The organism is Kitasatospora sp. NPDC088134 (assembly GCF_044741705.1).
Lineage (GTDB): Bacteria > Actinomycetota > Actinomycetes > Streptomycetales > Streptomycetaceae > Kitasatospora.
This window is the reverse complement of the sequence record NZ_JBIUTD010000014.1, coordinates 1-54,745: the sequence shown is the minus strand read 5'-3', so window position 1 is coordinate 54,745 and position 54,745 is coordinate 1. Positions and strand designations below refer to the sequence as shown.

The 54,745-nt window shown below is 73.1% G+C and carries 56 protein-coding genes and 1 rRNA gene (1 of these 57 cut by a window edge); 16 read left to right on the top strand and 41 right to left on the bottom strand.

What is annotated here, in order from left to right; all coding sequences use genetic code 11:
• Nucleotides 1-162 carry the final stretch of a TerD family protein gene (locus tag ACIOHG_RS22020; protein WP_400953179.1) on the top strand. The gene continues 414 nt to the left of window position 1, outside the view, so 162 of the gene's 576 nt are visible here — the last part of the coding sequence; the start codon falls outside the window, past its left edge; its stop codon occupies nt 160-162.
• A 79-nt stretch (nt 163-241) separates the two neighbouring features.
• Here the strand turns inward: ACIOHG_RS22020 and ACIOHG_RS22015 are convergent, their stop codons facing one another.
• The 7 genes from ACIOHG_RS22015 to ACIOHG_RS21985 form a co-directional block, all read right to left on the bottom strand.
• Nucleotides 242-1,285 (bottom strand): hypothetical protein, encoded by a 1,044-nt coding sequence (locus tag ACIOHG_RS22015; protein ID WP_400953177.1) that lies wholly within the window; start codon nt 1,283-1,285, stop codon nt 242-244.
• A 115-nt stretch (nt 1,286-1,400) separates the two neighbouring features.
• Nucleotides 1,401-1,898 carry a DUF3180 domain-containing protein gene (locus tag ACIOHG_RS22010; RefSeq protein WP_400953176.1) on the bottom strand — a complete coding sequence of 166 codons (498 nt, stop codon included), beginning with the start codon at nt 1,896-1,898 and terminating at the stop codon, nt 1,401-1,403.
• A gap of 165 nt (nt 1,899-2,063) precedes the next feature.
• Nucleotides 2,064-2,663 (bottom strand): 2-amino-4-hydroxy-6-hydroxymethyldihydropteridine diphosphokinase, encoded by a 600-nt coding sequence (gene folK, locus ACIOHG_RS22005; RefSeq protein ID WP_400953174.1) that lies wholly within the window; start codon nt 2,661-2,663, stop codon nt 2,064-2,066.
• Nucleotides 2,664-2,698: 35 nt separating this feature from the next.
• Nucleotides 2,699-3,058 (bottom strand): dihydroneopterin aldolase, encoded by a 360-nt coding sequence (folB, locus tag ACIOHG_RS22000; RefSeq protein ID WP_400953383.1) that lies wholly within the window; start codon nt 3,056-3,058, stop codon nt 2,699-2,701.
• Nucleotides 3,059-3,241: 183 nt separating this feature from the next.
• Nucleotides 3,242-3,751 carry a nuclear transport factor 2 family protein gene (locus ACIOHG_RS21995; protein ID WP_400953172.1) on the bottom strand — a complete coding sequence of 170 codons (510 nt, stop codon included), beginning with the start codon at nt 3,749-3,751 and terminating at the stop codon, nt 3,242-3,244.
• Between the two features lie 2 nt (nt 3,752-3,753).
• Nucleotides 3,754-4,620: a dihydropteroate synthase gene (folP, locus tag ACIOHG_RS21990; RefSeq protein WP_400953170.1), complete on the bottom strand. Its 867-nt coding sequence runs from the start codon at nt 4,618-4,620 to the stop codon at nt 3,754-3,756.
• A 40-nt stretch (nt 4,621-4,660) separates the two neighbouring features.
• Nucleotides 4,661-6,499 (bottom strand): phosphatidylglycerol lysyltransferase domain-containing protein, encoded by a 1,839-nt coding sequence (locus ACIOHG_RS21985; RefSeq protein ID WP_400953168.1) that lies wholly within the window; start codon nt 6,497-6,499, stop codon nt 4,661-4,663.
• 392 nt (nt 6,500-6,891) lie between these two features.
• Here ACIOHG_RS21985 and ACIOHG_RS21980 point away from each other — a divergent pair, with 392 nt between their 5' ends.
• Nucleotides 6,892-8,073 (top strand): alpha/beta hydrolase, encoded by a 1,182-nt coding sequence (locus ACIOHG_RS21980; RefSeq protein WP_400953166.1) that lies wholly within the window; start codon nt 6,892-6,894, stop codon nt 8,071-8,073.
• Between the two features lie 55 nt (nt 8,074-8,128).
• On the opposite strand, the gene folE is transcribed toward ACIOHG_RS21980, so the two are convergent.
• From folE to dacB, 6 genes are all read right to left on the bottom strand, one after another.
• Nucleotides 8,129-8,734 carry a GTP cyclohydrolase I FolE gene (folE, locus tag ACIOHG_RS21975; RefSeq protein ID WP_400953164.1) on the bottom strand — a complete coding sequence of 202 codons (606 nt, stop codon included), beginning with the start codon at nt 8,732-8,734 and terminating at the stop codon, nt 8,129-8,131.
• Between the two features lie 124 nt (nt 8,735-8,858).
• Nucleotides 8,859-10,901: an ATP-dependent zinc metalloprotease FtsH gene (gene ftsH / locus ACIOHG_RS21970; protein WP_400953162.1), complete on the bottom strand. Its 2,043-nt coding sequence runs from the start codon at nt 10,899-10,901 to the stop codon at nt 8,859-8,861.
• A gap of 224 nt (nt 10,902-11,125) precedes the next feature.
• Nucleotides 11,126-11,680, bottom strand: coding sequence for a hypoxanthine phosphoribosyltransferase (gene hpt / locus ACIOHG_RS21965; protein ID WP_035864922.1), 555 nt, complete (start codon nt 11,678-11,680; stop codon nt 11,126-11,128).
• Between the two features lie 63 nt (nt 11,681-11,743).
• Complete coding sequence (tilS, locus tag ACIOHG_RS21960) at nt 11,744-12,886, bottom strand: tRNA lysidine(34) synthetase TilS (protein WP_400953159.1); 1,143 nt, start codon at nt 12,884-12,886, stop codon at nt 11,744-11,746.
• Nucleotides 12,887-13,116: 230 nt separating this feature from the next.
• Nucleotides 13,117-14,286 carry a zinc-dependent metalloprotease gene (locus tag ACIOHG_RS21955; RefSeq protein ID WP_400953157.1) on the bottom strand — a complete coding sequence of 390 codons (1,170 nt, stop codon included), beginning with the start codon at nt 14,284-14,286 and terminating at the stop codon, nt 13,117-13,119.
• 150 nt (nt 14,287-14,436) lie between these two features.
• Entirely contained in the window at nt 14,437-15,933 is a 1,497-nt protein-coding gene (dacB, locus tag ACIOHG_RS21950) for a D-alanyl-D-alanine carboxypeptidase/D-alanyl-D-alanine-endopeptidase (RefSeq protein ID WP_400953155.1), read from the bottom strand.
• Between the two features lie 77 nt (nt 15,934-16,010).
• Between dacB and ACIOHG_RS21945 the strand changes: the two genes are divergently transcribed.
• Complete coding sequence (locus ACIOHG_RS21945) at nt 16,011-16,502, top strand: inorganic diphosphatase (protein ID WP_400715226.1); 492 nt, start codon at nt 16,011-16,013, stop codon at nt 16,500-16,502.
• Nucleotides 16,503-16,600: 98 nt separating this feature from the next.
• Here ACIOHG_RS21945 and ACIOHG_RS21940 read toward each other — a convergent pair whose 3' ends face one another.
• The 3 genes from ACIOHG_RS21940 to ACIOHG_RS21930 all read right to left on the bottom strand — a co-directional run bounded on the left by ACIOHG_RS21940 (nt 16,601) and on the right by ACIOHG_RS21930 (nt 18,455).
• Entirely contained in the window at nt 16,601-16,822 is a 222-nt protein-coding gene (locus ACIOHG_RS21940) for a dodecin (protein ID WP_400953153.1), read from the bottom strand.
• Between the two features lie 96 nt (nt 16,823-16,918).
• The gene (locus ACIOHG_RS21935; RefSeq protein ID WP_400953151.1) at nt 16,919-17,869 is read right to left on the bottom strand and encodes an asparaginase; all 951 of its coding nucleotides are present in this window, start codon (nt 17,867-17,869) and stop codon (nt 16,919-16,921) included.
• A gap of 67 nt (nt 17,870-17,936) precedes the next feature.
• Nucleotides 17,937-18,455: an ABC transporter substrate-binding protein gene (locus ACIOHG_RS21930; RefSeq protein ID WP_400953149.1), complete on the bottom strand. Its 519-nt coding sequence runs from the start codon at nt 18,453-18,455 to the stop codon at nt 17,937-17,939.
• A gap of 348 nt (nt 18,456-18,803) precedes the next feature.
• On the opposite strand from ACIOHG_RS21930, the gene dtd reads away from it, so the two are divergent.
• Nucleotides 18,804-19,235 (top strand): D-aminoacyl-tRNA deacylase, encoded by a 432-nt coding sequence (dtd, locus tag ACIOHG_RS21925; protein ID WP_400953147.1) that lies wholly within the window; start codon nt 18,804-18,806, stop codon nt 19,233-19,235.
• A gap of 7 nt (nt 19,236-19,242) precedes the next feature.
• Here dtd and ACIOHG_RS21920 read toward each other — a convergent pair whose 3' ends face one another.
• From ACIOHG_RS21920 to ACIOHG_RS21910, 3 genes are all read right to left on the bottom strand, one after another.
• Entirely contained in the window at nt 19,243-20,199 is a 957-nt protein-coding gene (locus ACIOHG_RS21920; protein WP_400953145.1) for a YgfZ/GcvT domain-containing protein, read from the bottom strand.
• A 10-nt stretch (nt 20,200-20,209) separates the two neighbouring features.
• On the bottom strand, nt 20,210-20,656 hold the full coding sequence (locus tag ACIOHG_RS21915) for a Fur family transcriptional regulator (RefSeq protein ID WP_400953143.1): 447 nt from the start codon (nt 20,654-20,656) through the stop codon (nt 20,210-20,212).
• Between the two features lie 85 nt (nt 20,657-20,741).
• Nucleotides 20,742-21,326 carry an FABP family protein gene (locus ACIOHG_RS21910; protein WP_400953141.1) on the bottom strand — a complete coding sequence of 195 codons (585 nt, stop codon included), beginning with the start codon at nt 21,324-21,326 and terminating at the stop codon, nt 20,742-20,744.
• A gap of 242 nt (nt 21,327-21,568) precedes the next feature.
• Between ACIOHG_RS21910 and ACIOHG_RS21905 the strand changes: the two genes are divergently transcribed.
• Nucleotides 21,569-21,931: a DsrE family protein gene (locus ACIOHG_RS21905; protein ID WP_400953139.1), complete on the top strand. Its 363-nt coding sequence runs from the start codon at nt 21,569-21,571 to the stop codon at nt 21,929-21,931.
• Here ACIOHG_RS21905 and ACIOHG_RS21900 read toward each other — a convergent pair.
• The 5 genes from ACIOHG_RS21900 to ACIOHG_RS21880 all read right to left on the bottom strand — a co-directional run bounded on the left by ACIOHG_RS21900 (nt 21,925) and on the right by ACIOHG_RS21880 (nt 25,020).
• Nucleotides 21,925-22,206 (bottom strand): DUF3099 domain-containing protein, encoded by a 282-nt coding sequence (locus tag ACIOHG_RS21900; protein ID WP_400953137.1) that lies wholly within the window; start codon nt 22,204-22,206, stop codon nt 21,925-21,927. The two genes, ACIOHG_RS21905 and ACIOHG_RS21900, sit on opposite strands and share 7 nt — an antisense overlap.
• 74 nt (nt 22,207-22,280) lie before the next feature.
• A complete protein-coding gene (locus tag ACIOHG_RS21895) occupies nt 22,281-22,571 on the bottom strand; it encodes a DUF1416 domain-containing protein (protein WP_030458165.1) in 291 nt (96 codons plus the stop codon).
• A 39-nt stretch (nt 22,572-22,610) separates the two neighbouring features.
• A complete protein-coding gene (locus tag ACIOHG_RS21890; protein WP_400953136.1) occupies nt 22,611-23,444 on the bottom strand; it encodes a sulfurtransferase in 834 nt (277 codons plus the stop codon).
• Nucleotides 23,445-23,996: 552 nt separating this feature from the next.
• On the bottom strand, nt 23,997-24,668 hold the full coding sequence (locus ACIOHG_RS21885) for a DUF2993 domain-containing protein (protein WP_400953134.1): 672 nt from the start codon (nt 24,666-24,668) through the stop codon (nt 23,997-23,999).
• A 106-nt stretch (nt 24,669-24,774) separates the two neighbouring features.
• Nucleotides 24,775-25,020 (bottom strand): MoaD/ThiS family protein, encoded by a 246-nt coding sequence (locus ACIOHG_RS21880; protein WP_400953382.1) that lies wholly within the window; start codon nt 25,018-25,020, stop codon nt 24,775-24,777.
• A 665-nt stretch (nt 25,021-25,685) separates the two neighbouring features.
• Here ACIOHG_RS21880 and ACIOHG_RS21875 point away from each other — a divergent pair.
• From ACIOHG_RS21875 to ACIOHG_RS21855, 5 genes are all read left to right on the top strand, one after another.
• A complete protein-coding gene (locus ACIOHG_RS21875; protein ID WP_400953132.1) occupies nt 25,686-26,417 on the top strand; it encodes a response regulator transcription factor in 732 nt (243 codons plus the stop codon).
• Nucleotides 26,418-26,531: 114 nt separating this feature from the next.
• Nucleotides 26,532-27,572 (top strand): LacI family DNA-binding transcriptional regulator, encoded by a 1,041-nt coding sequence (locus ACIOHG_RS21870; RefSeq protein ID WP_400953130.1) that lies wholly within the window; start codon nt 26,532-26,534, stop codon nt 27,570-27,572.
• Between the two features lie 101 nt (nt 27,573-27,673).
• On the top strand, nt 27,674-28,744 hold the full coding sequence (locus ACIOHG_RS21865; RefSeq protein WP_400953128.1) for a S1C family serine protease: 1,071 nt from the start codon (nt 27,674-27,676) through the stop codon (nt 28,742-28,744).
• Between the two features lie 77 nt (nt 28,745-28,821).
• A complete protein-coding gene (locus ACIOHG_RS21860) occupies nt 28,822-29,595 on the top strand; it encodes a response regulator transcription factor (protein WP_400953127.1) in 774 nt (257 codons plus the stop codon).
• Nucleotides 29,596-29,654: 59 nt separating this feature from the next.
• The gene (locus ACIOHG_RS21855; RefSeq protein WP_400953125.1) at nt 29,655-31,076 is read left to right on the top strand and encodes a sensor histidine kinase; all 1,422 of its coding nucleotides are present in this window, start codon (nt 29,655-29,657) and stop codon (nt 31,074-31,076) included.
• A 46-nt stretch (nt 31,077-31,122) separates the two neighbouring features.
• Here ACIOHG_RS21855 and ACIOHG_RS21850 read toward each other — a convergent pair whose 3' ends face one another.
• The 6 genes from ACIOHG_RS21850 to ACIOHG_RS21825 form a co-directional block, all read right to left on the bottom strand.
• Nucleotides 31,123-32,931, bottom strand: coding sequence for a bifunctional metallophosphatase/5'-nucleotidase (locus ACIOHG_RS21850; protein WP_400953124.1), 1,809 nt, complete (start codon nt 32,929-32,931; stop codon nt 31,123-31,125).
• A gap of 165 nt (nt 32,932-33,096) precedes the next feature.
• The gene (locus ACIOHG_RS21845; protein WP_400953122.1) at nt 33,097-34,443 is read right to left on the bottom strand and encodes an ATP-binding protein; all 1,347 of its coding nucleotides are present in this window, start codon (nt 34,441-34,443) and stop codon (nt 33,097-33,099) included.
• 16 nt (nt 34,444-34,459) lie between these two features.
• On the bottom strand, nt 34,460-36,031 hold the full coding sequence (locus tag ACIOHG_RS21840; RefSeq protein WP_400953120.1) for an SCO6880 family protein: 1,572 nt from the start codon (nt 36,029-36,031) through the stop codon (nt 34,460-34,462).
• Nucleotides 36,032-36,037: 6 nt separating this feature from the next.
• Nucleotides 36,038-37,318 carry a hypothetical protein gene (locus tag ACIOHG_RS21835; protein ID WP_400953118.1) on the bottom strand — a complete coding sequence of 427 codons (1,281 nt, stop codon included), beginning with the start codon at nt 37,316-37,318 and terminating at the stop codon, nt 36,038-36,040.
• Complete coding sequence (locus ACIOHG_RS21830) at nt 37,308-38,117, bottom strand: hypothetical protein (protein WP_400953116.1); 810 nt, start codon at nt 38,115-38,117, stop codon at nt 37,308-37,310. Before ACIOHG_RS21830 ends, ACIOHG_RS21835 begins: the two co-directional genes overlap by 11 nt.
• Before the next feature lie 152 nt (nt 38,118-38,269).
• On the bottom strand, nt 38,270-38,617 hold the full coding sequence (locus tag ACIOHG_RS21825) for a hypothetical protein (protein WP_400715271.1): 348 nt from the start codon (nt 38,615-38,617) through the stop codon (nt 38,270-38,272).
• Nucleotides 38,618-38,865: 248 nt separating this feature from the next.
• Here ACIOHG_RS21825 and ACIOHG_RS21820 point away from each other — a divergent pair, with 248 nt between their 5' ends.
• Together ACIOHG_RS21820 and ACIOHG_RS21815 are read left to right on the top strand one after the other, a co-directional pair.
• Nucleotides 38,866-39,921 carry an NlpC/P60 family protein gene (locus ACIOHG_RS21820; RefSeq protein WP_400953115.1) on the top strand — a complete coding sequence of 352 codons (1,056 nt, stop codon included), beginning with the start codon at nt 38,866-38,868 and terminating at the stop codon, nt 39,919-39,921.
• 179 nt (nt 39,922-40,100) lie between these two features.
• The gene (locus tag ACIOHG_RS21815) at nt 40,101-40,856 is read left to right on the top strand and encodes a phosphatase PAP2 family protein (RefSeq protein ID WP_400953113.1); all 756 of its coding nucleotides are present in this window, start codon (nt 40,101-40,103) and stop codon (nt 40,854-40,856) included.
• 24 nt (nt 40,857-40,880) lie between these two features.
• On the opposite strand, the gene ACIOHG_RS21810 is transcribed toward ACIOHG_RS21815, so the two are convergent.
• Nucleotides 40,881-41,075: a hypothetical protein gene (locus ACIOHG_RS21810; RefSeq protein ID WP_400953111.1), complete on the bottom strand. Its 195-nt coding sequence runs from the start codon at nt 41,073-41,075 to the stop codon at nt 40,881-40,883.
• A 159-nt stretch (nt 41,076-41,234) separates the two neighbouring features.
• Here ACIOHG_RS21810 and ACIOHG_RS21805 point away from each other — a divergent pair, with 159 nt between their 5' ends.
• Nucleotides 41,235-42,065, top strand: coding sequence for a hypothetical protein (locus ACIOHG_RS21805; RefSeq protein ID WP_400953110.1), 831 nt, complete (start codon nt 41,235-41,237; stop codon nt 42,063-42,065).
• A 150-nt stretch (nt 42,066-42,215) separates the two neighbouring features.
• Nucleotides 42,216-42,422 (top strand): hypothetical protein, encoded by a 207-nt coding sequence (locus ACIOHG_RS21800; RefSeq protein WP_400953108.1) that lies wholly within the window; start codon nt 42,216-42,218, stop codon nt 42,420-42,422.
• A gap of 44 nt (nt 42,423-42,466) precedes the next feature.
• Here ACIOHG_RS21800 and ACIOHG_RS21795 read toward each other — a convergent pair whose 3' ends face one another.
• Entirely contained in the window at nt 42,467-42,823 is a 357-nt protein-coding gene (locus tag ACIOHG_RS21795; protein ID WP_400953107.1) for a metal-sensitive transcriptional regulator, read from the bottom strand.
• 223 nt (nt 42,824-43,046) lie between these two features.
• On the opposite strand from ACIOHG_RS21795, the gene ACIOHG_RS21790 reads away from it, so the two are divergent.
• Nucleotides 43,047-43,667 carry a DUF47 domain-containing protein gene (locus ACIOHG_RS21790; RefSeq protein ID WP_014137429.1) on the top strand — a complete coding sequence of 207 codons (621 nt, stop codon included), beginning with the start codon at nt 43,047-43,049 and terminating at the stop codon, nt 43,665-43,667.
• A 5-nt stretch (nt 43,668-43,672) separates the two neighbouring features.
• Nucleotides 43,673-44,668, top strand: coding sequence for an anion permease (locus ACIOHG_RS21785; RefSeq protein ID WP_400953105.1), 996 nt, complete (start codon nt 43,673-43,675; stop codon nt 44,666-44,668).
• A gap of 128 nt (nt 44,669-44,796) precedes the next feature.
• Here ACIOHG_RS21785 and pstB read toward each other — a convergent pair whose 3' ends face one another.
• From pstB to rrf, 9 genes are all read right to left on the bottom strand, one after another.
• Nucleotides 44,797-45,573 (bottom strand): phosphate ABC transporter ATP-binding protein PstB, encoded by a 777-nt coding sequence (gene pstB, locus ACIOHG_RS21780; protein WP_400715287.1) that lies wholly within the window; start codon nt 45,571-45,573, stop codon nt 44,797-44,799.
• A 41-nt stretch (nt 45,574-45,614) separates the two neighbouring features.
• Nucleotides 45,615-46,694, bottom strand: coding sequence for a phosphate ABC transporter permease PstA (gene pstA, locus ACIOHG_RS21775; RefSeq protein ID WP_400953103.1), 1,080 nt, complete (start codon nt 46,692-46,694; stop codon nt 45,615-45,617).
• On the bottom strand, nt 46,691-47,674 hold the full coding sequence (pstC, locus tag ACIOHG_RS21770) for a phosphate ABC transporter permease subunit PstC (RefSeq protein WP_400953101.1): 984 nt from the start codon (nt 47,672-47,674) through the stop codon (nt 46,691-46,693). The genes pstA and pstC overlap by 4 nt, the downstream gene beginning before the upstream one ends.
• Before the next feature lie 177 nt (nt 47,675-47,851).
• On the bottom strand, nt 47,852-48,988 hold the full coding sequence (gene pstS / locus ACIOHG_RS21765; protein ID WP_400953099.1) for a phosphate ABC transporter substrate-binding protein PstS: 1,137 nt from the start codon (nt 48,986-48,988) through the stop codon (nt 47,852-47,854).
• A 250-nt stretch (nt 48,989-49,238) separates the two neighbouring features.
• A complete protein-coding gene (locus tag ACIOHG_RS21760) occupies nt 49,239-49,736 on the bottom strand; it encodes an NUDIX hydrolase (protein ID WP_400953097.1) in 498 nt (165 codons plus the stop codon).
• A gap of 47 nt (nt 49,737-49,783) precedes the next feature.
• Nucleotides 49,784-50,860 carry a CHAD domain-containing protein gene (locus ACIOHG_RS21755; protein ID WP_400953095.1) on the bottom strand — a complete coding sequence of 359 codons (1,077 nt, stop codon included), beginning with the start codon at nt 50,858-50,860 and terminating at the stop codon, nt 49,784-49,786.
• Nucleotides 50,861-50,951: 91 nt separating this feature from the next.
• Nucleotides 50,952-53,351 (bottom strand): RNA degradosome polyphosphate kinase, encoded by a 2,400-nt coding sequence (locus ACIOHG_RS21750; RefSeq protein WP_400953093.1) that lies wholly within the window; start codon nt 53,349-53,351, stop codon nt 50,952-50,954.
• 292 nt (nt 53,352-53,643) lie between these two features.
• Nucleotides 53,644-54,564 carry a mycothiol synthase gene (mshD, locus tag ACIOHG_RS21745; RefSeq protein ID WP_400953091.1) on the bottom strand — a complete coding sequence of 307 codons (921 nt, stop codon included), beginning with the start codon at nt 54,562-54,564 and terminating at the stop codon, nt 53,644-53,646.
• A gap of 93 nt (nt 54,565-54,657) precedes the next feature.
• Nucleotides 54,658-54,745: ribosomal RNA gene (gene rrf / locus ACIOHG_RS21740) — 5S ribosomal RNA — on the bottom strand; the annotation flags it as partial.

Below are 54,745 nucleotides of genomic sequence, written 5' to 3'. Positions count from 1 at the left end.
GAGATCGCCCGCTACGACCTCTCCGAGGACGCGGCCACCGAGACCGCGATGATCTTCGGCGAGCTGTACCGCAACGGCGCCGAGTGGAAGTTCCGCGCCATCGGCCAGGGCTACGCCTCCGGCCTGGTCGGCATCGCCCAGGACTTCGGCGTCAACGTCTGATCCGGCGTCACGCACCGCGAAGGCCCCCGCTCCTGACCGACGGAGCGGGGGCCTTTCCGCGGGCCCGGGTGACGGCCGGTCAGTTGCGGGTGGCCCGCAGCTCGGGCAGCTCCAGCAGCTCGGTCTCGTCGTGCGCGGTCAGGTCGACCACCTCGGGCTCGGTGTCGGACTCGGCGTGCTGGTGGGTCGGCGCCTGCTCCACCGCCCGGTGCGCGGGGTGTCCGGCGTCCACCGGGGCGCCGCCGACCACGGCGTAGCGCTCCGACTCGGCCACCGCCTCGTCGCCCACCACGTCGGCCAGGTCGCCGACGGCGGGGGCCGGGGCGGCCGCCCGCAGCGCGGCCCGGGCGGTGCCGGGCCGGCCGAAGAAGCTGAACGCGGTCGCCCGCGGGCGCGGCGGCGCCGGGTGCGCGGCGGCCGGGCGCTCGTCCCGCTCCCCCGCCGGGCGGGCGCCGGGCAGCGCCGGGCCGACCGGGCGCAGCGCGGTGGCGGCGGTGCCGGCGCCGTCGGCGGCCGGGACGGGCTCGGGCATCCGCGGGCGCAGCTCGACCTGGGCCCGCTCGTCGACCTCGCGGCGCGCCTCGGCGACGGCGGCCTGCCGCTCCAGGTACCGCATCGCGGCCTGGGCGCGGACGTAGCCGGCCGGGGTGAGCGGGTGCTTGGGGCGGGACGCCTCCAGCGCCTGCCGGGCGGCCTCGGCCTCCTTGAGCGCCTGCTCGGCGACCATCACGGCGCGCTCGCGCAGCAGCCGGGCGATCTCGGTCTCGGCCTTCGCCAGCCGGGACTTCTCCGCGGTCAGCCGCCGGCCGAAGCGGGTGGCCCGCTCCTCGGCGACCTCGGCCGCGTACTCGGCCTCGGCGATCTGCTCCTCGTAGCGCTCCTCGACCCGCAGCCGGCGCTGCATGGCCTGCTCGGCGGCGGCCTTGGCGGCCCGGTCGCGCTGGCGCAGCACCAGGGCCAGGCCGACCACCGCCAGGACGGCGGCGACCCCGACCGAGCGGGCCACGATCTGATCCGGACTGGCCACCAGCGCGGCCACCGCCGCGACCACGAGCACACCGGAGGCGACCGGTGGCAGGGACCGGCCGAGGACGGAGGAATGACGGTGGCGTCCGCGAGACATGGCTAGAAACTAGCGTGCGAATCGCGGCCCTGTCAGCCTCGCCCCCCATTCGGGCCTTGACAGGCCGCCGGGGCCACCTTCCGCGACCGCCGCGTCACGCTGCGTCGACCACCGGTCACCGCGAGGAGGTGGCCGTCCCGCGCGGCTGGTCCCGGTCGTCGGGGCCGCCGGGGAGCCGGCAGACGTGCTGCAGCCAGAGCGCGACCGCGATCACCGCCGCGCCGGCCAGCACCGCGAACAGCGCGGTCTGCGCCTGCGAGCGGCGGGCCGCGTTGTCGAGCTGGCCGAGCAGGAACACCCCGGTGCCCGCGTAGATCCCGGTCACCACGGCGGACACCAGCGCGCTGGCCTGGCCGAGCACCAGGGCCCGGGCCGCGTGCAGCGGGTCGACCCGCTTGGCGTCGTGCTGCCGCTCCCGGGCCGCCTTCAGCCGGGAGCGCAGCGAGAGCGTCACGGCGAGCAGCACCACGGCGACCGCCGCCAGCACGTACGGCGCGTAGCGGGGCACCGCGGGCAGCGTGTCCAGGGTGTCCCAGAGCCGGGAGGCGCCCCAGGCGAGCAGCCCGGTGATCCCGGTGATGCCGAGCAGCAGGCGGAGACGGAGCGGCTTCACGCGGACGGGCTTCCTTCCCAGTGGTGCGAGGCGGTACGAGGTGGTGCGAGGCGGCACGGTGCGGCGCGGTGCGGTCGGGTCCTTCGCCAGGGAGCTACGCCCGCGCGGCCGCGGAAGTTCCCGGACCGGTCCGGCCGGGGGTCCCCCGGCCGGACCGGCGGGCGCTCACTCGGGCAGGCGCAGCTGCAGGTCGGTGCGGAGCCGCACGCCCTGCCCGGCGGCGCCGCCGAGCCCGGCCAGCAGCTCGGCGACCGGCCCGTGGCCCGGTACCTCGGCCGCCGGGTCGGCGTCCTGCCAGGGGGCGAGGACGAAGGCCCGCTCGTGCGCCCGCGGGTGGGGCAGCGTCAGGTGCGGGTCGGTGCTGGTGACGTCCTGGTAGGCCAGGATGTCGACGTCCAGGGTGCGCGGGCCCCAGTGCACGGTGCGGACCCGGCCGAAGGCGTCCTCGACCGCGTTGGCCCGCTCCAGCAGGTCCTGCGGCGGCAGCGAGGTGCGCAGCAGCGCGACCGCGTTGAAGTAGCTCGGCTGGTCGGCGGGGCCGCCGACGGCGTCGGTCTCGTACACCGCGGAGACCGCGGTCACCCGGACCCCGGGGGTGTCCTCCAGGGCATCCACGGCGCCCTGCAGGGTCTCCAGGCGGTTGCCCAGGTTGCTGCCGAGGGCGACGGCGGCGGTGCGGGAGTCGTGCAGGGTGGACTCCACGCGGTCCACCTTGCTCTGCAGGTCGCAGGTGCTCGGCGTGGCGGTCGGGTCGGTCGTGGCCAATGGAGTTCCCTCTGCTCGGGCTCCGCCGGGCGCGGTCAGGCGCGGCCGCGGCGGATCGTGATGGTGACGTCGTCGAAGGGGACGGTGATCGGGGCGTCCGGCTTGTGCACGGTGACCTCGACCTCCTCGACCACCTCGTGGTCCAGGCACCGGTCGGCGATCCGCTGGGCCAGCGTCTCGATCAGGTCGACGGGCTCGCCGGAGATCACCGCGGTGACCTCCTCGGCGATCACGCCGTAGTGCGCGGTGCGGGTCAGGTCGTCGCCCGCGGCGGCCGGCCGGGTGTCGAGGAACAGCACCAGGTCGACCACGAAGGTCTGCCCCTCGACCCGTTCGCGTTCGAAGACGCCGTGGTGGCCGCGGGCGCGGAGCCCACGCAGGGTGACGCGGTCCAGCAAAAGAATCACTGCTCCCAGCTGACGGCCCCGCGCGGGGGCGGGGACCGGCGGGCACCGTCGCCCGCCGCCCCTCGAATCTACCTTCGAGGCCCGGGCGGCCTGGACCGCCTCCCCGGCCGCCCACCCGATCGGACCGGCTGCGGCGGCCCTTGACAGGGCTGCGGACAGGGCTGCGCTTCCCTACTCGTCGTCGTCGTCCTCTTCGTCGTCCTCGTCGTCGCCGCTGGTGAGCACCGGCGAGCCGTGGTGCGACCAGAGCCGCCAGCCGTCCGGGGTGCGGCGGAACAGGTTGGTCGACACCACCTTGCCGCCGACCAGCGGGCCCAGTTCGCCCTCCTCCTCCGGCTCGCCGCCGGAGAGGATGTTCTCGGTGCAGGTGACCAGGGCGACGTCGCCCTGCACGTCCACCTCGACGTCGGTCAGGAAGAACTGGATGTACTCGGTGTTCGCCATGATCAGCATGTAGGAGCGGGTCACCTGGGCCCGGCCGATCAGGGCCGGCCAGCCCGGGTGCACGCAGAACACGCCGCCCTTGTCGTCGGCCTGGTCCGGGCCGAGCCAGATCGCCTCGACCGCCTCCAGGTCGCCGTTCTCCAGCGCCTCGTACAGGGCCTGGTTGGCCGCCAGCACCGCTTCCTCGTCGGGCTCCAGCGCTGCCGCCCGGTCGTTGCCGCTGACTGCTTCCGCCACGCCTACCCCCTCTGCGCCGCCTGCTCCCAGGCCGCGACGACTCGTACGGCGTCAGCCGTGCCGGACACGTCATGCACCCGGACCGCCCAGGCGCCCGCCTTCGCCGACAGCACCGAGACCGCCGCCGTGGCGTCGTCCCGCTGCCGCGCCGGGCGCGGCTCCCCGGTTTCCGGGTCGGCCAGCAGCGTACCCAGGAAGCGCTTGCGCGAAGCGGCCACCAGCACCGGGCGTCCCAGTGCCGTCAGCGCGTCCAGCCGGCCCAGCAGGGCCCAGTTGTGCTCGCCGGTCTTGGCGAACCCCAGGCCGGGGTCGAGGATCAGCTGCTCCTGCTTGACGCCCGCCGCGAGCAGCTCCTCCACCCGGACGGTCAGCTCCCGCACCACGTCCTCGACCACGTCCCCGTACACGGCGAGGCGGTCCATGTCGGCGGACTGGCCGCGCCAGTGCATCACCACGAACGGGGCGCCGGTGTCGGCGACCACCCGGGCCATCTCCGGGTCGGCGAGGCCGCCGGAGACGTCGTTGACGATCCGGGCGCCGGCCGCGACGGCCGCCGCCGCGACGGCGGCCCGCATGGTGTCCACCGACACCACGACGCCGGCCCGGGCCAGCTCGGTGACCACCGGCACGACCCGGCGCAGTTCCTCCGCCTCGGTGACCCGGACCGCGCCGGGCCGGGTCGACTCGCCGCCGACGTCCACCAGGTCCGCGCCGCGGGCCACCAGGTCGAGCCCGTGCGCGACCGCCCGGGCCGGGTCCAGCCACAGGCCGCCGTCCGAGAACGAGTCCGGCGTGACGTTGACCACCCCCATCACCGCGCAGCGCGACAGGACGGGCAGGCCGGGGACGTTCTCGTTCATGCGCCCCATTATCGGTCCGCCCCGGGCGGCGCCGCCCGGGGCGGACCCGCTACGCGGCCCGGCCGAGCTGCTCGCTCTGCTCCGGCATCAGGCCCTGGCGCTGCCGCTTGCGGCCGAAGCGCGGCATGCCCAGGGTGATGAAGGCCTCGGCCTGCATCGCGGCGAAGCCGATCCGCGGCAGGTCGCGGGTGTGCTGGTAGACCAGGAAGCGCGGCTCCCAGGAGGGCTGGAACTTCGCGTTGAACTTGTACAGCGACTCGATCTGGAACCAGCGCGACAGGAAGACCAGCAGCCCGCGCCAGGCCCGCAGCACCGGCCCGGCGCCGATCCGCTCGCCGCGGGCGAGCGCGGAGCGGAACATCGCGAAGTTCAGCGAGACCCGGCGGACGCCCATCGCGCCGACCTCCTGGAGGGCGGCGACGATCAGCAGCTCGTTGAGGCCGGGGTCGGCCTCCCGGTCGCGGCGCATCAGCTCCAGCGAGATGCCGTCCTCGCCCCAGGGGACGAAGTGCAGCACCGCCTTGAGGTCGTCCCCGGTGTCCGGCTCGCCCTCCTCGGGGGCCTTGTGCGCGGTGACCACCACGCAGTCGTCGTCCCCGGCGTCGCCGAACCGGCCGAGCGCCATCGAGAAACCGCGCTCGGTGTCGGTGCCGCGCCAGCGGGCGGCGGCGTCGGCGATCTGCCGCTTCTCCTGCTGGGTGAGGTCGCCGACCCGGCGGACCCGGCAGGAGTAGCCGTTGCGCTCGATCCGCTTGACCATCTGGCGGACGTTGCGCATGGCGCGGCCGGAGAGCGAGAAGGAGGCGGTGTCGACGATCGCCTCGTCGCCGAGTTCGAGCGCGTCCAGCCCGGCCTCCCGGGTCCACACCTCGCCGCCGACCTCGGAGCAGCCCATCACGGCCGGGACCCAGGCGTGCTCGCGGGCGGTCGCCATGAAGACCTTGATCGCGCCGGGCCAGGCCTCGACGTCGCCGACCGGGTCGCCGGAGGCCAGCATCACGCCGGAGACCACCCGGTAGGAGATCGCGGCCTTGCCGGTGGGCGAGAACAGCACGCTCTTGTCGCGGCGCAGCGCGAAGTAGCCCAGCGAGTCGCGGCGGCCGTGCCGGGCCAGCAGCTCGCGGACCTTGAGCTCGTCCTCGGGGGTGAGCTCCGGCTCGGGCTTCTCCGGGCGCAGCGCCAGGTAGGCGGTGGTGAGCGCGGTGACCAGGCCGAGCGCGCCGAGCGAGTAGCCGACCAGGTCGCCGATCCGGTCCGAGGTGTAGTGGATCGGGCCCTCGAAGCCGAACAGGCCGTAGCCGATGTGCTCGAAGCGCTGGAACAGCGTCGGGTCGCCGACCTCGGACTTCCACCGGACCGAGACGATGACCAGGCCGAGCAGCACCGAGACGGCGCTCAGCACCACGAAGTTGAGGACGGCCCGCCAGCGGGTGCGCGGGTCGGCCTTGGCGTAGAACTCGCGCTGGTGGATCAGCAGGACGGCGAGCAGCGCCAGCGAGACGACCGCCTGCCCGACCTGGTGCCAGCGCAGCAGGTGCAGCGCGGCGCCGACCGGCAGCAGCACGCAGACGGCGCGCCAGGCGCGGCGCTTGCGGCGGCGCAGGGCGTGCGCGAGCAGCACCAGCAGCATGCCGACCATCAGCGTCCCGGCGGCGGCCAGCGAGGTGGTGCCGCCCGGGAGGTGCCCGGCCCAGTTGTGCATCTTGGTGAGCCGGAGCTTGGGGAAGATCGCGCAGGCGATGTCGATCAGTCCGATCGCCAGCGCGGCGTACCCGACCGCGCCCGGCAGCCAGGCCCGCGGCACGGCGGCGGCCTGGGTGCGGAGCGTCTGCAGTCCCCGGCGGCGGGGGGCTTCGGAGGTCGGCTCAGCGGACACGGGGGCACTCATGGGAAGTCAGCCTAGAGGCACCGGGGCGCTGCTCGCGCACTCCGGGGGCGAGCTGGTGATGGACCTTCATGCCTGTTCCTTTTTCTGGCAATCCGCACGTCAAAGAGGGTCCGAGGAAAGAATCGGAGGCGTCCGCCAGGGGTCGGACCGAACGCCTGCGCTCATCGGACCGGGGGATGCGGCCGCGCCCACCGCCGCGCACCCGTGGCCACCGGTACGGCGGTTCGGCGCGTCTTCCCCCGGGTGGACGCCGCATCCTACGGCGTCGGTTCCCCGGTGCACAGCCACCTTTTCGCACTGGTTTCCGACGCCCGGTCAGAGTACCCCCACTGGCTCCCGACGATGCGTCAGATGACGATGGGCGGGCGCGAGTCGAGGAGGGACCGGAAGGCATGGAGCTGACCAGCCGGGCACTGGTGTACACCCTGGGCGCGGTGGCGGCCGTCGCCCTGCTGGCCACTCTCTGGCTGTGGCCCCGGCTGGCCCGCCAGCGACCGCTCCCGCTGCTCGGCCGGCTCGGACTGCTCGCCGTGGTGCAGCTCTCCGTACTGTCGGTGCTGCTGCTCTCGGTCAACGACGCGTACGGCTTCTACACCTCCTGGAACGACCTGCTGCGCCCCGGCGGCGCCCCGGTCGCGCTGGCCGCCGCGCACGCCCCCGGCGCCGCCCCGACCGGCGCGGCACTGGTCCGGCCGACCGACGAGGGCGGGCTGGCGGGCGTCAAGGACGTGCTGCCGGCCGGGCCGCCGGAGCAGGTCGGCCGGGTCGACTCGGTGCGGATCACCGGGACCGAGTCCGGGCTGTCCGACCAGGTCTTCGTCTACCTGCCGCCCGAGTACTTCAACCCGCGCTACGCCCGCGAGCGCTTCCCGGTGCTGCTGGCGCTGGCCGGCTACCCCGGCCCCTCGCTGGCCCTGATCGACGGGCTGCGGCTGCCGTCCGCCGCCGCCGAGCTGCAGCGCGACGGGCGGATGGCGCCGACCGTGGTGGTGATGGCCCGCCCCACCGTCGCCCCGCCCCGCAACACCGAGTGCGTGGACGTCCCCGGCGGGCCGCGGGCCGAGACCTGGTTCGCCAAGGACGTCCCGGCGGCGCTGCGCTCCGCGTACCGGGTCGGCCGCTCGGCCGCCTCCTGGGGCGTGTTCGGGTACTCGACCGGCGGCTCCTGCGCGCTGCGGATGGCGATGCGCGAGCCGGGCGCGTTCGGCAGCGCGGCCGCGCTGCACGCCGACTACGCGGTGCCCGCGGACCGCTGGACCGACGGCGACCTGTTCCGCGGCGACAAGGCGGCCGCCCAGCGCTCCGACCTGAACTGGCGGCTGGCCAACCTGCCCGCCCCCGCCACCAGCCTGCTGGTGGTCTCCACCCGGGCCGAGGAGGACTTCGCAGCCACCGAGCAGTTCCTGGCCGGCGCGCAGAAGGTCGCCGCCGCCCACCCGGAGTTCACGGTGGACTCGCTGGTGCTGCCCGACGGCGGTCACTCCTTCGAGACCTGGCGCCGCGAACTGCCCGCCGCCCTGGAGTGGTTCGGCGACCACCTGGCCCCGCCGGCCGACCGCGAACCACGACAGTAGGAAAGCGAAAAGGGCGCACCCCTCGGGGTGCGCCCTTTTCGCCGTCGACGGCCCGTCAGCGGGCCATGATCAGGCTCATCGCCTCGTTCCGGGTGGCCGGGTCGCGGAGCTGGCCGCGGACCGCCGAGGTGATGGTCTTCGCCCCGGCCTTGCGGATGCCGCGCATCGACATGCACATGTGCTCGCACTCGATCACCACGATCGCGCCCCGCGGCTCCAGGATCCGCATCAGCGCGTCCGCGACCTGGCTGGTCAGGCGCTCCTGCACCTGCGGCCGGCGGGCGTACACGTCGACCAGCCGGGCCAGCTTGGACAGACCGGTGATCTTGCCGCTGCTGGACGGGATGTAGCCGACGTGCGCGACGCCGCGGAACGGCACCAGGTGGTGCTCGCAGGTGGAGAACACCTCGATGTCCTTGACCAGCACCATCTCGTCGTGGCCGAGGTCGAAGGTGGTGGTCAGCACGTCCTCCGGCTGCTGCCAGAGCCCGGCGAATATCTCCCGGTAGGCGCGGGCGACCCGGGCCGGGGTCTCCAGCAGGCCCTCGCGGTCCGGGTCCTCGCCGACGGCGATCAGCAGCTCGCGGACGGCGTTCTCGGCCCGCTTCTGGTCGAACTGGCCGACGGCGGCCTCACCGTCGAGCGTCACCGGGTCGATCATGCGTGCCTCGCTGCTCGTCAGTCGGGAAAATCTCGGTCAAGAGGGGAGCTGCAGCACGGATGCCGCGCCTCCAGGGTACAAACCCCGGAAACGCGGCATCCATTCCGAACAGGCGGTCGAACCGTCAGCTCTCGACCTGGCCGCCGTCGACCGGCGGCAGCTTGACCACGTCGACCGGGTCGGTGCCGGTGGTGGCGGCGCCGTTGGTCAGCGCCAGCTCCTTCGGCGACTGCACCGGCGGCCGGGTGGACGGGGTGCGGCGGGCCGAGCCGGTCCACGCCGGACGCGGGGGGCGCTTGATGACCGGAGCGAAGATCTCGGCGATCTGCTCCTTGTTCAGCGTCTCCTTCTCCAGCAGTTCGAGCACCAGGTTGTCCAGCACGTCCCGGTTCTCGACCAGGATCTCCCAGGCGTCGTTGTGGGCGGTCTCGATCAGGCTCTTGACCTCCTCGTCCACCAGCCCGGCGACCTCTTCCGAGTAGTCGCGCTGGTGGCCCATCTCGCGGCCCAGGAAGGGCTCGGAGTCGGAGGTGCCGAACTTGATCGCGCCGAGCCGCTCGCTCATGCCGTACTGGGTGACCATGGCCCGCGCGGTGGCGGTGGCCTTCTCGATGTCGTTCGAGGCACCGGTGGTCGGGTCGTGGAAGACCAGCTCCTCGGCCGCCCGGCCGCCCAGCATGTACGAGAGCTGGTCGAGCATCTCGTTGCGGGTGGTCGAGTACTTGTCCTCGTCCGGCAGCACCATCGTGTAGCCCAGGGCGCGGCCCCGGGACAGGATGGTGATCTTGTGCACCGGGTCGGAGTAGTTGCAGGCCGCCGCGACCAGGGCGTGGCCGCCCTCGTGGTACGCGGTGATCTTCTTCTCCTTCTCGGACATGATCCGGGAGCGCTTCTGCGGACCGGCCACGACGCGGTCGATCGCCTCGTCCAGCGTCTGGTTGTCGATCAGCTTCTTCTCGGAGCGCGCGGTGAGCAGCGCCGCCTCGTTCAGCACGTTCGACAGGTCGGCGCCGGTGAAGCCGGGGGTGCGCTTGGCGACGGCCGAGAGGTCGACGTCCGGCGCGATCGGCTTGCCCTTCTGGTGCACCTTGAGGATGTCCAGTCGGCCCTGGAGGTCCGGGCGGTCGACCGCGATCTGCCGGTCGAAGCGGCCGGGGCGCAGCAGCGCCGGGTCCAGGATGTCGGGGCGGTTGGTGGCGGCGATCAGGATGACGCCGCCCTTGACGTCGAAGCCGTCCATCTCGACCAGCAGCTGGTTGAGGGTCTGCTCGCGCTCGTCGTGGCCGCCGCCGAGGCCCGCGCCGCGGTGCCGGCCGACGGCGTCGATCTCGTCGACGAAGATGATCGCCGGAGCGTTGGCCTTGGCCTGCTCGAACAGGTCGCGGACCCGGCTGGCGCCGACGCCGACGAACATCTCGACGAAGTCGGAGCCGGAGATCGAGTAGAACGGGACGCCGGCCTCGCCGGCCACGGCGCGGGCCAGCAGGGTCTTGCCGGTGCCGGGCGGGCCGTACAGCAGCACGCCCTTGGGGATCTTGGCGCCGACGGCCTGGAACTTGGCCGGCTCCTGCAGGAACTCCTTGATCTCGTGGAGCTCCTCGACCGCCTCGTCGGCGCCCGCGACATCGGCGAAGGTGGTCTTCGGGGTGTCCTTGGTCAGCAGCTTGGCCTTGGACTTGCCGAACTGCATGACCCGGGAGCCGCCGCCCTGCATCTGGTTCATCAGGAACAGGAAGACCACCACGATGATCACGATCGGCAGCATCGAGAAGAGCAGGCTGACCAGGGTCGACTGCTTCTCGGGGCTGACGGTGTAACCGCCCGGGATCTGGCCCGCGTCCTGCTTGGCCTGGAGGTTCTTGGCCAGGTCGGCGGCCTGCTGGTCGCCGGTGTAGGAGGCCTGGAAGCGGGTGCCGGACGGCGACTTGCCGTTGGCGCCCGGCTTCAGCTTCTGGCCGTCCTGCAGCTGGATCTTGATGAGGTTCGAGTCACCGGTGGTGAGCTGCGCCGACTTCACCTGGTCGCTGTTGATGGCGCTGATGACCTGTCCGGTGTCCACAGTCTTGTAGCCGCTCGGGTCCGAGACGAGCTCCATGAGTGCGAACACGGCGAGGGCGGCCAGCACGACCCACATGATCGGCGCACGGAAGTATCGCTTGACGTCCATCCATGCGGGGCGTCGCCGCCCCGTCCCTCCTGCCAATTCGACGGGCGCTGCTCGGCTGTTGGGGCCTTGGCGCATCCGATATGTGCTCGTAAGACGAGCGGTTGATGGGACCGTACCGCAGCGACCCCCGGTCCCGGCGGGATCGCACCACGGTGCGGCCTATTTTCCTACCCCCGCACAACGGGTGGGAACAGGGCACTGTTCCCACCCGTCGCCCGAACGGTTCAGCCCCCGTAGACGTGCGGCGCGAGGGTGCCGATGAAGGGCAGGTTGCGGAGCTTCTCCGCGTAGTCGAGGCCGTAGCCGACCACGAACTCGTTCGGGATGTCGAAGCCGACGTACTCGACGTCGATCTCCACCTTGGCGGCGTCCGGCTTGCGCAGCAGGGTGCACACCTTCAGCGAGGCCGGGCCGCGCGAACCCAGGTTGCCGAGCAGCCAGGACAGCGTCAGGCCGGAGTCGATGATGTCCTCGACGATCAGCACGTCCCGGCCGGCGATGTCGGTGTCGAGGTCCTTGAGGATGCGCACCACGCCGGAGGACTTGGTGCCCATGCCGTACGAGGAGACCGCCATCCAGTCCATCGTCACCTGGCTGTGCAGGGCGCGGGCCAGGTCCGCCATCACCATGACGGCACCCTTGAGGACGCCCACCAGCAGCAGGTCCTTCCCGGCGTAGTCCTGGTCGATCCGCGCGGCCAGCTCCACCAGCTTGGCGTCGATCTCGTCCTTGCTGATGAGCACCTTCGCGAGGTCTGCGCCCATGTCGTTCTGGTCCACCGGGGATACGTCCTCAAACGCTCGGGGTCGGGGTTCGGCGGCGGCGGTACGACTCGTTCGTGCTCAGCCGCCCGGCCGCCGAAACACCAGCGTGCCACACCGGCGGACGGCTTCGACGCCCCCGGGTAGGTGCAGCGGGCCCTGGCCGCGCCAGCCGGTGACCAGCAGGTCCGCCGCCTCCAGGTGGCGGGCGAACAGGTCCCCGGCCGGGCAGCCGGCCCGCAGCGCCGCCCGGCGCAGCACCCGGCGGCGCACCGCGGGGGGCAGTTCGGCGAGCTTGTCGGTGTCCAGGCCGCCGTCCGCGGCGCGCAGGTCGCGCTCGGCGAGGGCGGCCCACTGGTCGAGCGCGTCGGCGTCGTCGCGGAACAGCCGGGCGGTGCGGGCCAGCGCCTCGACCACCCCGCCGCCGAGGTGCTTCTCCAGCACCGGCAGCACCTCGTGCCGGACCCGGGAGCGGGTGTAGGCCGGGTCGGTGTTGTGCGGGTCGTCCCAGACCGGGATGGACTGGGCGGTGCAGGCCTGGCGGGTGGCGGCCCGGTCCAGCTCCAGCAGCGGGCGGCGGTAGCGGCCCTTCTGGGCGGGCATCCCGGCCAGCGAGCGGGCCCCGGAGCCGCGGGCCAGGCCCAGCAGCACCGTCTCCGCCTGGTCGTCGCGGGTGTGGCCGAGCAGCACCGCCAGCGCGCCGTGGTGCTCGGCGGCCCGGTCGAGGGCGGCGTAGCGGGCGTCCCGGGCGGCGTTCTCCGGGCCGCCCTCGCGGCCGACCCGGACCGCGACGGCCTCCACCGGGTCGAGGCCGAGTTCGCGCAACCGGACGGCGACCAGTTCGGCGCGTTCGGCCGACCCGTCCTGCAGGCCGTGGTCGACGGTGACGGCGCCGACCCGCAGGCCGAGCTTGGGGGCCTCGAAGGCGGTGGCGGTGGCCAGCGCCATCGAGTCGGCGCCGCCGGAGACGGCCACCAGCACCAGCGGGGAGCCGGGCGCGGCCGGGGTGCGGGGCAGGCCGGAGGGGTGTCGGCGGGCATTGCCGATCAGGGTGCCGGGCACCGTCACGGTGCCGGCCAGGACGGGCACCGGGACGGGTGCGGGGGCCGGGACGGCGCGCTCGCGCACCGCCCCGCCCGGGGCCGCGCCCGCCTCGGCGGCGAGCTCGGCGAGGGTACGGCGGACGGCGAGGCGTATCGCCGCGACAGCGGGGTGTGGGCCCATGGTTGGCACTCCTTGGCGGAGGGGGGTACGTCGGCCGCCTGTCAGCTCTCGGTCACCAGGCGCTCACAGATGGTCGCAGAATCCGGACACCGCCCACGCCACCCGCGCCAACGGCGGTTCCACCGTCCCACGTACGGGTGAATGACGAAACGTTACGTCTGCCGCCAGGTGTACGACTCGCCCGATCTGTGTTTCCGCCGGTCCCGCCGGTCCGGACCGGAGCGGCAGGCTCAGCCCACCACCCGGGCCACCCAGGAGGCCGGGTCGTGGACCTCCTCCTTGGTCGGCAGCGTGTTCGGGGAGGTCCAGACCCGGTTGAAGCCGTCCATCCCGACCCGCTCCACCACGCCCCGGACGAACACCGCGCCGTCCTGGTACTGGCGCAGCTTGGCGTCCATCCCGAGCAGCCGGCGCAGCACCAGGTCGAGTCGGCCGCCGCCGCGGTCGCGGCGGCGCTGGAACTTCTCCCGGATCTCCGCCACCGAGGGCACCACGGCCGGTCCGACGCCGTCCATCACCACGTCCGCGTGGCCCTCCAGCAGCGACATCACCGCGGTCAGCCGGGCCAGGATCTCCCGCTGCCCGGGCGTCTGCACCAGGTCGGCCAGGCCGTTGCCGCCACCGCCGCTCCTGGCGCCCCCGGCGCCCTTGGCCCGGGGCAGGCCGGGGACGCCGCCGAAGGCCTCCCGCAGCCGCTCCAGGAAGGCCGCCGGATCGACGTCGGTCTGCGCCAGGAACTCCTGCACCTCGGACTGGATGTGGTCGCGCAGCCAGGGCACCGCGGTGAACTGGGTCCGGTGGGTCTCCTCGTGCAGGCACACCCAGAGCCGGAAGTCGTGCGGGGAAACGTCGAGTTCGCGCTCCACCTGGACGATGTTCGGCGCCACCAGCAGCAGCCGCCCGGGCGGCACCGCCAGGCCCCGGCGCGGCTGGTCGAACAGGCCCTCCGGGCTGTCGGGGGCGCTCGGCAGCTCGGCCGGGGCGAAGGTCTCGTACTGGCCGAGCACCTTGGTCGACAGGAAGGCCAGCACCACGCCGACCTCCACGCCCGTCGCCTTGGCCCCGGCCGCGCCCGCCGCGGCCGCGCCCCGGCCCTCGGCGCGGCGGGCCGCCAGCCGGTCGGTCAGCGGGCGCACCACCGTCCGGAAGCCCGCCACGTTGGCGCGCACCCAGCCGGGCCGGTCCACCACCAGCACCGGGGTGTCGGCCGCCGCCGCGGACCCCATCCGGGTGTACTCGCGCACGTGCCGCTCGGCCTCCGCGGCGTGCCCGCGCAGCTCGGCGACCACCGCGCGGGCCTCCTCCCGGGACACCCGCGGCCCGGGCCGGGCGATCCGCGCCGCGGTCGCCACCGCGAGATCCCAGTCGACCATCTCCGCACCGCCGCTCGCGCTCGTCATGCCCTCACCGTACGTGCTCGCCCCCGCCCGGGGGAGACGGGCGGGACGGGTGGGCTTCTTTGACGCCCCGTCAGCCCCCGGCCGGCCCCCGTCGGCCGCGGCGGGCCGACCGGTCCGGCAGCCGGTTCACGGGCCGGTTGGCGGGCCGGTTCAGCAGCCGCAGGCGGCGATCCGGGCCACGATCCGGTCGACGGCGGCCCGGGCGGTGGCGGCGTCCGCGGTGGTGCGGCTCATCAGGGCGAAGACCAGCACCCGCCCGTCGGCGTCGACCACGGTGCCGGCCAGCGTGTTCACGCCGGAGAGGCTGCCGGTCTTGGCCCGGACGATGCCGGCGGCGTCGCCCGCGCCGGACTTGGCGCCGAACCGGCCCGCCAGGGTGCCGGTGAAGCCGGCGATCGGGAGGCCGGTGAGCACCGGGCGCAGCTCGGGGTGCTCGGCGGAGGCGGCGGTGGCGAGCAGCTTCACCAGGGTGATCGGCGGGATCAGGTTGGCCTTGGCGAGGCCGCTGCCGTCGGTGATCAGCACGCCGGTCAACGGGACGCCGAGCGCGGCGAGTTCGCCGGTGACGGCCTTGGCGGCCCCGTCGAACCCGGCGGGCTGCCCGGCGGCGATCGCCACCTGCCGGGCGACCGCCTCGGCGAGGGTGTTGTCGGAGGTGGTGAGCATCCGCTCGACCAGCCGGCCGAGGGTCGGCGACTCGACCCGGGCCAGCTCCTTCGCCCCGGCCGGGGCGGTGGCCGGGGCGGCGGCGCCCCGCAGGGTGATGCCCTCGGCCGCGAGCAGCCGCCCGAACGCCTCGGCGGCCTGCCCGGCGGGGTCGGCGACCCGGGGCGGGGCGTCCTCGGTGGAGCGCGGGTCGACCCGGCCCTCGTCGACCATCAGCGGGGTGACGGCCGCGATGTTCTCGCCGTCGTGGTCCTTGTGCAGCAGCGGGCCGGTGTACAGCGAAGTGTCGTAGCCGAGCCGGACGGCGGTGGTGCCGGCCGCCTTGAGCGCGGTGGCGGTGCGGTGGGCCAGGTCGGCGAGCGAGGCGGGCGCGCTCTCCGCGTCGACGGGGGCGCCGCCGACCCGGACCTGGTCGGCGGGCAGCGCCGTCAGGGTGGGGTCGCCGCCGCCGACCAGGGTGAGCTCACCGGGGGCGCCCTGCACGACGGTGGTGGCGATCCGGCGCCCGGCGGGCAGCAGGGCCAGCGCGGCGACCGAGGTGGCGAGCTTGGTGGTGGAGGCGGGCGTGGCGGGCGTGCCCTCGTCGGCGCCGAACAGGAACTCGCCGGTGGCGGCGTCGGCGACGGCGAAGGCCAGGGTGCCCAGCGCCTTGTCCTGCACGGCGGGGGCGACGGCGGTGCGCAGCCCGCCGCCGGTGGCCGGCCGGCCGTCGGCGCCCCCGGCGGCCAGCACCGGGCCCCGGGCGGGGACGGCGCGGTGCCGGTTGCCGCGGCGCTCGGACGGGCCGCGGTCCTTGCCGGGGCCGGGGCTGTTCGCGCCGTCGCGGCGCGGCTCCTCCGGGTGCCGGCCGCCGTGGCTCGGCGCCGGCGAGGGCTGGGCCGAGGAGGGTGCGGCGAGCACCGTCCCGGCGGCCAGCGCGACGCCCAGCACCCCCGCGAGCGCCGCCCGGCGCCCGCGTCCCCCCGCTGTCCCTGATCCCACCGACCGGCCCCTTTCCTGAGCACACCCCGCCGTAGGAGACACTTGGATTCTGTCAGTCCCCACCCTTGGAGGAAGCGTTGGAGTTCGACGTCCTGATCGAGATCCCGAAGGGCTCGCGCAACAAGTACGAGGTCGACCATGAGACCGGTCGCCTCCGCCTGGACCGCATGCTCTTCACCTCGACCCGCTACCCGGCCGACTACGGCTACGTCGAGGGCACCCTCGCGGACGACGGCGACCCGCTGGACGCGCTGGTCATCCTGGAGGAGCCGACCTTCCCGGGCTGCCTGATCAAGTGCCGCGCCATCGGCATGTTCCACATGACCGACGAGGCGGGCGGCGACGACAAGCTGCTCTGCGTCCCGGCCACCGACCCGCGCTGGTCGCACCTGCAGGACATCCAGGACGTGTCGGAGTTCGACCGCCTGGAGATCCAGCACTTCTTCGAGGTCTACAAGGACCTGGAGCCCGGCAAGTCCGTCCAGGGCGCCGACTGGGTCGGCCGGGCCGAGGCCGAGGCGGAGATCACCGCTTCGATCAAGCGCTTGGAGGAGCAGGGCGGCCACTGAGCCCGCGCGCCCTCCGGGGCGGCCCGCAGCACCCGTGCGAGGGGCGGGAGTCCGGTCCGGACTCCCGCCCCTCGCACGTTCCCGGTGCGGACCGGCGGTCAGACGCCGTCGTTGTCGTCGAGCCGGAAGCCGACCTTGAGGCCGACCTGGTAGTGCTCGATCTCGCCGTCCTTGATGTGGCCGCGGACCTGGACCACCTCGAACCAGTCCAGGTTGCGCAGTGTCCGGTTGGCCCGGGCGATGCCGTTGCGGATGGCGGCGTCCACGCCCTCGTGCGAGGACCCGACGATCTCGGTGACCCGGTAGGTGTGGTCGGTCATGGCGGTCTCTCCCTGCTGCGGCGACGGGTGGCTCCCCCGCCGTCCACGGTGCACCGAAGTCCCGCCCCGGGCATCCCGGCGCCGTCCGACGGAGCGTCAGAACGCCGCGCGGACCTCGCCGACCGGCAGGCCGCCGCCGAGCAGCGGGGCGGCGGCGATCCGGTCCAGCACCGGGTCCTGGACGCCCAGCCGGCGCAGCGCGGCGGCCAGCACCGGGCCGCGGGCGCGCTCCGCGCCGTCCTCGATCTTGAAGGCGAGGGCCCGGCCGTCGGCCAGCGCGACCGCCTGGACGGCCTCGGCGCCCATCTTGGACAGCGCGCCGGGCACCGCCCGCATCAGCCAGGTGTCGGCCCGGCGGGTGCCGGCCACGTACTCGGGGTGGGCGCGCATCGCGTCGGCGACCCGGCGCTGCTCGGTGCCGGGTGCGGCCAGCACCAGGGCGCGGAAGCCGCGGGCCAGGCCGGTCAGCGAGACGGCCAGCAGCGGGGCGCCGCAGCCGTCGGTGCCGAGGTGGGCGGCCCGCTCGCCGGTGGCCTCCTCCAGCGCGGTGCGGGCCAGCAGCTGGATCGGGTGGGCCGGGTCGAGGTAGCCGGCCAGGTCCCAGCCGTTGGCGGCGGAGGCGGCCAGCCAGCCGGCGTGCTTGCCGGAGCAGTCCATCAGGATCGGGGCGCGCTGCCCGCCAGACCGCAGCAGCTCCTCCGCCTCGACCTCGTCCAGCGGCAGGTCGGCGGGGGTGCGCAGGGCGGCCTCGGTGAGTCCGGCGTCGGACAGCACCTTGCGGACCGCGGCGCGGTGGAACGGTTCGGCGGAGTGGCTGGAGGCGGCCAGCGCGAGCTGCTCGCCGCGCAGGTCGAGGCCGGCCCGCAGGGTGGCCACCGCCTGGAAGGGCTTGGCCGTGGAGCGCGGGAAGACCGGCTGCTCGGGGTCGCCGAGGGCGAACTCGACGGCGCCGTCGGCGTCGAGCAGGACCAGTGAGCCGCGGTGGCGGCCCTCGGTGAAGCCGGAGCGTATGACCTCGGCGAGGGCGGGCGGGGCGGACTGCGACACGGGTGGGACTCCAGGGCGTGAAGGGCGTGCGGTGAGGGTGGTCGGGCCCCGGCCGCCGCCGTCCCGCTCAGCCTCCGCCGAGCAGGTCGTCGACCCGGGCCTCCCCCTCACGGTACCTGCGGGTGATCTCCGCCCCGCAGTCGTCGGCGGTGCGCTGCAGGGCGCTCCGGCGGCCGGAGACCTCGCGCTGGTGCTCGTCCAGGCGCTCGATCGCGGCCAGCAGGTCGGCGGTGGGGTGCGCGGCCAGGTCGGCCAGCTGGACGTCGCCCATCAGCGCGTCCGCCTCCCGCCGGTAGCGCTCGCCGCGCGGCGGGCCGAGGGTCAGGTGCCGGGCCGGACGGCGGTTGGCCGAGGGGGCGTCGGCGAGGATCGCCGGCAGCCGGTCCAGCAGGGCGGCCCGCTCCTCGCCGGCCTCGGCCAGCGGGACCTCGCGGCGCTGCAGTTCGGCCCGCAGGATGTCCATCCGGCCGTGCAGCAGGCGGCGCAGGTAGGAGAGGTCCGCCTCCTGCTCCAGGGCGTCCCTGCGCAGCACCCGCAGTTCCTCCAGGGCCAGGCCGGCCAGCCCGTCGACCGCGCTCACGTCCATCAATCCGACCACCTGCCGTAGTACCAGTGCCCGCTGTTCGATACGGGCCGCCCGCCACCCAGGGTTCCCCCGGGCGGGCGACGCCACTCGTGCGGGTGACGCGGTTCGCCGGGACGGCGGACGCCCCCCTCGGGGCCCGGTCCCCCGGGCCGTCGGACAGCGTGCCACTCCGGGCCCCGGCCCCGCACGCCCGAGTACCCGAACGGCCCCCTGGCGAACACCCCTGGCTAGTACGAAGAATCCGCGCCACGGGCTCACCTGCACGAATCGGGGCGCTGCACGCGCGACCCCGGCGTGCGGGTGGAGGCTGTGCGCCCCCTGGGTGGCGGTACCGGCACAATGGGCGGCATGCGAGCAGTGGTGCAGCGGGTCGCCGGGGCGACCGTGACGGTGGACGGCGGGACGGTCGGCGCGATCGAGGGCCCGGGCCTGTGCGTCCTGGTCGGCGTCACCCACCAGGACACCCCCGAGCAGGCCGCCCAACTGGCCCGCAAGCTCTGGACGCTGCGGCTGTTCCCGGGCAGCCCCGAGCAGTCCTGCTCCGAACTGGGCGCCCCGCTGCTGGTGATCAGCCAGTTCACCCTCTACGGCGACGCCCGCAAGGGCCGCCGCCCCACCTGGAACGCCGCCGCGCCCGGCCCGGTCGCCGAACCGCTGGTGGACGCCGTGGTGGCCGAACTGCGCACGCTGGGCGCCAAGGTGGAGACCGGGCGGTTCGGCGCCGACATGCAGGTGTCGCTGGTGAACGACGGGCCGTTCACCGTCCTGCTGGAGGTCTGATCCGTTCTCAAGCGGGAACGATCACGTCCTGCCCGGCGGGGACGCCGTCGGCCAGCAGCACCGCGTCGACCGGGGTGTTGCGCTTCACCAGGGCCAGCGCGATCGGGCCGAGCTCGTGGTGCCGGGCGGCGGAGGTGACGAAGCCGACCGGCCGCTCCTGGCCCTCGACCCGGACCTCGGCGCCGTGCGCGGGCAGCTTCTCCTCGGTGCCGTCCAGGTGCAGGAAGACCAGCCGGCGCGGCGGGCGGCCCAGGTTGTGCACCCGGGCGACCGTCTCCTGGCCGCGGTAGCAGCCCTTCTGCAGGTGCACCGCGCTGCCCAGCCAGTCCACCTCGTGCGGGATGGTGCGGTGGTCGGTCTCGAAGCCGAGCCGCGGCCGGTGTCCCTCGATCCGCAGCGCCTCGTACGCCCAGACGCCCGCGGGCGGACCGAAGTCGGCGACCGCGGCGGCGAGTTCGGCGCGCGGCAGGAACAGGTCGCGACCCCACGGGAGTTCGCGCACCGCGGCGGCCCCGTCGGCCCCGGCGGTGGAGCCGGCCGGCAGGAAGACCACGGCGTACTGCTCGGTGGCGTCGGCGACCTCGACGCGGTTCCAGAACTTCATCGCTTCCAGGTACTTCACCAGCGCGGGCGCGGTGCCCGGCTCCACGTGCGCCCAGGTGGTGGTGCCGTCGTCGACCAGGTAGAGCGCGTGCTCCACGTGTCCGTTCGCGGACAGCACCAGCGCCTCGGTGGCCCGCTGCGGCGGCAGTTCGCTGACGTGCTGGGTGAGCAGCAGGTGCAGCCAGCTCAGCCGGTCCGGGCCGGTCACCGTGACCACGCCGCGGTGCGAGAGGTCGGTGTACCCCCGCCCGCCGGCCAGCGCCCGCTGTTCGCGGAACAGGTCGCCGTAGTGCGCGGCGACCCCCTCGTCGGGACCTTCGGCGGCGACGGCACCGGGCAGCGCAAGCAGCGGGCTCTTCATACCGGCAAGCTTACGACCGCCCGTCGGCCAGCTTCGCGGTGCAGTCGGCGCAGCGGCCGAAGATGGCGAAGTGCTTGAGGTCGGTGTCGAAGCCGTGCTGGGCGCGCAGGCTCTCGATCAGCGGGGCGGCGATCCCGGTGTCGGTCTCGGTGACCTGGTCGCAGTCCCGGCAGACCAGGTGCAGGTGGGTGTGCCGGCCCGCCAGGTGGTAGGTCGGGGCGCCGTGCCCGAGGTGGGCGTGCGAGACCAGGCCGAGCTCCTCCAGCAGCTCCAGCGTCCGGTAGACGGTGGAGATGTTGACGCCGCTGGCGGTCTTCCGGACCTGGCCGAGGATCTCGTCCGGGGTCGCGTGGTCGAGCACGTCGACGGCCTCCAGCACCAGCTGGCGCTGCGGGGTCAGCCGGTAGCCGCGCTCGCGGAGGTCGGCCTTCCAGTCGGTGGTCTCGCTGTTCGCCACGTGTGTCCCTGCCCGGTGAGAGGTCGTGCCGACAAGTGTAGGGACCGACCGCCCGGTCGGCCCCTACCCCGTGCGAACCCGCGGCTCAGCGGAAGAACGCGATCCCGTCGTCCGGCAGGTCGTTGATGTCGCTGATCAGCTGCGCCGGGTTCAGCACCTTCTTCAACTGCGCGGACATGTACGGCCGCAGCGGCACCTCGGGGGCGGCCTTCTCACCGACCCAGAGCAGCTCGTCCTTGACCAGGCCGTACAGGCGCTTGCCGCCGGTGTAGGGGTCCGCGCCCTCGATCCGGGCGACCGCGTCGGTGGCCAGGTCGATCTGCGGCTTGCCGTCGTGCAGCTTGCCGTACCAGATCTCCACGGTGCCGTCGTCGCGGACCGAGGAGACCTCGATCTCGCGCTCGCCGCCGGCGCCGTGCTGGTTGCTGGTGACGCGCCAGAAGCCGTGCTCGGTCTCCAGCGGCCGGACCTTCTCGCCCTGCTCGTCGAGCACCCAGGTGCGCGAGCGGAACTCCAGGAAGGGACGGCCGTCGTGCCGGAAGACCAGCTCCTGGCCGAAGTTGCACTTCTCCGAACCCGGGAAGTCATGGACGCCCGCGCCCTCCCAGGTGCCGAGGAGGAAGGCGAGCGGGACGACGTCGCGGTGGAGGTCGGAAGGAATCTCGATCATGGCCCTGACTCGTGTCGTCGGACGGTTACCGGATCAACCGTACGGCAGTCGTCAGCGCTGGCCCTGGTAGAGCTTCATGACGGAGAAGACGGCGAACCAGGTGATCAGCACGGCCATCAGAGCCAGCAGGCTGTCGAAGAAGATCTCAAGACCGGACACGGTGCTCTCCCAGGGGCGGGTTCGACGGGCTGTGGTACGGCGCGAGTCTATCGGGCACCCCGCCCGCCCGTAGTCTCTGGGGCATGTCGAAGAAGCTGGTCATCAAGGTCACCGCCGGGGCGGACGCGCCGGAACGCTGCTCGCAGGCCTTCACGGTCGCCTCGGTCGCGGTCGCCAGCGGGGTCGAGGTCTCGCTCTGGCTGACCGGGGAGTCGGCCTGGTTCGCGCTGCCGGGGCGGGCCGCCGAGTTCGAGCTGCCGCACTCCGCACCGCTGCCCGACCTGCTGGCGGCGGTGCTGGCGGCCGGGTCGGTGACCCTGTGCACCCAGTGCGCGGCGCGCCGGGACATCGCGCAGGCCGACGTGCTGGAGGGCGTGCGGATCGCCGGGGCGCAGGTGTTCCTGTCCGAGGTGATGGCGGACGGCGCCAAGGCGCTCGTCTACTGACGGTCGGGCGGGGCCTCGTGGTCCGGGGCGTCCCGGTCGTGGCCGGGGTCGTCCCAGTGCGGGTCCTCCCAGCGCGGGTCGTTCCACCAGTCGTCGTCGCGGTCCCGCTTGTTGGCGAGGACGGCGGCGACCGGCGGGATCACCATGGCGACCACGCACATGCCGATGGCCGCGCCGACCGACCAGAACCGCACCACGCCCCAGGCGAGGACGAACAGCGCCAGGCAGCTGCCCATCATCACGAAGTAGCGCACGTGCCGTCGGTGTGCCTGCACCCTCCCAGGGTACGGCGAGGGGCCCGGACGTCAGAAGACGTCCGGGCCCCTCGTCACGCTGCTCGCCGCGGTCCTCAGACCGCGATCGCGACCTCGGTGAACTCGCCCTGGGCGGCCACCACCTGGCGGTCGACGGTGGCGCCGGGCACCAGGGCCCGCAGCGTCCACTTGCCCGGGCGGGCGAAGAACCGGAACTGCCCGGTCGCCGAGGTCGGGACCTCGGCCGTGAACTCGCCGTTCTCGTCCAGCAGCCGCACGTAGCCGTTGACCGGCTCGTCGTTGCGGGTCACCGAACCCTGGATGATCGTCTCGTTCGCCACGTCAACTCCTGCCAGGTCCGGGCCGCCGGCCTTCGCACCGCACATGTCTGTCTCCCTCTTCCTTGCTGTCGTGCGAGCCGGGGCTCAGCTGCCGAGCTCGATCGGCACGCCGACCAGGCTGCCGTACTCGGTCCACGAACCGTCGTAGTTCTTGACGTTCTCCTGGCCCAGCAGCTCGTGCAGCACGAACCAGGTGAGCGCGGAGCGCTCGCCGATCCGGCAGTACGCGATGGTGTCGGTGGCCAGGTCGACGCCCTCGGCCTCGTACAGCGCCTTGAGCTCGTCGTCGCTCTTGAAGGTGCCGTCGTCGTTGGCGTTCTTCGCCCACGGGATGTTCTTCGCGGACGGGACGTGGCCCGGGCGCTGCGACTGCTCCTGCGGGAGGTGGGCCGGGGCGAGCAGCTTGCCGGAGAACTCGTCGGGCGAGCGGACGTCGACCAGGTTCAGGGTGCCGATCGCGTTGACCACGTCGTCGCGGAAGGCGCGGATCGAGGAGTCGGCCGGCTGCGCGGTGTACTGGGTGGCGGCCCGCTCGGGCTGCTCGACGACCAGCTCGCGGGAGTCGAGCTCCCACTTCTTGCGGCCGCCGTCCAGCAGGCGGACGTCGCCGTGGCCGTACAGCTTGAAGTACCAGTAGGCGTAGGACGCGAACCAGTTGTTGTTGCCGCCGTAGAGCACCACGGTGTCGTCGTTGGCGATGCCCTTGGCGGACAGCAGCGCCTCGAAGCCGGCCTGGTCGATGAAGTCGCGGCGGACCGGGTCCTGGAGGTCCTTCTTCCAGTCGATCCGGACCGCGTTGCGGATGTGGTTCTTGTCGTAGGCGGCGGTGTCTTCGTCGACCTCGACGATGACGACCTTCGGGTCGTCCAGGTGGGCCTGGACCCAGTCGGCGTCGACCAGGACGTCGCTGCGGCTCATGGTGGTGTCTCCATCCGGGGGCGGTTGGCGGAAGGCTGCGGGGAGGGCGCCCGGGCCGCGCGTCCGCACACCTGTCCGCATGCTGGGACGGGCGTGGGTGCGGCGGTGGCCGGGGTGGAACGAGAGGTGTGGGTTCGCCGCCTGCGGCGCACCGGGGCGATCGATCGCCGCCGGTTCAGGGCGCCGGAGCGGGGCGGACGTGCCGGGACTGCGGTCAGGGCCGTCCGGTCAGCGCATTCGACACAGGCAGCTCGACACGCGGCAGTGGTCTACCGCCCGCCGCTTCGTGAGGTCCGCCTGTCGCTTCATGACGACGATGCTAGGGAACCGGTGGGGGCGCTGTCATCATCGTGTCGAATAGTGAGACTCGATCACTCGAATACTGGGATTTACCGGTTTTCGCCCGCACGCCGAGCGGCCCGCTCCCCGGGCGGGGAGCGGGCCGGCGGGTGTTCCGGGGCGTTCCGGTGATCGTGCTGGACAGCGCGTCTCGCCCAGCGGACGGAACGGCAGCGGGGCGGTGGCCGGGCTCCGGCCGGGCGACCGGCGGGGTCAGTGCCCCAGCGCGGTGCCGGGGGCGAGGGTGAAGCGGAGCCGGACGCCGCCCTGCTCCGGGACGGCCTCGGCCAGCGCGAGGCCGTTCGGCAGGCCGGTCAGCCGGAACCGCTGGGGCTTCAGCCGGTCGGCCGCCAGCCCGTTCAACTTCGAGGCCATGCCGGTCAGTTGGAGGCCGTCCACGACCACCTCGTTGCCCTCGCTGTGCAGCTTGCCCTCGATCGAGCCGCCCGGCATCGCGGCCTTCACCATGCCCGGGCCGGCGTACTCCAGGCCGATCAGTCCGCCGCCGACCAGGAACTTCGAGACGTCCTTGTAGTCGACCACGCCCTGCCCGCCGCCGCGCCCGACCGTCACGCCGCGGTAGGAGTCGGTGAACTTCACGTCCGCCAGGTCGGCGCGGAAGGCGTGCACCGTCACCCGCTCCTTGCCGTCCGTCACGGTCATCCCGTCCGAGGTGAGCGTGACCTTGTCCAGTTCGCCCGCCACCGCGGAGGTCAGGAAGGGGAAGTCGGCGATGTCCACGTCCGGCTTGGTGGCGAGCCAGCCGGAGGAGACCACCGCGTCCGCGGCCTGGTCCTCCGCGAGACCGACCGCCACCCGGTCGGCGCCGACCAGCAGGCCGCCCACCACGCCGAGGCCGATCAGCAGCTTCACCGCGCCATGCATCGCACTCCCCCTGGAACGCTCGGTCCGCAACCCCCCGCCGTCGGACGGCCCTTCGGACATAGGACGATCACACGCATGCCCCGGTTCCTGGGGCCGGAACCCGCGATCAGCCGCCGGCGAACGGCGGCAGCACCTCCACCGAACCGCCCGCGGACAGCGGCACCCCGGCGTGCGGGCGGGCGCCCACCGGGTCGCCGTCCACCAGGAACGAGCACACCTCCAGCAGGCGCAGCAGCTCCGGCCGGCCGGCGTGCTCGGCGCGCACCGCCGCCAGCGCCTCGGCCAGCGTGCCGGCCAGGTACGGGTCCTCGGCCCGGCCGGCCGCGGCCTTCGCGGCGGCCCAGTAGCGGATCGTCCCGCTCACCCGGGCGGGTGAACCGGCGACGGTGCGGGCATCGGCGGTCGCGCTCACGGCAACCCCTCTCGACGGTCCTCGCCCGGTGCGGCGGCCGGCCCGGTGCCGGTCGGCCCACCCGGGCCGGGAGGACCGGGTGTACACGCGCAGCACGTGCGGTGCGGCCGGTGCGGCCCCCATCATCGCCCGCCGCCCCCGCCCCGGGGCAAGCGAACCGCGGGCCCGGAACCGCCCGGCCGGATGACGCACCTCACGTCCCGGACGGCGCGCGCCCCGGTCGCGCCTCTCCCCAGGCCGGGAGCGGTCGGCTATCCTCGGTGACTGTGAGGGACCCGGGCAGAGTCGCCCCCGGGTCCTTTTGTGCTTTCAGGACGCCAGTACGGACGTTCTTGCGAACGGTGCCCCACCCGCGCCGTCCGCCGGAACGGCCCCCGCCGCCGGCCGCACGACGAGGTGCGGTCCCGGAGCGGGACAGACCGGAGGGTACGCCGATGGGCGAGGCACCAGCGGGACGTCCGGGGTTGCGGGACCCCGGACGAGCCACCGCCGCCCCGTCCGCCGACGCCTCCGCCGGAGCTGTCGGCGTTCCCCACCCCCGTTCCGCGGCCGCCGTCCCCTCGGCGGCCGCGACCGCGACAACCCGGAAAGGGGACTAACCGGGTATGAGTTCTCTGCTCCTGCTGACCAACGCCCTGCAACCCTCCGCAGAGGTGCTGCCCGCCCTCGGGCTGCTCCTGCACAGCGTCCGGGTGGCCCCCGCCGAGGGGTCCGCCCTGGTCGACACCCCCAGTGCCGACGTGATCCTGGTCGACGGCCGCCGCGACCTGCCGCAGATCCGCAGCCTGTGCCAGCTGCTGCGCTCCACCGGCATCGGCAGCCCGCTGATCCTGGTGGTCACCGAGGGCGGCCTGGCCGCCGTCACCGCCGAGTGGGGCGTCGACGACGTGCTGCTCGACACCGCCGGGCCGGCCGAGGTCGAGGCCCGGCTGCGGCTGGCGCTGGGCCGGCTGAACGCCGCCACCGACGACTCGCCGATGGAGATCCGCAACGGCGACCTCACCGTCGACGAGGCCACCTACTCCGCCAAGCTCAAGGGCCGCGTCCTCGACCTCACCTTCAAGGAGTTCGAGCTGCTCAAGTACCTGGCCCAGCACCCCGGGCGGGTCTTCACCCGGGCCCAGCTGCTCCAGGAGGTGTGGGGCTACGACTACTTCGGCGGCACCCGCACCGTGGACGTCCACGTCCGTCGGCTGCGGGCCAAACTCGGCGTCGAGAACGAGCAGTTGATCGGCACCGTGCGCAACGTCGGCTACCGCTTCGTGGTGCCGGAGCGGCCCGAGAAGGGCGGCGAGCGGGCCGAGCCGAACCGGGCCGGCGCGGGCCGCGAGCACTGAGGCGCGGCCGGGCGGGAACTCTCGCCCGGCTTTGCCCGGATCGGTCCCGAAACCGCCGTCCCACCAGGTGTCACCCGGCCCCGCAGCGGCGAACGACCCGCGTAGACTCGCCCCGTGGCCAAGGTGACGCGCGACGATGTAGCCCGACTGGCTGGGACCTCGACCGCGGTCGTCAGCTATGTGATCAACAACGGTCCCCGGCCGGTCGCCCCGGCCACCCGGGAGAAGGTGCTCGCCGCGATCGAGCAGCTGGGGTACCGCCCCAACTCGGTCGCCCAGGCGATGGCCTCCCGGCGCACCAACCTGATCGGCATGGTCGTCCCGGACGCCCGGCAGCCGTTCTTCGCGGAGATGGCGCACGCCGTCGAACGGGCCGCCTCCGAGCGCGGCAAGCTGGTGCTGATCGGCAACTCCGACTACGTGGACGACCGCGAGGTGCACTACGTCCGCGCCTTCCTCGGCATGCGGGTCTCCGGCCTGATCCTGGTCAGCCAGGGCCCCTCGCAGCGGGCCGCCGAGGAGTTCGCCGCCATGGAGGGCGCCAAGGTGGTGCTGCTGCACCGCCGCCCCGAGGCGATCGACGACGTGGCCGTGGTCACCGACGACGTCGGCGGCTCCGAACTGGTCGTCCGCCACCTGCTGGAGGAGCACGGCCACCCGTACGTGGCCTGCTTCGGCGGCCCGGTCGAGTCGCCCGCGCCCGGCGACCCCGTGATCGACCACGTGGCCGGCTGGGAGCTGGCGATGACCGCGCACGGCCTGCCCACTGAGCCGTACCTGGTCGACGCCCCGTTCCACCGCTACGGCGCCTACCAGGTCGCGCTGGAGCTGCTCGGCTCCGACCGGCGGCCGTCGGCGATCTTCTGCTCCACCGACGACCAGGCGATCGGCGTGCTGCGGGCCGCCACCGAGCTCGGCCTGCGGGTCCCCGAGGACCTCGCGGTGGCGGGCTTCGACGACATCCCGGAGGCCGCGTTCGCCTCCCCGCCGCTGACCACCGTCGCCTCGGACCGGGACGCGATGGCCCGGGCCGCCGTCGACCTGGTCCTCGACGACTCGCTGATGGTGCCCGGCAGCGACACCGAACGGGTCCGCAAGTTCCCGTCGCGCCTGGTCGTCCGGCGTTCCTGCGGCTGCGGCGGCCCGACGGCCTGATCTCCGGCCTGACCAGGCTTTATGAGAACCTGACGCGCTTCTCGGGGAACCTGTACCGCCCTCTCATCCGCCCTTCATGAAACGCGCGGACCGTGGTCGTCATGAGCGACCAGCACCGCAGCACCCACGAGCCCCACCCCCAGGACGGCGGCGCGGGCTGGAACCCGCCGCAGCCGCCCGCGACCACCGACCCGTACGCCGGGTACCCGGCCCCGCCGGTCCTCCCCGCGTACTCCGCGTACCCCGCGCTGCCGCCCGGGCCCGGCACCGGCCACCGGGCCCGGCGCGGACTGCTCAGGAGCCGGCTCGCCCTGGCCACCGCCGTCGCGGCGGCCGCCGCGCTGCTCGGCGGCGTCACCGGCGGCGTGCTCGCCGCCGACCGGAGCGGCTCCACCCGTGCGGGCTCCACCCTGGTCCGGCCGGTGTCCGCCAACGCGGACGGCTCCGCGAACGTCTCGGCGATCGCCGCTGCGGTCTCCCCCGCCGTCGTCCAGATCACCGTCAAAACCGGCAGCGGCACCGCCACCGGCACCGGCGTGGTGCTCAGCTCCGACGGCCAGATCCTCACCAACTACCACGTCGTCGCGGGCGCGGTGCAGGGCGGCCGGGCCACCGTCACCTTCCAGGACGGGAGGACCGCCACCGCGACCGTCACCGGCACCGACAAGTCCCTCGACACCGCCGTGATCACCGCCGCCGGCGTCAGCGGCCTGACCACCGCCGTCCTCGGCGACTCCGACAGCGCCGCCGTCGGCGACCAGGTGGTCGCCATCGGCAACCCCGAGGGCCTGACCGGCACCGTCACCTCCGGCATCGTCTCGGCCAAGGACCGGCAGGTCACCGTCCAGGTCGACGAGGGCACCACCAGCGGCAACGGCGGCTTCGGCGTCCCGAACCTGCCCGGGCAGCGCGGCTCCGCCAGCGCCTCGGCCGGCGACACCGCCACCTACCGGGCCCTGCAGACCGACGCCGCGCTCAACCCCGGCAACTCCGGCGGCCCGCTGATCAACGCCGCCGGGCAGGTGATCGGCCTCAACTCGGCGATGTACTCGGCCGCCGGCTCCGGCTCCACCGGCGGTTCCGAGGGCGGCAGCGTCGGCCTCGGCTTCGCCATCCCGATCAACAGCGTCAAGCAGGTCCTGTCCCAGTTGCAGGCCGGCAAGAACCTCTGACCGACCGACCGCCGGTTCCGCCCCGCCCGGCGGACAATGGCCACGACCGCACCGGACTCAGAAAGGGCCCCGCGCCGATGACTCCCCCCGCCGACGACCGCACTCCCACCGAGGCCCCGGGCGGCGGCGCCCGCGTCCTCGTGGTCGACGACGAGCCCGCGCTGCGCGACGCGCTGGAATCCAGCCTCGCCTTCGAGGGCTACCAGGTCAGCACCGCCACCGACGGCTACGAGGCGCTGGCCGCCGTCGAGCGCGACCACCCCGACCTGGTGCTGCTGGACATCATGATGCCCCGGATGGACGGCCTCACCGCCGTCCGCCGGATGCGCTCCCGCGGCGACACCGTGCCGGTGCTGATGCTCACCGCGCGGGACGCCGTCGGCGACCGCGTCACCGGGCTCGACGTCGGCGCCGACGACTACCTCGCCAAGCCCTTCGAACTCGACGAGCTCCTCGCCCGGGTCCGGGCGCTGCTGCGCCGCAACGCGCTCGCCAACGAGGCCGCGGCGCGCACCGCCGCCGACGAGGAGGAGGACGAGGTGCTCGCCTTCGCCGACCTCCGGATGAACACCGCCACCCGCGAGGTCACCCGCGACGGCACCCCGATCGAGCTCACCCGCACCGAGTTCATGCTGCTGGAGATGTTCCTCTCGCACCCGCGCCAGGTGCTGACCCGGGAACAGATCCTCAAGGCGGTCTGGGGCTTCGACTTCGAGCCCTCCTCCAACTCGCTCGACGTCTACGTCATGTACCTCCGCCGCAAGACCGAGCAGCACGGCATGCCCCGCCTGATCCAGACCGTCCGCGGCGTCGGCTACGCGCTCCGCGCCGCCACCGGCGCAGCGGCGTGAAGCCGCTCGGCCGGCTCACGGGGTGGTTCCGCGGCAGATCGCTGCGGAGCCGGCTGGCCATGCTCACGGCTGCCGCGGTGGCGGTGGCGATCGCGGTGGTGGCGGTGGCGAGTTGGCTGATCGTCAGGGAGAGGCTGTACCAGGAGGTGCACGACAACCTGCGCGGCGCACCCCGGCAGGGCCCGCTCGGTGCCCGCAGCCCCGCCCTCTTCTGCGGCGCCACCCCCGCCGACGCCCTGCGCCAGGTGCCCGTCGGGGGCGACGACCGCTTCGGGCCGCAGAAGTACGACACCCAGGTCCTGCTGAAGGACGGCACCGTCTGCTTCCTCGGCGGTTCCGTCCGGGCGCTCCAGGTGGCGGACGACGACCTGCCGCCCAGCACCTCCCCCAGGGCCGAGTCGTACCGCGACGGCGCCTACCTGAACGGCGACCAGGCGCTGGTGCGCCGCACGACCACCGTGGTGCGGGCGGACGGTGTGGAGCAGTCTGCCGTGCTGCTCACCGCGCTGCCGACCGGCGGCGTCGAGAAGTCGCTGAACTCGCTGGCCCTGCTGATGGCGGGCGTCGCCGGGCTGGGCGTGATCGGGGCGGGTGTCACCGGGCGGGTGGTCGCGCGTTCCGCGCTGAAGCCGGTGGATCAGCTCACCGACGCGGTGGAGCACATCGCGCGGACGGAGGAGGTCGGGACCACGATCCCCGTCCACGGGAAGGACGAGATCGCGCGGCTGTCCACCTCGTTCAACTCGATGTCGACGGCGCTCGCCAACTCGCGGGAGCGGCAGACCCGGCTGATCGCCGACGCCGGGCACGAGTTGCGGACGCCGTTGACCTCGTTGCGGACCAACGTGGACCTGCTGATCAGGTCGGACGCGCAGGGGCGGGCGCTGCCGGCGGAGACCCGGGCGCGGATGCTGGGGAACATGAAGGCGCAGATGCAGGAGCTGACGGTGCTGATCGGGGACCTGCTGCAGCTGTCGCGGCCGGACACCCCGAATCCGGAGGCGGTGCGGACGGTGGTGGCGTTCCACGACACGGTGGAGCGGGCGCTGGAGCGGGGGCGGCTGCGCGGGCCGTCGCTGGTGTTCGAGACCGAGGTGAATCCGTGGTTCGTGCACGGGGACCCGGCGGCGCTGGAGCGGGCGGTGATCAACCTGCTGGACAACGCGGTGAAGTACTCACCGCCGGGCGGGACGATCGACGTCCGGCTGCGGGCGGGGCGGCTGACGGTGCGCGACCGCGGGCCCGGGATTCCGGCGGAGGAGCTGCCGCTGGTCTTCGAGCGGTTCTGGCGTTCGCCGTCCTCGCGTCAACTCCCGGGCTCGGGGCTGGGGTTGTCGATCGTGGCACAGACCGTGCGGGACGCCGGCGGGCAGGTGGCGCTGGGTCCGGCGGGCGACGGCGGGCCGGGGACGCAGGCGGTGATGGTGCTGCCGGGGCAGCCAGACCGGCCGGAGCAGGGCCAGGGGCCGGAACAGCGGTGAGGGCGGGGCGCCCGCAGGCGCCCCGCCCCCTGGTACCGGCAGTGGATCAGTCGTTGTCCTGGCCGACGCCGATGACCTTGATGCGGGTCGTGGCGGGGGCCGTCAGCGGGGTGCCGGCGCTGGAGTGGCCGGTCAGGTAGGTGTTGAAGAGGTCCAGGTCGGAGGCGCCGACGAGCTTGTCGGTACCGGCCGCGAAGGCCGGGAAGCCGTCGCCGCCGCCGGCCAGGAACTCGTTGGCGGCGACCCGGTACTTGGCGTTCGGGTCGACCGGGGCGCCGTTCAGGCGGATCGAGTCGACCAGGACCCGGGCCGCGCCGGCCTTGTTCAGGTCGAGGGTGTAGGCCAGGTTGGCGGAGGGCTGCAGGATCTTCGGGGAGGCCTCGTTGGAGCCGGAGACCTGCTGCTGCAGGAGCTGGACCAGCTGGGCGCCGGTCAGGGTCTTGACCTGCATCATGTTGGTGAACGGCTGGACCGCGAAGGCCTCGCCGTAGGTCACCACGCCGTCGCCCTCGCTGCCGGTCGACTTGTAGACCAGGTCGGCGCGGATGCCGCCCGGGTTCATGAAGGCGACCTGGGCGCCGCCCTTGTCGGCGGCCGACAGGCCGGCCAGCTGGGCGTCGGCGATGACGTCGCCGAGCGGCTTCTCCAGCGCGGTGCTGCCGCGGCCGTTGATGTCCGCGGAGATCCAGCCGACCGGGCGGTTGGCGATCGGGGCGGCCAGCGCGCGGTAGTGGTCGATCAGCGCGGTCATGTCGGGGGCCTTGGCCACGTCGCGGCGGACGATGTGGTTGGCGGCGGTGACCGACGGGCGGACGATGCTGCCGGTGCGCTTGTCCAGCTTGAGGTCGATCTCGGTGTACAGGCGGCCGAAGGAGGCGGCGCTGGTGACCGAGCGGGGCACGCCGTTCGGGTCCGGGATCATGCAGGCGTACGCGGTGTGGGTGTGGCCGGTGACGATCGCGCCGACGGCCGGGTCGAGCCGCTTGGCGATGTCCACGATCGGGCCGGAGATGCCGGAGCCGCCCGGGCCGCAGTCGTAGTTGTAGATGTTGCTGGCGGGCAGGCCGCCCTCGTGGATCAGCGCGACCACGGAGTTGACGCCCTGGCGCTTCAGCTCGGCGGTGTACTTGTTGATGGTGGCGACCTCGTTGCCGAACTTGAGGCCCTGCACGCCGGCGGCGGTGACGATGTTCGGGGTGCCCTCCAGGGTCACGCCGATGAAGCCGACCTTGACGCCGTGGACGTTCTTCACCCAGTACGGCTTGAGGATCGGCTTGCCGGTCTTCTCGCTGGTGACGTTGGCCGCCAGGTACGGGAAGTCGGCGCCGTCGAACTCGCGGCCCGCCTCGTAGCAGCCGTCGACCGGGTGGCAGCCGCCGTCCTGCATCCGCTTGAGCTCGGCCGAGCCCTCGTCGAACTCGTGGTTGCCGACCGAGGTGACGTCCAGACCGATCTTGTTGAGCGCCTCGATGGTGGGCTCGTCGTGGAACAGGCCGGACATCAGCGGGCTGGCGCCGATCAGGTCGCCGGCCGCGACGGTGATGCTGTTGCGGTGGCCCTCGCGGGCCTGGCGCAGCGCGGTGGCCAGGTACTCGACGCCGCCCGCGGGGGTGGCGACGGTCTTGCCGGTGGTGGCGTCGATCTCGTTGATGTTGCCGGAGGAGCCCGCCGGGGGTTCCAGGTTGCCGTGCAGGTCGTTGATGGCGAGGAGCTGCAGGTCCTCGTACTTCGGCTTGTCGTGGCCCCGGCCGTGGGCCTCGGCGGTGGCCGGGAGGGCCATCGTGCCGAACAGGGCGGCGGCCGCGGCGACCGCGAGGGCGGTCGTGCGGCGGCCGGTGGTTCCGGAAATGGGCATGGCTGTCCCCTACACCGTCGGGGCCGCGGCAGCGCGGCCTGGCGTTGTCTGGAGGAAGCCTAGGGTCAACGCGCGTAGCTGTCAGGAACCCGCGGGTAACGAGCTGGTATCCGACGGCTGACGAGCCGCCGGCCGGACCCGGTCGGCGACCGGGCCGAGCACCCGTCAGACCCGCGGCCGGTCCGCCAACTGCTGGTCCGCGCGGTCCCGTTCGGCCACCGTGTCCTCGGTCATCGCGCGGTCGGTGTACACCAGCGGCTTCTCGGCCTCGGTGATGATGTGCTTGACCACCTGCACGTTGCCGTTGACGTCCCAGACCGCGATGCCCGGCGACAGGGTCGGGATGATCTCCACCGCCCAGCGCGGCAGGCCCAGCACCCGGCCGGTGGCTCTCGCCTCGTCGGCCTTCTGCATGTAGATGGTGCGGGTCGAGGACATCTTCAGGATCGCCGAGGCCTCCTTCGCCGCCGCGCCGTCCACCACGTCCGACAGGTGGTGCACCACCGCCACGAAGGACAGGCCGAGCCGCCGCCCGAACTTCAGCAGCCGCTGGAACAGCTGCGCCACGAACGGGCTGTTGATGATGTGCCAGGCCTCCTCGACCAGGAAGATCCGCTTCACCCGGTCCGGCCGCAGCCAGGTGTGCTCCAGCCACACCCCGACGATCGCCATCAGGATCGGCATCGCGATCGAGTTCCGGTCGATGTGCGACAGGTCGAAGACGATCAGCGGCGCGTCCAGGTCGATGCCCGCCGTGGTCGGGCCGTCGAACATGCCGCGCAGGTCGCCGTCGACCAGCCGGTCCAGCACCAGCGCCACGTCCAGGCCCCAGGACTGCACCTCGCCGACCTCCACGCCCAGCGACTCCACCGCCGACAGGTCGGGGCTGCGCAGCGTGTCGATGATGTCGTTCAGCACCGGCTGACGGCCCGTCACCGTGCTGAGCACGTAGGCGTGCGCGGCCTTCAGCGCGAAACCGGCCCGCTCCTCCAGCGAGCGGCCCATCGCCACCTCGATGATGGTGCGCAGCAGCGACAGCTGCCCGGTGGTGGTGATCGCCGGGTCCAGCGGGTTGAGCTTCACCCCGCCGTCCCGGGCCGCCATCGGGTCCAGCCGGATCGACTTTATCCCCAGCGCGTCGGCGATCAGGTTCCACTCGCCGACGCCGTCCTCGCCCTGCGCGTCCAGCACCACCACCTGGCGGTCGCGGAACCTCAACTGCCGCAGCACGTACGTCTTCTCCAACGCGGACTTGCCGTTGCCGGACTCCCCCAGCACCAGCCAGTGCGGGGCCGGCAGCTGCTGGCCGTACAGCTGGAACGGGTCGTAGACGTAGCCCTTGCCGCTGTACACCTCGCGGCCGATGATCACCCCGGAGTCGCCCAGGCCGGGCGCCGCCGTCGGCAGGTAGACCGCCTGCGCCTGGCCGCTGGAGGTGCGCACCGGCAGCCGGGTGGTCTCCACCCGGCCGAACAGGGTGCTGGTGAACGCTTCGGTGAGCCTGCTCAGCATCGACGGCCTCCGGGGGTCAGCGGCGGATGCCGGTGGCGAACGGCAGGGTGTTGGCGAACGCCCGGTGGTGCTCGCGGTCGCACCACTCCAGCTTCAGGTAGCTCTTGCCCGCGGACGCGCGGATGGTCCGCTTGTCCCGGGCCAGCGCCTCCGGGCTGCGCGAGGAGACCGTCAGGTAGCCGACCAGGTTCACCCCGGCCGCGCCGGACGCCAGGTCGTCGCCGCGCTGGTCCACCCGGCCGGTGTGCGCCAGGTCGCGCGGGTCCACCGTGCGGTTCATCTTCGCCGCCCGACTGGCCTCCGCCTCGTCGTTGGTCTTCTCGGTCAGCATCCGCTCGATCGCGACGTCGGTCGGCTCCAGGTCCATGGTGACCGCGACCGTCCGGATCACGTCCGGGGTGTGCACCAGCAGCGGGGCCAGGAAGTTGACCCCGACCGGGGTGAGCGGCCACTCCTTGATCCACGCGGTGGCGTGGCACCAGGGCTCCCGGGTCGCCGCCTCCCGGGTCTTCGCCTGCAGGTACTGCGGGTGGGTGGCGTCCAGCTCGGCCGGCCAGGCGTTGCGCCGGCTCATCGCCTGGATGTGGTCGATCGGGTGGTCCGGGTCGTACATCGAGTGGATCAGCGAGGCCAGCCGGGCCTGCCCGAGCGGCTGCCGGACCCGGATGTCCGCCTCCGCCAACCGGGCGCAGATGTCGGTGAGTTCACGCGCCATCACGGTCGCCAGGCCGTCGTCGCTGCGGTCCGCCTTCTCGCTCCGCCCGTACGCGGTGCGCCCCATCGCGTGCGCCTCCGCGGCGAGGTCGCGGGTGTAGTGCATGCACGCCACCAGGTACGCCCGGTGCTGCTCCGAGGAGGTCGACACCATCGACTGCAGTTGGTCGTAGCTGTCCTGCAGCCAGCGCGGCGCGTCGTGGCTGCCGCGCCGCTCCACGTCCTTCGCGTGCGCGTCCGGGTCGGCCGGCAGCGTCCGGGCCAGGATCTGCAGCCGGGTCACGAAGCCGTCGCCGTTGGCCACGTGCTTGAGCAGCGTGCCGAACCGGTCGACCAGCGCCTCCTGGTCCTCGGAGTCGCGCAGGCCCACGCCCGGGCCCTCGATCTCGATCGCCGCGGTCACCGTCCGCCGCTCCAGGTGCATCAGCACCGCGACCTCGTCCGGCCCGAACGGCGCCGACAACCAGCGCAGCCGCCCCACCCCCGGCGGCGGGCCGACCTCCACCTCGCGCCCGTCCAGCCGCGTCCCGGCCTCGTGCACGTCCGGCTTCCAGGTGCCCCGGCCGCTGCGCACGGTGCGCCGGTACGTCCGGTTGATCTCCACCCACTTGTAGAACGTCCGCCGCCGGTACGGCACGTACACCGCCATGATCGCCAGCAGCGGGAAGCCCACCAGGCCGGCGATCCGCAGCGGCAGCAGGCTCGGGATCAGCCCCCACACCATGCCCAGGCCGGCACCGGCGATGATCAGCACGATCTCGCCGGTCTCCCGGTTGCGCCCGATCGGCGCGTTCGGGCGCGCCTTCCCGATCAGGTAACTGCGGCGCTGATGGGCGTACTGGGTGCCGTACTGGCCGAACTGTTCGCTGCTCACTCCCCGTCACCCTCCCTTCGGGTTGTTGACCGGAGCCTGGACGGAGGTCTGCGGGGGCGGGCCGGCCGGGCGGGCGGGGGTCGCCGGGCGGGCGGCGTGCGCCGCGATCCCGGCGCCCGCCCCGCTGCCGCTCGCGCCCGGCGAGGCGGTCGCGGTCTGCGGGCCGCCGCCACCGCGCGAACCGTGCGTCGAGATGCCCTGCTTCACGAAGTTCGCCGGGCCGTTGATCATCGCGCTGCCCGCCGAGACCGCGCTCGACCGGGCCCGCCGCATCGCCATCAGCTCGTCGCCGAAGCCCGGCACGAACCGGTACACCGCCGCGCTCGCGAAGATCGACAGGAACAGGATCGCCAGCCCGCTCAGCACCCGGGCGAAGTCGTCGTCCGCGCCGGAGCCGGTCGCCACCGCGCCCGCCAGGCCCAGGATGATCACGATGATCGGCTTGGCCAGGTCGACCGCCAGCATCATCGCGGCCCACCGCCGCACGTGCTTCCACAGCTGCTTGTCCACCAGGCCCGCGTACACCGCCGTCCCCAGCAGCGCGCCCACGTAGAGCATCGCCGCCCGGATCACCAGCTCGATCCAGAGCACCGCGGCGGCCAGCACCGCCACCAGCGACACCATGATCAGGATCAGCGGGCCGCCGCCCATGCTGCCCTTCTCCAGGGTGTCCGCGAACCCGCCCAGGTAGGTGCCGGTGTCGGACTTCGTGCCCGCCGCGATCGCGGCCGTCATCCCGTCGGTGACCGTCACCACCGTGTACAGGATCAGCGGCGTGAACGCCGAGGCGATCACCGTCAGCCACAGGAAGCCGACCGCCTCCGCGAACGCCTGCCCCAGCGGGGCCCCGCGCACCGCCCGCTTCGTCACCGCCAGCAGCCACAGCACCAGCGTGACCACCGTCGACACCGCGAACACCACCGCGTACTGCTGCAGGAACGCCGCGTTGGTGAAGTCGACCTTCGTCGTCCCGTCGATCGCCCCCGACAACTGCCGCACCACCCAGGCCGCCGCCTGCGCGCACCCCTTCGCCAACGACCCCAGCGGGTCCGTCACGTTCGACACGGCCCCGTTGCCCGGGATCACCGTGACGTCGGGCGGCAGGCACTGGCTGCCCGCCCCGGGCAGCGGCACGTTCTGCGCGGCGCAGGTGTTCTGCGGCGTCGGCGAGGGCTCGGCCCACACCCGCTGCGCGACCATCAGCGCGGCGAACTGAAGACCGCTCAGCCCGGCGGCGAGCGCCCCGGCCCGGCGCAGGAAGCGGACTCTGGACACCTCAGCGGGCATAGCGGAACCCTCCGAACTGCTGGACGGCATCGGCGATCTCTTTCGCGGTGGCCGCCTGCTGGTCGCCCGGGAGGGGGGCGGGGCCCGCGGCGCGGGAGAAGTCGGTGAGCTTCCAGTCGCTGCCGGTCCAGCGCATGGTGACGCTCAGGGTGTACCAGTCCTGGGTGACCGGGACCGTCGAGTTCTCACCGGCGAGCCCGTAGACCCCGACGCACCAGACGTCGACCCGGGTGGCGGTGTCCGCGCTGTTGGTGGTCCGGGTGCCGATCGGGGAGATCCGGCTGACGAAGGTCTGCCCCTTCGGTGCCTTCCCCTGGGCGTCGAGGCCGTAGCGGGTGACGGTGTCCGCCGAGAAGGCCTGGTCCAGGCGGGCCTGGAGGGCGGGGAGGACGGTGGGGTCGACGACGGTGGCGAGGACGGTGTGCCGGGTCTCGGTGCGGAACATGTCGGTGGAGCCCAGCGCCACCGCGTAGTTGGCGGCGGCCGACTGCGCGCCCTGGTCGGTGTGCGGGTAGCCGGTGCCGATGCCGTTCTGGGTGGTGGTGACGGGCTGCCGGCCGCTGTTGCCGGTCCGGTCGGTGGTGCCGCCGGCCCGGTCGGCGGAGCTGCCGCCGGTGCCGCGGCCCGGGTCGGGTTTGTCGCGGTTGGCGATCGAGACGGCGACCACCAGCAGGGTGACCACGGCGAGGACCGTCAGGAGTGTGCGCAGCGGCCGGGCCTGACGGCCCGTCGCCCGGTCGTTCTGTTCGGCGACCGGTAGCCGCGTACGGGTGTGCGGCTGGTCGTCGGACAACGGCACGGGGGCCCTCCTGGTGCGGCGCCACCGCGCGGGGCGCGCGGTGGCGGTGGGGGTACCCCCGGCCGGAGGCCGGGGGAGGGTTCTCGGTGTGGGGGTGCGGGAGTGGTGCGCGGCGCCCGGGCCGGCTCATCCGGGCGGGAGCTGTCCGCTCGTCAGATGGCCATGCCGTAGACAATGGTGAACAGGGTGCCGAGCGAACCGATGATGAACACGCCGGTCAGGCCCGCGACGATCAGCCCCTTGCCCTGTTCGGCGCTGAAGGTGTCGCGCATCGCGGTGGCGCCGATCCGCTGCTTGGCGGCGCCCCAGATGGCGATGGCGAGGCAGACCAGGATGGCGACGGCCATCACGACCTGGACCATGACCCGGGCCGAGGAGCCCAGCGAGGCGAACGGGCCCCAGTCGGGGGCGATGCCACCGATGATGGTGTCGATGTCGGGCTTCTTCGGCGGGTCCTCCGCCAAGTGCCGGATCACTGCGCTGTCCACGTTCAGGTTCATCCCGTCTCACCGCCCGCTCAGGAAATTCAAGGCCCCGGACCACGGTCGAGCGAAGGGGCTGGTCCTATTCTTGGCCGGAACTCGCGTCGACTTGGCCGCTTCTGGCGGATTGCTCGTGGGAACCGGGCACCTCCGCCATGATGTCCGGTGGTTCGAGGATACTGCCCGGACTTGGTATCTGTGATGATTGCACCGGGCAATAACGCAACGGGACATGACAGCTGACGATCCGTCGGGGATGGTGCTGGATGGCGCTCGGGAAGGCACGCTTGGCGGGCGCCGCGACGGTGGTGCTGGCCATCGGCTTCGTCGGTGTGGTGACGCTCGGCACTTATGCGGCCAGTGGGGTTTCCGGGCAGTCCTCGGGCGATCCGGCGCTGTCCGCCGGAACGGTGCCGGCCGTCTACCGCCCGCAGATCCAGAACTGGGGCAAGCTCTGCCCGGAGATCTCCGCCCCGCTGCTGGCCGCGCAGCTCTACCAGGAGAGCGGCTTCGATCCACGGGCGAAGAGCCAGGTCGGGGCTTCGGGTTTGGCCCAGTTCATGCCGGACAGCTGGAATTCCTTCAGTGTCGACGGCGACGGCGACGGCAAGCGGGACGTCTGGAACCCGATGGACGCAATCGCCTCCGCCGCCAGTTACGACTGCCGGCTCGCCAAGGAGATCGCCCAAGTACCCGGCGACCGGCAGGCGAACATGCTGGCCGCGTACAACGCCGGCCCCGGCGCGGTGGTCAAGTACCAGGGCATCCCCCCGTACAAGGAGACCCAGGGCTACGTGCGCAGCATCCAGTCCCTGGCGAAGTCCTTCACCGCACCGGCCGCGCCGGGCGTGCAGTTGGCGCTGTCCAGGGAGGCGGCGGGGGCGATCTGGTTCGCGCAGGGCAAGCTCGGCATCGACTACCTGTGGGGCGGCACCGGACAGACCTGGGAGAGCGGGCGGTTCGACTGCTCGGGCCTGACCCAGGCGGCGTTCCAGAGCGTGGGCATCGAGCTGCCCCGGGTGGCCAACGACCAGTGGTACTCGGGCCCGCACCCGTCCCGGGACCAACTCCGGCCCGGCGACCTGGTGTTCTTCGCCAACGACCTGGACGACCCGCGCACCATCCACCACGTCGGCCTGTACGTCGGCGGCGGCTACATGATCGACGCGCCGCACACCGGGGCCAAGGTCCGCTACGACCCGATCGATCAGAAGGACTACATCGGGGCGACCCGGGTGACCTCCGACGGCGCCGCCGCGCTGCCCAGCCGGAACCTGAACGACGGCACCATCACCAGGCCGGAGGGCCCGAAGACCGGCTGACGGACCGTGTGCGCGAGTGGTGCACGGTCAGTCAATTTTCCATAACACCGGGTTCTGCCGGAAACCAGAACGCCCTTGATCGCGTTGGATCAGGATGCTGCCGGTCCTCCGCCCCGGGAGCGCCCGCCCGGTGGTCCCCGGCCGGGAAGCACCGCGGAGCGCGGACAGGGAGGTGCGGCGTGCCCACGCTGCTCGCCGACGCGGGAACCGGCTCCGGCGATCCCGACCTCGGCCTGCTGAAGGCCGTCAACAGCCTGGCCGCGGACGCCCCGGCCTGGCTGGACTCGCTGGTCGCCTGGACCGCCGAGTACGGCATCCTGCTCGGCCTGGCCGCGCTGGGCCTGACCGCCTGGCTGGTCGCCCGCCGCCGCCCGGACGCCCCGGTCGCGGTGGCCAGCGTGCTGTGGGCCCCGCTCGCCGTCGCGCTGGCCGAGCTCGCCAACCTGCCGATCTCGCGGATCGTGGACCGGCCCCGCCCGTTCGTCGACCACCCCGAGATCGACGTGCTGGTGCCCGGCAAGGAGGACACCCTGTCCTTCGTCAGCGACCACTCCGCGATGTCGATGGGCATCGCGGTGGCGCTGTTCCTGGTCAACCGGAAGCTCGGCGCGGCCGCCGGCGCGCTCGCCCTGCTGCAGGGCTTCTGCCGACTCTTCGTCGGCGTGCACTACCCGACCGACGTGCTCGGCGGCTACGCGCTGGCCACCGCCGTCGTACTGCTGCTCGCCCCGATCGCCATGGCCGTGCTGGTGCCGCTGTGTCACGCGCTGTCCCGCACCGCGCTGCGCCCGCTGGTGGTCGCCGCCCCGCCCGGGGCCGCGCGGACCGGTCGGCGCGGGGGCCGGGCGGCTGACGCGCCGTCCACCGCCCGCCCGGCGCGGGCCCGGCGGCACCCGGACCGCGCGGCGGACGGCGACTCGGACCTGGCGGCCTGAGACCGGAGCGCGCGCCGGGGCGGCTCAGCCGGGGTCGGCGAGGTGTTCCGCGGCATCCCGCCGGGCCTTGTCGCGGGAGCGCCGCCCGGGGGCGAACCAGCCGCAGGCGCAGGACGCGAAGGTGAAGGAGCCGCGCTCCACCACCTCGGTGCGGTGTGCGCCGTCGAGGGGGTCGGTCCGCGTCGCCGTGCCGGTCGCCTCCGGCCGCTGCTCTGCCACGGTTTTCACGGTAACCCGGCCGGACGACGCGGCGAAACGCGCGCCGGTTGAACACCGGCGTAACCTTCCGGGCCCCAACTCGTTTGCCTGGCAAGCGCTCTGCCCATCCGGGGCGGCTGCTTGCCGGGTCGTCCGGGGCCCGAGGGGGTTGTCGAAGAAGTGAAGAAGCTCAACCTGGCCGCCGCCGCGGCGCTGCTCGTCTCCGCGCTGGCCGCCTGCTCGACCGGCGGGCAGGACCGGGGCGCCTCCGTGGACCAGCTGTCCGCCGACCCGCTGACCGCGGTCCGCTCCGCCGCCGACCTCACCGGCCGCAGCGGCTCGGTGCACGCGGCCACCGAGCTGATCACCGAGTCGGCCGACAAGAAGGCGGTGTTCCACGGCACCGGCGGCTACGACTACGTGAAGCGCCTCGGCCGGCTGGAGATCGACGTGCCGCCCGGCGCCGCCACCACCGGGAAGATCACCGAGGTGGTGCTGCCCGGCACGGTCTACCTGCAGAACAGCGGCGCGAAGATCCCCGAGGGCAAGTGGGTGAAGCTGGACGTCCGCCAGCTCCCGGACGGCAACCTGGTCAGCTCCGGCGCCACCGACCCGGCCACCGCCGCGGGCGCGCTGCGCGGCGCGCAGACCGCCGAGGTGGCCGGCACCGAGACGGTGGACGGCGTGGAGCTCAAGCACTACAAGGGCGTCCTGGACCTCGCCAAGGCGGCCGACGCGACCGGCGGCCGCGGTGCGGACGGCCTGCGGATGGCGGGCCAGACCTTCACGGTGAAGGAGGTCCCGTACGAGGTCTGGCTGGACGGCCAGGGGCGACTGCACAAGCTGGTGGAGAACTTCACCTTCGCCGGGGTGGCCGGCTCCACCGCGCCGAAGGACCAGGTCAAGGTCGTCTCCACGCTGGCGCTGTCGCAGTTCGGCGCCCCGGTGGAGGCCGCCGAGCCGGCCGCCGCCGACATCTTCTCGATGAAGGCCACCCCCTCGCCGAAGTGACCGCGGCGGCACCGCCGGGGCGCCCCGGGCCACCCGTTCCGGTGGCAGAGATGGCCCGTCCGTGCCATGTGGCCCGGCCCCGCGCTCCCTACGCTGGTACGGGAGCGGGCTCGGAGGGTGCACGGACGGGGCGCGGAAGGGGTGGGGGCCATGGCATCCGGGGCATCCGGGGAGGACGGCACCGGCGGCCACGACCGAACCGCGCTGGACGAGATCGACCTGACGGGCGAGCTGATGATCGCGGCCTCCGCCAGCCGCGCCGACCGGCTGGGCGCCGAGCAGATCGACGAAGTCCTGCTGGCCCGCCGCCCGGACGACGCCTCCGCCGCCGGCCCGACGGACCGTCAACTCCCCTGAGCACGAGGGCTCAGCTGCACGGACGGCTCGGGCGCGCAGCGGCCTCAGGTGCGCAGCAGCCGGGCGATCGCCGCGCTGGCCTCGGCGACCTTGGCGTTCAGCTCCTCGCCGCCGTCCTCCGCCGCGGCCGCGGCGGCCACGCAGTGCCGCAGGTGCTCCTCCAGCAGGGAGAGCGCGAAGGACTGCAGCGCCTTGGTGGAGGCGGAGACCTGGGTGAGGATGTCGATGCAGTAGACGTCCTCGTCCACCATCCGCTGCAGGCCGCGGATCTGACCCTCGATCCGGCGCAGCCGCTTGAGGTGGGCGGCCTTGTCGCCGCTGTAGCCGTGCGGTCCGGCGTCCGACGGCGCGCCGTGGCAGGCCGGTGCCGTGTCGGCGCTCGGCGTGTCGATGGTGGTCATCCGGTCCGCCCTCCTGGTCTCGGTGGTCGCCCCATCTTCCAACACCCGGCGGCCGGCCGGTGTTCCGCCGTCCGAGCGTCAGCACAGGGATCCCCGTGCAGGGCGGGAGCAAACCGGCGTGTCGTGGGACACACTTAGGGCGCGCGTCGGCAACCCCGTGGCCATCCGCGGCGGGCGTGCGCCTAGCATCGTCAAGTACCGACCCCGCACATCGGAGATTTCCGTGCGTTTTAGCCTGACCCCGAAGGAGACGAGCTTCTACGACATGTTCGCCGCCGCGGCGGAGAACCTGGTCGTCGGATCGAAGCTCCTGCTGGAACTACTGGGCTCGGACGTGTCAGCCCGCGCGGAGATCGTCGAGCGCATGCGCGCCGCCGAGCACGCCGGCGACGACACCACCCATGCGATCTTCCACCAGCTGAACTCCTCGTTCATCACCCCGTTCGACCGGGAGGACATCTACAACCTGGCCTCCTCGCTGGACGACATCATGGACTTCATGGAGGAGGCCGTCGACCTGGTCGTGCTGTACGACATCGAGACCCTCCCGAAGGGCATCGAGCAGCAGATCGAGGTGCTGGCCCGGGCGGCCGAGCTGACCGCGGAGGCGATGCCCAACCTGCGGTCGATGTCGAACCTCACCGAGTACTGGATCGAGGTGAACCGGCTGGAGAACCAGGCGGACCAGATCCACCGCAAGCTGCTGGCCCACCTGTTCTCCGGCCAGTACGAGGCGATCGAGGTGCTGAAGCTCAAGCAGGTCGTGGACGTCCTCGAAGAGGCCGCCGACGCGTTCGAGCACGTGGCCAACACGGTGGAGACCATCGCCGTCAAGGAGTCCTGACCTCCGTGGACATGGCAGCACTGATCGTCGTCATCGGCGTCGCGTTCTTCTTCACGTACACCAACGGCTTCCACGACTCCGCCAACGCGATCGCCACCTCGGTCTCCACCCGGGCGCTGACGCCCCGGGCGGCGCTGGCGATGGCCGCGGTGATGAACCTGGCGGGCGCCTTCCTCGGCAGCGGGGTGGCGAAGACCGTCTCCAAGGGCATCATCGAGACCCCGAGCGGCAGCAAGGGCATGGCGATCCTGTTCGCCGCCCTGATCGGGGCGATCGCCTGGAACCTGGTCACCTGGTACTTCGGCCTGCCGTCCTCCTCCTCGCACGCGCTGTTCGGCGGCATGGTGGGCGCGGCGCTGGCCGGCGGCATCGGGGTGGTCTGGCACGGCGTGGTCGAGAAGATCATCGTCCCGATGATCGTCTCGCCGGTGATCGGCCTGGTCGGCGGCTTCCTGGTGATGCTGGCGATCCTGTGGATCTTCCGGAAGGCCAATCCGCACCGGGCCAAGCGCAACTTCCGGGTGGCGCAGACCGCTTCGGCGGCCGCGATGGCGCTGGCGCACGGCCTGCAGGACGCCCAGAAGACCATGGGCATCGTGGTGATGGCGCTGACCATCTCCGGCCACCAGTCCGGCAACGGCATCCCGATCTGGGTGAAGATCTCCTGCGCCACGATGCTCTCGCTGGGCACCTACGCGGGCGGCTGGCGGATCATGCGCACCCTGGGCCGGAAGATCATCGAGCTGGACCCGCCGCAGGGCTTCGCGGCCGAGGCGACCGCCTCCGCGGTCATGTACATCACCTCGTTCGTCTACGCCGCGCCGATCTCCACCACCCACGTGATCACCTCGGCGATCATGGGCGTGGGCGCCACCAAGCGGGTCCGCGCGGTCCGCTGGGGGGTGGCGAAGAACATCGTGATGGGCTGGTTCATCACCATGCCGGCCGCCGCCCTGGTGGCCGCCGCGGTGTACGGGATCACCAGCGTGCTGGTGCTCTAGCCGCCCGCCGCACCCCGCGCACGGCGGAAGGGCCCGCCCCCACAGCACGGGGGCGGGCCCTTCCTTCGGCTCCGCGGCGGCACCGCCATGCAGCACCGCGGAGCAGCTCGCGGGGCGCGGGGCGCCGATCAGCCGAAGCGGCCGGAGATGTAGTCCTCGGTCGCCTGGACCTGCGGGTTGGAGAAGATCCGCTGGGTGTCGTCCAGCTCGACCAGCTTGCCGGGCTGGCCGACGCCCGCCAGGTTGAAGAACGCGGTGCGGTCGGAGACGCGCGCCGCCTGCTGCATGTTGTGGGTCACGATCACGATGGTGAACTGCGACTTCAGCTCGCCGATCAGGTCCTCGATGGCGAGGGTGGAGATCGGGTCGAGGGCCGAGCAGGGCTCGTCCATCAGCAGCACCTCGGGCTCGACCGCGATCGCCCGGGCGATGCAGAGCCGCTGCTGCTGACCGCCGGACAGGCCCGCGCCGGGCTTGTTGAGGCGGTCCTTGACCTCGTTCCACAGGTTCGCGCCCTGCAGGGACTTTTCGACCACGCCGTCCAGGACGGACTTCTTCTTCACGCCGGCCAGCTTCAGGCCCGCCACCACGTTGTCGTAGATCGACATGGTGGGGAACGGGTTGGGGCGCTGGAACACCATGCCGACCGAGCGGCGGACGGCGACCGGGTCGACGTTCGAGCCGTACAGATTCTCGTCGTCGAGCATCACCTTGCCCTCGACCCGGGCGCCGGGGATCACCTCGTGCATCCGGTTCAGGGTGCGCAGGAAGGTGGACTTGCCGCAGCCCGAGGGGCCGATGAAGGCGGTCACCGAGCGGGGCTCGATGGTCATCGAGATGTCCTCGATGGCGCGGGTGGAGCCGTAGTAGGCGGACAGTCCGCTGACGTCGATGCGCTTGGCCATGATCCTTGGTCTCTTCTCGTCTGTTCGTACGTCAGTCGGTGTCAGTGCCCGCCCTTGGGCGAACGCCAGCGCGCGATGCCCCGGGCGACGAGGTTGAGCCCCATCACGAAGGCGATCAGCACCAGTGCCGCGCCCCAGGCGCGCTCGTAGCCGAAGTCGTTGTTGATCTGCGAGTACTGCTGCCAGATGTAGAGCGGCAGCGACTGCTGCGGGCCGTTGAACGGGTCGCTGTTGATGAAGTCGGCGCCGAACACCAGCATCATCACGGGGGCGGTCTCACCGGTGATGCGGGCGACCGCCAGCATCACACCGGTGGTGATACCGCCGATGGCCGTGGGGAGGACGATCCGCAGGATGGTCTTCCAGCGCGGCACACCGAGCGCGTACGAGGCTTCCCGCAGCTCGTTCGGGACCAGCTTGAGCATCTCCTCGGTCGAGCGGACCACGACCGGCATCATCAGGATGGCCAGCGCGAGGCTGCCCGAGAAGCCGGAGTACTCGAAGCCGAGGGCGATGTTCCAGAGCGAGAGGATGAAGAGACCGGCGACGACCGACGGGATGCCCGTCATGACGTCGACGAAGAAGGTGACCGCCTTGGCGAGCCGGCCGCGGCCGTACTCCACCAGGTAGACGGCGGTGAGCAGGCCGATCGGCGCGGCGATCAGGGTCGCCAGCAGCACCTGCTCGATGGTGCCGATGATGGCGTGGTAGATGCCGCCGTCCGGGGAGAGGGTGGCGACGACGCCCTTCATCGAGTGGGTCAGGAAGTCGATGCTGATCGCGCCGGCGCCCTGCTGCACGGTGTAGAAGGTCAGGGCGATCAGCGGCACCACGGCGCAGATGAAGGAGACCCAGACCAGCGAGGTGGCGAAGCGGTCCTTGGCCTGCCGGCGGCCCTCGACCGAGGCCGAGACGGCGTAGCTGACCACCAGGAACAGCAGGGCCGAGATCAGCCCCCACTGCACGTGGCTCCGCAGGCCGGCGGCGGCGCCGATCCCGCAGCCGACCGCGATCGAGGCGGCGGCGATGCCGGCCAGCGCCCAGCGGGGCAGCCGGGCCGCGGTCAGCCGGTGGCCGAGCTGCGGCGGCGTGGCGTCGGTGACGGTGGAGATGGCACTCACGCGGCGGCCCCCGAGTACTCCTTGCGACGGGCGATGATCATGCGGGCCGCGCCGTTCACCAGCAGGGTGATGACGAACAGGACCAGGCCGGAGGCCATCAGGGCGTCCCGGCCGAACGGCTGGGCCTCGTTGAACTTCAGCGCGATGTTCTGCGCGAAGGTGCCGCCGCCCGGGTCGAGCAGGTGCAGCGACAGCTTGTTGTTGGTGGACAGCACGGTGGCGACGGCGATGGTCTCGCCGAGCGCGCGGCCGAGGCCGAGCATCGAGGCCGAGATGATGCCGGGGCGGCCGAACGGCAGCACCGCGGTGCGGATCATCTCCCAGCGGGTCGCGCCGAGCGCGAGCGCCGCCTCCTCGTGCATCCGCGGGACCTGGCGGAACACCTCGCGGGTGACCGCGGTGATGATCGGCAGCACCATGATCGCGAGCAGGATGCCGACCGTGAACAGGTTGCGCGGCGGAACGCCCTTGCTGCTCTGGTCGAAGATGTACGTCCAGCCGAGGTACTGGTCCATCCAGCTGGTCAGGCCGTCGATGTGCGGCACCAGGAACAGCACGCCCCAGAGGCCGTAGACGATGGACGGGACCGCCGCCAGCAGGTCCACCAGGTAGGCGAACGGCTGGGCGATCCGGCGCGGCGCGTAGTGCGAGATGAACAGCGCGATGCCGACCGAGATCGGGACCGCGATCAGCATCGCGATCAGCGCGCTGACCAGGGTGCCGAAGGTGAGCACGGCGATGCCGAACACCGGCTTGGCGGCGTCCGGCGCCCACTCGAAGGTGGTCAGGAAGTTGCCCTCGTTCTTGCTCAGGGCGAGGGCGGAGCGGTAGGCGAGGAAGCCTGCGATGGCGGCCATGATGACCAGCAGCAGGATGCCCGAACCGCGGGAGAGGTTGAAGAACACGCTGTCGCCGCGGCGGCTGTCGCCCCGGCCCCGTCGAGTCCGTCCCCGCGCGTCGGCGGGGGCTTCAGTAGTCATGATCGTTTACTCCGGTCTGGCGGCGCAGCCCCGCGGAGGGCGGCACCATGGCGGCGGTGCCCCGGACGTTCTGGTGTGGTGGTGGTGCGGTGGTGCGTGGTGCGTACGGACGAATGACCCGGCCGGGCGGCCCCTCCCCCCTCCGTCGGAGGCCGCCCGGCCGGTCGTCGCTCAGCCTCAGGCGAGGGCGTCGATCTGGGTCTTGACCTTGCCCGCGAGCTCCTTCGGCAGCGGCACGTAGCCGACCGCGCCGATGGCCTGCTGGCCGGCGTCGCTCACGGTGTAGTTCAGGAAGGACTTCAGGACCGGCAGGGTGTCGGCCTTGTTGCCCTTGTCGCAGACGATCTCGTAGGTGACCAGGGTCAGCGGGTAGTTGTTGTCCGCCTTGGTCGCGTAGTCGATCTCCAGCGCGAGGTCGGCACCGGTGCCGGTGACCTTGGCGGCGGCCAGGGTGTTCGCGGCGTTGGCGGCGGTGGCCTCGACCGGCTTGGCAGCACCGGTGTTGATCTGGGCGCTGTTCAGCTTGTTGGTCTGGGCGAAGGAGAGCTCGACGTAGGAGATCGAGTTCTTGACCTGCTTCACCTGGGCCGCGACACCGGCGGAGCCGGTCGCGGACTGGCCCTTCTGGCCCGCCCAGGTCTTGGAGGCCGGGTACTTCCAGGCGCCGCCGCCGGCCTTGGCGAAGTAGCCGGTCAGGTTGGCGGTGGTGCCCGAGTCGTCGGCGCGGTGGATCGCCTGGATGTCGGCGTCCGGCAGGTTCACGCCCGCGTTCAGGGCGGCGATCGCCGGGTCGTTCCACTTGACGATCTGGGCGTCGAAGATCTTCGCCAGGGTCGGGCCGTCGAGGACGAGCTTGTCGACGCCGTCCACGTTGAAGACGATCGAGATCAGGCCGCCGACCATCGGGAGGTCGATCGCCTGGCCACCGGTGCAGACGGTCTTCGAGGCGTCGACCTCGGCCGGCTTCAGGGCGGAGTCGGAGCCCGCGAAGGCGACCTTGCCCTGGTTGAACTGGGTGACGCCGGCGCCGGAGCCGCCACCGCCGTAGGTCAGGGTGGCGCTGGAGCAGGCGGCGCTGTAGGCGGCCTTCCAGACGTCGATGGCCGGGGTCTGCGCGGTCGAACCGGCGGCGAGCAGCGAGCCGCCCTTGTCGGCGCACACGATCTTGCCGGCGGCGGGGGCCGCACCGGAGGCGGAGTTGCCCGAGGTCGTCTTGGTGTTGTCGTCCGTGCCGCAGGCAGACAGCGACAGCGTGGAGACGAGCGCGACGGCACCGATGGCGAGGGCCTTGGAGCGGCCGTTCCGCAGGTTCACAGGGTGTCCCTTTCTGAGGCAATGCCGGTCTCGGTCGTGACCGGATTTGCTGTGGTCCGGGGCCCTGGCGGCCCTCCGGTAGTCCAGAAGTTAGGCAGGGCAGGTGACGCGTCAGCCGGTCACAAATGAACGGGGAGTGAACCTCGGAGGGATGTCAGGAAACTGCGGCCGGTAGTAACGGTTGCGTCACGGTGCGGGCGCGGGCGGATCACCCGCCCGACCGGCCCGAACGAACCGAGCCCGCCGGGGGTCACCCCAGCAGCAGCGAGAGCAGCGCGTCGATCAGCACCCGGTCCCGCGGATGCGTCAGCCGCTCCTTGGCCCGCCGCGGCGGCAGCCACTCCAACCGGTCCACCTCCCGGTTCGGCCGGAACGCCCCGCCGGTCGGCACCGCCGACCAGTACCGGACCTCCTTCGGCCGGCCGTGCGCCAGGTAGTGCTGCGCGGGCAGCTCCGGGCCCAGCACGCAGCGCAGGCCGGTCTCCTCCAGCACCTCGCGCAGCGCGGCGGCCCGCCACCCCTCGCCCGGTTCGAGCTTGCCCTTCGGCAGGCTCCAGTCGTCGTACTTGGGCCGGTGCACCAGCGCCACCCGGGGCTTCTTCCGGCCACCGTCCTTGCGCAGCGGCCCCGGCACCCACAGCACCGCGCCCGCCGCCAGCACCGTCGAGCGGAAGCCCGCCGCCGGACCGCCGCCCGGGCGGGCGTCGGCGGAGCGGGCACGGCGGGGCGAGGTCGGGCGAGCGGGCATCAGCTGGTACGCGGCCTATCCGGGCGAGGGGTGTGAGGGAGGGGGGTTCAGTCCGACGCCACCGCGACCGGGCCGACCAGCCCAGGCGCCACCGCCGGCCACTGGCGCCCGAAAGCGTACCGGGCCGCCTCCACCTCCAGGCGCTGATCGGCGTGCACCACGCCCAGCACGTACGCCGTCGCCGGGGTGATCCGCGGCGTGCGGGCGGCCGTCGCCACCGTCGCCGCCGCGTCCGCGGCCTCCTGGTGGCGGCCCAGCACCGCGTCCAGCTCCAGCAGCCCGTCCCCGGTCGCCCCGCACACCTCCAGCGCGTACCTGGCCCGCTTCACCAGGATCCGGGCCCGCAGCCACGGGGCGTCGTCGGCGGCCAGCGCGCTGTCCGCGTCCGAGGCGGCGCTGCGCGCGACCGGCACCCGGCCCGGCTCGGTCTCCTCCGCCGGGCCCAGCCGGTGCAGGCCCGACCCGGCGTACGCCTCCGCGGAGCGCCGCCAGGGCAGCCGCTCGGCCGCGGCGGCCAGCGCGCCGAGCGCCGCCCCGGTCTGCGGCAGCAGCGCCTCGACCGGCTCGGCGGCGGCCCCCGCGACCAGCGGCACCTCGCCGGCCATCAGCGTCATCCGGTCCGCCAGCGCGTGCAGCCGGGCCGAGCGCAGCTCCTGCAGCAGCGCGGTGTGCGCCCTGGTCCGGGCCAGCGTCAGCTGGCGCTCCAGCAGCGCCCGGGCCTTGGGCGCGCCCGCGTGCCCGGCGAGCATCCCGGCCGTCGCCGGGTCGGTGTCGGCGAGCGAGTCCAGGGCGCCCAGCAGCCGGGTGGCGCGGCGCTGGTAGCCGGGTTCCAGGGCGAGCAGGTTGAGCAGCCAGCGCAGTTCGGTCCGGGACTCCTGCGCCCAGGCCGGGTCGAAGGCCGCGGCGAAGGTGTGCAGCGCGCCGCCGATCCGGCGCACCGCGCGCAGCAGGTCGTCCGCGGCCTGGGCCGACGCCGGGAGCGCCCCCGGTCTGGAGCCCGCCTCGCCGACCGCCTGCGGCAGGGCGCGCAGGAACGCGCCCGCCCGGTCGGTCAGGTAGCCGGCAAGGACCTCCCCGGCGGTCGCGGCGTGCGCCACCGGGGCCGTCGTCGGCGCATCGGTCATGGCTGTGGCTCTCCCCGATCTCCTCCCTGGGCCTCCCCCAGGGATGCGGTCCGCCCGCGCCGGTGCACGTCCGGCGCGGGCGGGGTGCCGCTCAGCGTGCGGCGGCGGAGCCGCGGTTGCGGCGGCGCGAGTCGATCAGCAGGTCCTGGACGTGCCGCAGCGGGCGGCCCTCGGCGTCCTGCGCGTGGCGGGTCCAGGTGCCGTCGGCGCCCAGGTGCCAGGAGTCGGTCTCGTCGGAGAGGCCGAGGTCCAGCAGCCCGTTCAGCTCGGCCCGGTGCGCCGGGTCGGTGACCCGCACCAGGGCCTCGATCCGGCGGTCCAGGTTGCGGTGCATCATGTCGGAGCTGCCGATCCACACCTCCGGGTCGCCGCCGTTGCCGAACACGAACACCCGCGAGTGCTCCAGGAACCGCCCGAGGATGGAGCGCACCCGGATGTTCTCGCTCAGCCCGGGCACGCCCGGCCGGATCGCGCAGATGCCGCGCACCCACACGTCCACCGGCACCCCCGCCTGCGAGGCCCGGTACAGCGCGTCGATCACCACCTCGTCGACGATCGAGTTGACCTTGATCTTGACGAAGGCGGGCCGCCCGGCCCGGTGGTGCGCGATCTCCCCGTTGATCCGGGCGACCAGGCCGTCCCGCAGCCCGCGCGGCGCGGTCAGCAGCCGGCGGTAGGACTCCCGCCGCGAGTACCCCGACAGCCGGTTGAACAGGTCCGACAGGTCGGCGCCGACCTGCGGGTCCGCCGTCAGCAGGCCCAGGTCCTCGTAGAGCCGGGCCGTCTTCGGGTGGTAGTTGCCGGTGCCGACGTGCGAGTACCGCCGCAGCGTGTCGCCCTCCTGGCGGACCACCAGCGACAGCTTGCAGTGCGTCTTCAGGCCGACCAGGCCGTACACCACGTGGCAGCCGGCCTCCTCCAGCTTGCGGGCCCACTTGATGTTGGCCTGCTCGTCGAAGCGCGCCTTGATCTCCACCAGCACCAGGACCTGCTTGCCGGACTCCGCGGCGTCGGTCAGCGCGTCCACGATCGGCGAGTCGCCGGAGGTGCGGTACAGCGTCTGCTTGATCGCCAGCACGTGCGGGTCGGCGGCGGCCTGCTCCAGGAACGCCTGCACCGAGGTGGAGAACGAGTCGTACGGGTGGTGCAGCAGCACGTCGCGCTCGCGCATCGCGGCGAAGATGTCCGGCAGCGTCGCCGACTCCACGTCGGTCAGGCCGCGCGCCGTGCCCGCCACGAACTTCGGGTACCGCAGCTCGGGCCGGTCCAGGTCGGCGATCCCGAACAGGCCGGTCAGGTCCAGCGGGCCGGGCAGCGGGAAGACCTCCGCCTCGGTGATGTTCAGCTCCCGCACCAGCAGGTCCAGGATGTACGGGTCGATCGACTCCTCGACCTCCAGGCGCACCGGCGGGCCGAAACGGCGCCGCATCAGCTCCTTCTCCAGCGCCTTCAGGATGTTCTCGGTGTCGTCCTCCTCCACCTCCAGGTCCTCATTGCGGGTGACCCGGAACGCGTGGTGGGCGAGCACCTCCATCCCCGGGAACAGCTCCTCCAGGTGCGCGCCGATCACGTCCTCCAGCGGCACGAACCGCTGCGGCGAGGCCTCCAGGAAGCGGGTCAGCAGCTGCGGCACCTTCACCCGGGCGAAGTGCTTGTGCCCCGACACCGGGTTGCGCACCACCACCGCCAGGTTCAGCGACAGTCCCGATATGTACGGGAACGGGTGCGCCGGGTCGACCGCCAGCGGCGTCAGCACCGGGAAGATCTGCTGCCGGAACAGCGTGTGCAGCCGGGCCTGCTCGGTCTCCGCGAGCTCCGCCCAGCGCACCAGCTCGATGCCCTCGGACGCCAGGTCCGGCAGCACCTCCTGCTGGAAGGTGGCCGCGTGACGGGCCATCAGCTCCCGCGACCGGCGCCAGATCTGGTCCAGCACCTCGCGCGGCTGCAGCCCCGACGCCGAGCGCTGGGCGACACCGGTGGCGATCCGGCGCTTCAGCCCCGCCACCCGCACCATGAAGAACTCGTCCAGGTTGGACGCGAAGATCGCCAGGAACTTCGCCCGCTCCAGCAGCGGGACGTTCGGGTCCTCGGCCAGCTCCAGCACCCGCTCGTTGAACGCCAGCCAGCTGCGCTCGCGGTCCAGGAAACGGCCCTGCGGCAACTCGGCCTCCTCCGCGCTCCGGGCGTCCACCGGGCCGGCCGGGAAGGCCGCCGACACCGCGGCGGGCAGCGCCGTCGTCGCGCGCACCGGCTCCGCCGGGGCGGGTTGTTCCGCGGCCTGGGCGGGCGCCACCGCCCGGGCGGCGGCCGCGGGCGCGGGTTCGGCCGGCTTCGCCTTGGCCCGGGACGCCGCGCGGGGCTTCGCCTCCTTGGCGGTGTCCTTGGCGGCGGCCCGGGACTCACTCCTCGCACCGGACCTCGCGGCCGGCTTCTGCTCGGTGCTGCGTGCGGCCGACTCGGCCGACTCGGACACGGGGCGGGGGATGCTCATCGGTTCCAGCTCCTCCAGCAGGACACGGTCCCGGCGGGCCGGGGGACATGCCGTCGCGCCCCCGCCCCCGCCGACCCGGTCCACCCGGCCGGCGGAACCGGGATCCGCCCGACCGGGCAGCGGGTGGAGCGGTGACGTGGACCGGGCAACACGGGCGACATTCTGTGATCTTCGCGGCGACAATTGAATCCACGGTAAACACCGCATGGCCAGGAGGAAAGCTGAGTCCGTCACCCCCGTAGCGGCTACCGGACGCCTCCTTCCGTCCGCCTCCCGGCCACGTCCTTCCTGCTCAGCGACCCGAGGTCGGCTCCCAGCGGTACATCAGGTCCACCTCGTGGACCGCGAACCCCAGCCGCTCGTACACCCGGACGGCCGCAGCGTTGTCCGCGTCCACGTACAGCATCACCGTCGGCAGTCCGCGCTCCAGCGCCAGGTGCCGCAGCCCCGCCGCCGTCAACGCCTTCCCCAGACCGTTGCCCTGCTCCGCCGGGTCCACTCCCACCACGTAGACCTCGCCCAGCCCGTCCGGCTGCACCTTGGTCCAGTGGAAGCCGACCAGCCCGCCGTCCCGCTCCGCCAGGAAGAACCCCTTCGGGTCGAACCACGGCTCCGCCATCCGCTCCGCCAGGTCCCGCGCCGTCCACGCCCCCTGCTCCGGGTGGTGCGCGAAGGCCAGCGCGTTCAACGCCAGCCACGCCTCCTCGTCCCGCCCCGGCTCGAACGTCCGCAGCTCCACCCCCGCCGGCACCGTCACCGCCTCCGGGGCCGCCGCGGTGCGCCGCATCTGCCGCAACTCCCGCACCAGCACCGCCCCGTGAACCTCCGCCAGGTGCCGGGCCGCCGGCAGCCCGCCATGCGCCCAGAAGTCCAACGCCCCGTCCGCCCCGGCCAGCACCGCCCGCACCAGCTCCGCCCCGAGCCCCCGCCCGCGCTCCCCCGGAGCCACCGTCAGCTCGACCGTCCCCGGCCGCTCCCCCTCGACCTGCCCGTACCCCGTCACCACCCCGTCGACCGACTGCACCAGGTGCGACACCCCCGCCCGCGGACTGTCCGCCCGCACCCGCAGCCGGCCCGCCTCCGAAACCGCCTCCCGCCCGTCCGCCGCGGCCGCCGCGGCCAGCAGCTCCCGCACCTCCCCGGCCCGCTCCCCCGTCAGCACCTCGACGCGCTCGACCCGGCCCGCACCTGACGTGTTCTCAGAAGTCCGCATACCCGCGAGCGTACGTCCTCCGTCACGGCGGTGTGGCCCCGGAAATGCGAAAAGGGCCCCGGCCTTTCGGCCGGGACCCTTCCCTGAATGATTGTTCGGCGGCGTCCTACTCTCCCACAGGGTCCCCCCTGCAGTACCATCGGCGCTGTGAGGCTTAGCTTCCGGGTTCGGAATGTAACCG

Excerpts from the sequence above, each read along its gene's own strand:
- ACIOHG_RS22015 (WP_400953177.1), bottom strand. The coding sequence starts at position 1,285 with ATGTCTCGCGGACGCCACCGTCATTCCTCCGTCCTCGGCCGGTCCCTG.
- folP (WP_400953170.1), bottom strand. The coding sequence starts at position 4,620 with ATGGGGCGCATGAACGAGAACGTCCCCGGCCTGCCCGTCCTGTCGCGC.
- ACIOHG_RS21985 (WP_400953168.1), bottom strand. The coding sequence starts at position 6,499 with ATGAGTGCCCCCGTGTCCGCTGAGCCGACCTCCGAAGCCCCCCGCCGC.
- ACIOHG_RS21980 (WP_400953166.1), top strand. The coding sequence starts at position 6,892 with ATGGAGCTGACCAGCCGGGCACTGGTGTACACCCTGGGCGCGGTGGCG.
- folE (WP_400953164.1), bottom strand. The coding sequence starts at position 8,734 with ATGATCGACCCGGTGACGCTCGACGGTGAGGCCGCCGTCGGCCAGTTC.
- ftsH (WP_400953162.1), bottom strand. The coding sequence starts at position 10,901 with ATGGACGTCAAGCGATACTTCCGTGCGCCGATCATGTGGGTCGTGCTG.
- tilS (WP_400953159.1), bottom strand. The coding sequence starts at position 12,886 with ATGGGCCCACACCCCGCTGTCGCGGCGATACGCCTCGCCGTCCGCCGT.
- ACIOHG_RS21955 (WP_400953157.1), bottom strand. The coding sequence starts at position 14,286 with ATGACGAGCGCGAGCGGCGGTGCGGAGATGGTCGACTGGGATCTCGCG.
- ACIOHG_RS21940 (WP_400953153.1), bottom strand. The coding sequence starts at position 16,822 with ATGACCGACCACACCTACCGGGTCACCGAGATCGTCGGGTCCTCGCAC.
- ACIOHG_RS21930 (WP_400953149.1), bottom strand. The coding sequence starts at position 18,455 with ATGGACGTGAGCGCGGTCGACGGGCTGGCCGGCCTGGCCCTGGAGGAA.
- dtd (WP_400953147.1), top strand. The coding sequence starts at position 18,804 with ATGCGAGCAGTGGTGCAGCGGGTCGCCGGGGCGACCGTGACGGTGGAC.
- ACIOHG_RS21920 (WP_400953145.1), bottom strand. The coding sequence starts at position 20,199 with ATGAAGAGCCCGCTGCTTGCGCTGCCCGGTGCCGTCGCCGCCGAAGGT.
- ACIOHG_RS21910 (WP_400953141.1), bottom strand. The coding sequence starts at position 21,326 with ATGATCGAGATTCCTTCCGACCTCCACCGCGACGTCGTCCCGCTCGCC.
- ACIOHG_RS21905 (WP_400953139.1), top strand. The coding sequence starts at position 21,569 with ATGTCGAAGAAGCTGGTCATCAAGGTCACCGCCGGGGCGGACGCGCCG.
- ACIOHG_RS21895 (WP_030458165.1), bottom strand. The coding sequence starts at position 22,571 with ATGTGCGGTGCGAAGGCCGGCGGCCCGGACCTGGCAGGAGTTGACGTG.
- ACIOHG_RS21890 (WP_400953136.1), bottom strand. The coding sequence starts at position 23,444 with ATGAGCCGCAGCGACGTCCTGGTCGACGCCGACTGGGTCCAGGCCCAC.
- ACIOHG_RS21885 (WP_400953134.1), bottom strand. The coding sequence starts at position 24,668 with ATGCATGGCGCGGTGAAGCTGCTGATCGGCCTCGGCGTGGTGGGCGGC.
- ACIOHG_RS21875 (WP_400953132.1), top strand. The coding sequence starts at position 25,686 with ATGAGTTCTCTGCTCCTGCTGACCAACGCCCTGCAACCCTCCGCAGAG.
- ACIOHG_RS21865 (WP_400953128.1), top strand. The coding sequence starts at position 27,674 with ATGAGCGACCAGCACCGCAGCACCCACGAGCCCCACCCCCAGGACGGC.
- ACIOHG_RS21860 (WP_400953127.1), top strand. The coding sequence starts at position 28,822 with ATGACTCCCCCCGCCGACGACCGCACTCCCACCGAGGCCCCGGGCGGC.
- ACIOHG_RS21855 (WP_400953125.1), top strand. The coding sequence starts at position 29,655 with ATGCTCACGGCTGCCGCGGTGGCGGTGGCGATCGCGGTGGTGGCGGTG.
- ACIOHG_RS21850 (WP_400953124.1), bottom strand. The coding sequence starts at position 32,931 with ATGCCCATTTCCGGAACCACCGGCCGCCGCACGACCGCCCTCGCGGTC.
- ACIOHG_RS21845 (WP_400953122.1), bottom strand. The coding sequence starts at position 34,443 with ATGCTGAGCAGGCTCACCGAAGCGTTCACCAGCACCCTGTTCGGCCGG.
- ACIOHG_RS21835 (WP_400953118.1), bottom strand. The coding sequence starts at position 37,318 with ATGCCCGCTGAGGTGTCCAGAGTCCGCTTCCTGCGCCGGGCCGGGGCG.
- ACIOHG_RS21825 (WP_400715271.1), bottom strand. The coding sequence starts at position 38,617 with ATGAACCTGAACGTGGACAGCGCAGTGATCCGGCACTTGGCGGAGGAC.
- ACIOHG_RS21820 (WP_400953115.1), top strand. The coding sequence starts at position 38,866 with ATGGCGCTCGGGAAGGCACGCTTGGCGGGCGCCGCGACGGTGGTGCTG.
- ACIOHG_RS21800 (WP_400953108.1), top strand. The coding sequence starts at position 42,216 with ATGGCATCCGGGGCATCCGGGGAGGACGGCACCGGCGGCCACGACCGA.
- ACIOHG_RS21795 (WP_400953107.1), bottom strand. The coding sequence starts at position 42,823 with ATGACCACCATCGACACGCCGAGCGCCGACACGGCACCGGCCTGCCAC.
- pstB (WP_400715287.1), bottom strand. The coding sequence starts at position 45,573 with ATGGCCAAGCGCATCGACGTCAGCGGACTGTCCGCCTACTACGGCTCC.
- pstC (WP_400953101.1), bottom strand. The coding sequence starts at position 47,674 with ATGACTACTGAAGCCCCCGCCGACGCGCGGGGACGGACTCGACGGGGC.
- ACIOHG_RS21760 (WP_400953097.1), bottom strand. The coding sequence starts at position 49,736 with ATGCCCGCTCGCCCGACCTCGCCCCGCCGTGCCCGCTCCGCCGACGCC.
- ACIOHG_RS21755 (WP_400953095.1), bottom strand. The coding sequence starts at position 50,860 with ATGACCGATGCGCCGACGACGGCCCCGGTGGCGCACGCCGCGACCGCC.
- ACIOHG_RS21750 (WP_400953093.1), bottom strand. The coding sequence starts at position 53,351 with ATGAGCATCCCCCGCCCCGTGTCCGAGTCGGCCGAGTCGGCCGCACGC.
- mshD (WP_400953091.1), bottom strand. The coding sequence starts at position 54,564 with ATGCGGACTTCTGAGAACACGTCAGGTGCGGGCCGGGTCGAGCGCGTC.